This window comes from Fischerella major NIES-592, assembly GCF_001904645.1.
Taxonomy (GTDB): Bacteria; Cyanobacteriota; Cyanobacteriia; order Cyanobacteriales; family Nostocaceae; genus Fischerella; species Fischerella thermalis.
This window is the reverse complement of record NZ_MRCA01000025.1, coordinates 1-40,825: the sequence shown is the minus strand read 5'-3', so window position 1 is coordinate 40,825 and position 40,825 is coordinate 1. Positions and strand designations below refer to the sequence as shown.

The 40,825-nt window shown below is 40.4% G+C and carries 38 protein-coding genes and 2 pseudogenes; 27 read left to right on the top strand and 13 right to left on the bottom strand.

The features are described 5' to 3' along the window. Window positions 1-76: 76 nt before the first annotated feature. From kdpF to kdpA, 3 genes are all read right to left on the bottom strand, one after another. Entirely contained in the window at window positions 77-355 is a 279-nt protein-coding gene (gene kdpF / locus NIES592_RS23355) for a K(+)-transporting ATPase subunit F (RefSeq protein ID WP_073557054.1), read from the bottom strand. Between the two features lie 167 nt (window positions 356-522). Further along, complete coding sequence (gene kdpB, locus NIES592_RS23350; RefSeq protein ID WP_062246252.1) at window positions 523-2,631, bottom strand: potassium-transporting ATPase subunit KdpB; 2,109 nt, start codon at window positions 2,629-2,631, stop codon at window positions 523-525. A 119-nt stretch (window positions 2,632-2,750) separates the two neighbouring features. Then, on the bottom strand, window positions 2,751-4,436 hold the full coding sequence (gene kdpA / locus NIES592_RS23345; RefSeq protein ID WP_009454308.1) for a potassium-transporting ATPase subunit KdpA: 1,686 nt from the start codon (window positions 4,434-4,436) through the stop codon (window positions 2,751-2,753). A 734-nt stretch (window positions 4,437-5,170) separates the two neighbouring features. Here kdpA and NIES592_RS23340 point away from each other — a divergent pair. The 3 genes and pseudogenes from NIES592_RS23340 to NIES592_RS23330 all read left to right on the top strand — a co-directional run bounded on the left by NIES592_RS23340 (window position 5,171) and on the right by NIES592_RS23330 (window position 7,538). Further along, window positions 5,171-6,775, top strand: coding sequence for a TAXI family TRAP transporter solute-binding subunit (locus tag NIES592_RS23340; RefSeq protein ID WP_084552390.1), 1,605 nt, complete (start codon window positions 5,171-5,173; stop codon window positions 6,773-6,775). A gap of 210 nt (window positions 6,776-6,985) precedes the next feature. Continuing rightward, the gene (locus tag NIES592_RS25620; RefSeq protein ID WP_062246248.1) at window positions 6,986-7,219 is read left to right on the top strand and encodes a hypothetical protein; all 234 of its coding nucleotides are present in this window, start codon (window positions 6,986-6,988) and stop codon (window positions 7,217-7,219) included. Window positions 7,220-7,247: 28 nt separating this feature from the next. Continuing rightward, a pseudogene (locus tag NIES592_RS23330) lies at window positions 7,248-7,538 on the top strand (nucleotidyltransferase family protein). Window positions 7,539-7,696: 158 nt separating this feature from the next. Here NIES592_RS23330 and priA read toward each other — a convergent pair. After that, window positions 7,697-10,285, bottom strand: coding sequence for a primosomal protein N' (priA, locus tag NIES592_RS23325; protein WP_073557053.1), 2,589 nt, complete (start codon window positions 10,283-10,285; stop codon window positions 7,697-7,699). 824 nt (window positions 10,286-11,109) lie between these two features. On the opposite strand from priA, the gene NIES592_RS23320 reads away from it, so the two are divergent. The 7 genes from NIES592_RS23320 (at window position 11,110) to NIES592_RS23290 (ending at window position 18,447) form a co-directional block, all read left to right on the top strand. Next, the gene (locus NIES592_RS23320; RefSeq protein WP_073557052.1) at window positions 11,110-12,279 is read left to right on the top strand and encodes an RpoD/SigA family RNA polymerase sigma factor; all 1,170 of its coding nucleotides are present in this window, start codon (window positions 11,110-11,112) and stop codon (window positions 12,277-12,279) included. A gap of 111 nt (window positions 12,280-12,390) precedes the next feature. Then, entirely contained in the window at window positions 12,391-12,888 is a 498-nt protein-coding gene (locus NIES592_RS23315; protein ID WP_073557051.1) for a GNAT family N-acetyltransferase, read from the top strand. Window positions 12,889-13,098: 210 nt separating this feature from the next. Next, window positions 13,099-13,434 (top strand): cytochrome c6 PetJ, encoded by a 336-nt coding sequence (gene petJ, locus NIES592_RS23310; protein WP_009454321.1) that lies wholly within the window; start codon window positions 13,099-13,101, stop codon window positions 13,432-13,434. Between the two features lie 680 nt (window positions 13,435-14,114). After that, window positions 14,115-15,038, top strand: coding sequence for a tetratricopeptide repeat protein (locus NIES592_RS23305; RefSeq protein WP_073557050.1), 924 nt, complete (start codon window positions 14,115-14,117; stop codon window positions 15,036-15,038). Window positions 15,039-15,157: 119 nt separating this feature from the next. Continuing rightward, complete coding sequence (locus tag NIES592_RS23300) at window positions 15,158-17,266, top strand: TonB-dependent receptor plug domain-containing protein (protein WP_073557055.1); 2,109 nt, start codon at window positions 15,158-15,160, stop codon at window positions 17,264-17,266. An 81-nt stretch (window positions 17,267-17,347) separates the two neighbouring features. Next, window positions 17,348-17,641 (top strand): hypothetical protein, encoded by a 294-nt coding sequence (locus NIES592_RS23295; protein ID WP_062246230.1) that lies wholly within the window; start codon window positions 17,348-17,350, stop codon window positions 17,639-17,641. Window positions 17,642-17,829: 188 nt separating this feature from the next. Further along, window positions 17,830-18,447: a Uma2 family endonuclease gene (locus NIES592_RS23290; protein WP_009454337.1), complete on the top strand. Its 618-nt coding sequence runs from the start codon at window positions 17,830-17,832 to the stop codon at window positions 18,445-18,447. Between the two features lie 183 nt (window positions 18,448-18,630). Here the strand turns inward: NIES592_RS23290 and NIES592_RS23285 are convergent, their stop codons facing one another. The 6 genes and pseudogenes from NIES592_RS23285 to NIES592_RS23265 form a co-directional block, all read right to left on the bottom strand. Then, the gene (locus NIES592_RS23285) at window positions 18,631-20,022 is read right to left on the bottom strand and encodes a serine/threonine protein kinase (protein WP_073557049.1); all 1,392 of its coding nucleotides are present in this window, start codon (window positions 20,020-20,022) and stop codon (window positions 18,631-18,633) included. 159 nt (window positions 20,023-20,181) lie between these two features. Further along, window positions 20,182-20,454, bottom strand: a pseudogene (locus tag NIES592_RS26090) (IS701 family transposase); the annotation flags it as partial. A 59-nt stretch (window positions 20,455-20,513) separates the two neighbouring features. Beyond that, window positions 20,514-20,963, bottom strand: a complete 450-nt coding sequence (locus NIES592_RS23275; RefSeq protein WP_016866548.1) for a hypothetical protein — start codon at window positions 20,961-20,963, stop codon at window positions 20,514-20,516. Window positions 20,964-21,169: 206 nt separating this feature from the next. Then, a complete protein-coding gene (locus tag NIES592_RS26085; RefSeq protein WP_256678207.1) occupies window positions 21,170-21,298 on the bottom strand; it encodes a hypothetical protein in 129 nt (42 codons plus the stop codon). Window positions 21,299-21,410: 112 nt separating this feature from the next. Next, window positions 21,411-22,502 (bottom strand): cellulase family glycosylhydrolase, encoded by a 1,092-nt coding sequence (locus tag NIES592_RS23270; RefSeq protein ID WP_073557047.1) that lies wholly within the window; start codon window positions 22,500-22,502, stop codon window positions 21,411-21,413. A gap of 15 nt (window positions 22,503-22,517) precedes the next feature. Continuing rightward, window positions 22,518-25,997 (bottom strand): AAA-like domain-containing protein, encoded by a 3,480-nt coding sequence (locus NIES592_RS23265; RefSeq protein ID WP_073557046.1) that lies wholly within the window; start codon window positions 25,995-25,997, stop codon window positions 22,518-22,520. A 242-nt stretch (window positions 25,998-26,239) separates the two neighbouring features. On the opposite strand from NIES592_RS23265, the gene NIES592_RS23260 reads away from it, so the two are divergent. Next, entirely contained in the window at window positions 26,240-26,491 is a 252-nt protein-coding gene (locus NIES592_RS23260; RefSeq protein WP_009454344.1) for a UPF0175 family protein, read from the top strand. Next, window positions 26,484-26,969 carry a DUF3368 domain-containing protein gene (locus NIES592_RS23255; protein ID WP_073557045.1) on the top strand — a complete coding sequence of 162 codons (486 nt, stop codon included), beginning with the start codon at window positions 26,484-26,486 and terminating at the stop codon, window positions 26,967-26,969. Before NIES592_RS23260 ends, NIES592_RS23255 begins: the two co-directional genes overlap by 8 nt. Window positions 26,970-27,059: 90 nt before the next feature. Here NIES592_RS23255 and NIES592_RS23250 read toward each other — a convergent pair whose 3' ends face one another. After that, a complete protein-coding gene (locus tag NIES592_RS23250; protein WP_073557044.1) occupies window positions 27,060-27,470 on the bottom strand; it encodes a fibronectin type III domain-containing protein in 411 nt (136 codons plus the stop codon). Window positions 27,471-28,010: 540 nt separating this feature from the next. On the opposite strand from NIES592_RS23250, the gene NIES592_RS23245 reads away from it, so the two are divergent. The 11 genes from NIES592_RS23245 to NIES592_RS24785 all read left to right on the top strand — a co-directional run bounded on the left by NIES592_RS23245 (window position 28,011) and on the right by NIES592_RS24785 (window position 33,821). Then, window positions 28,011-28,547, top strand: a complete 537-nt coding sequence (locus tag NIES592_RS23245) for an AbfB domain-containing protein (RefSeq protein ID WP_073557043.1) — start codon at window positions 28,011-28,013, stop codon at window positions 28,545-28,547. A 47-nt stretch (window positions 28,548-28,594) separates the two neighbouring features. Continuing rightward, complete coding sequence (locus tag NIES592_RS23240; protein ID WP_073557042.1) at window positions 28,595-29,092, top strand: globin domain-containing protein; 498 nt, start codon at window positions 28,595-28,597, stop codon at window positions 29,090-29,092. A 112-nt stretch (window positions 29,093-29,204) separates the two neighbouring features. Beyond that, the gene (locus tag NIES592_RS23235; RefSeq protein WP_062246213.1) at window positions 29,205-29,777 is read left to right on the top strand and encodes a CAP domain-containing protein; all 573 of its coding nucleotides are present in this window, start codon (window positions 29,205-29,207) and stop codon (window positions 29,775-29,777) included. A 57-nt stretch (window positions 29,778-29,834) separates the two neighbouring features. Continuing rightward, the gene (locus tag NIES592_RS23230) at window positions 29,835-30,383 is read left to right on the top strand and encodes a hypothetical protein (RefSeq protein ID WP_071588135.1); all 549 of its coding nucleotides are present in this window, start codon (window positions 29,835-29,837) and stop codon (window positions 30,381-30,383) included. Window positions 30,384-30,526: 143 nt separating this feature from the next. Continuing rightward, entirely contained in the window at window positions 30,527-30,910 is a 384-nt protein-coding gene (locus NIES592_RS23225; RefSeq protein WP_073557041.1) for a hypothetical protein, read from the top strand. A gap of 80 nt (window positions 30,911-30,990) precedes the next feature. Then, window positions 30,991-31,359 carry a hypothetical protein gene (locus tag NIES592_RS23220; protein ID WP_256678206.1) on the top strand — a complete coding sequence of 123 codons (369 nt, stop codon included), beginning with the start codon at window positions 30,991-30,993 and terminating at the stop codon, window positions 31,357-31,359. 408 nt (window positions 31,360-31,767) lie between these two features. Continuing rightward, window positions 31,768-32,091: a hypothetical protein gene (locus NIES592_RS23215; RefSeq protein ID WP_073557040.1), complete on the top strand. Its 324-nt coding sequence runs from the start codon at window positions 31,768-31,770 to the stop codon at window positions 32,089-32,091. A gap of 228 nt (window positions 32,092-32,319) precedes the next feature. Then, window positions 32,320-32,685 carry a hypothetical protein gene (locus NIES592_RS23210; RefSeq protein WP_073557039.1) on the top strand — a complete coding sequence of 122 codons (366 nt, stop codon included), beginning with the start codon at window positions 32,320-32,322 and terminating at the stop codon, window positions 32,683-32,685. A 198-nt stretch (window positions 32,686-32,883) separates the two neighbouring features. Next, on the top strand, window positions 32,884-33,162 hold the full coding sequence (locus NIES592_RS23205) for a hypothetical protein (protein WP_073557038.1): 279 nt from the start codon (window positions 32,884-32,886) through the stop codon (window positions 33,160-33,162). Continuing rightward, window positions 33,155-33,418, top strand: coding sequence for a type II toxin-antitoxin system RelE family toxin (locus NIES592_RS23200; RefSeq protein ID WP_073557037.1), 264 nt, complete (start codon window positions 33,155-33,157; stop codon window positions 33,416-33,418). The genes NIES592_RS23205 and NIES592_RS23200 overlap by 8 nt, the downstream gene beginning before the upstream one ends. Window positions 33,419-33,572: 154 nt before the next feature. Next, complete coding sequence (locus tag NIES592_RS24785; protein ID WP_143168398.1) at window positions 33,573-33,821, top strand: hypothetical protein; 249 nt, start codon at window positions 33,573-33,575, stop codon at window positions 33,819-33,821. Here NIES592_RS24785 and NIES592_RS23190 read toward each other — a convergent pair. Then, on the bottom strand, window positions 33,818-36,682 hold the full coding sequence (locus tag NIES592_RS23190; RefSeq protein ID WP_073557036.1) for a cation-translocating P-type ATPase: 2,865 nt from the start codon (window positions 36,680-36,682) through the stop codon (window positions 33,818-33,820). The genes NIES592_RS24785 and NIES592_RS23190 overlap by 4 nt on opposite strands. 398 nt (window positions 36,683-37,080) lie before the next feature. On the opposite strand from NIES592_RS23190, the gene NIES592_RS23185 reads away from it, so the two are divergent. After that, window positions 37,081-38,253 (top strand): ATP-binding protein, encoded by a 1,173-nt coding sequence (locus tag NIES592_RS23185; protein WP_073557035.1) that lies wholly within the window; start codon window positions 37,081-37,083, stop codon window positions 38,251-38,253. On the opposite strand, the gene NIES592_RS25500 is transcribed toward NIES592_RS23185, so the two are convergent. Then, complete coding sequence (locus tag NIES592_RS25500; protein WP_178379619.1) at window positions 38,250-38,459, bottom strand: hypothetical protein; 210 nt, start codon at window positions 38,457-38,459, stop codon at window positions 38,250-38,252. The genes NIES592_RS23185 and NIES592_RS25500 overlap by 4 nt on opposite strands. A gap of 236 nt (window positions 38,460-38,695) precedes the next feature. Between NIES592_RS25500 and NIES592_RS26350 the strand changes: the two genes are divergently transcribed. From NIES592_RS26350 to NIES592_RS23165, 3 genes are all read left to right on the top strand, one after another. Then, on the top strand, window positions 38,696-38,842 hold the full coding sequence (locus NIES592_RS26350) for a DUF454 family protein (RefSeq protein ID WP_071846734.1): 147 nt from the start codon (window positions 38,696-38,698) through the stop codon (window positions 38,840-38,842). Window positions 38,843-39,046: 204 nt separating this feature from the next. Continuing rightward, window positions 39,047-40,186, top strand: coding sequence for a Get3/ArsA fold putative tail anchor-mediating ATPase NosAFP (locus NIES592_RS23170; protein ID WP_073557034.1), 1,140 nt, complete (start codon window positions 39,047-39,049; stop codon window positions 40,184-40,186). A 110-nt stretch (window positions 40,187-40,296) separates the two neighbouring features. Beyond that, the gene (locus NIES592_RS23165; protein WP_073557033.1) at window positions 40,297-40,509 is read left to right on the top strand and encodes a hypothetical protein; all 213 of its coding nucleotides are present in this window, start codon (window positions 40,297-40,299) and stop codon (window positions 40,507-40,509) included. Window positions 40,510-40,825: the final 316 nt, after the last annotated feature.

Below are 40,825 nucleotides of genomic sequence, written 5' to 3'. Positions count from 1 at the left end.
GGTTTGTTGAGTATTTCCCATGATCTATTAGCGCCTTTGTTAATTCACATTAGAGGTAATTGGTAATTGGTAATTGTTAAAAACGTTCTGGTTGAAAAATAACAAAGAATAAGTAAACTACTAGCGCCAATGTTATAAAACCTAAAATACTAATTGCCCAAGCTGATCGACGTTCCAAAACACCGTCAGCAACCGCATAAACAGCAGTAGCAATCACTAAATTTAGACACAAACCAATAAAAATTACCAGTGGTAACTTTTGTTTACGCCATTGTGTCCAAATAAAAGAAATTGGCTCTACAATATCTGCTGATAAAAACTTATTAAAGATATTAATTTTTTTATTTATATTCATTTTGTTTTGTCGCCTTATAAAAATACATGTCAAAAAATATATAGCTGTTTGCTCTTGGATGCAGTATGGGATAAAAAACGAACACAGATTAACACAGATGTACACCGATTAAGCTGTACTTCATCAAAACGAGAAGCGCTATGTATGCATTTTTCCATGTTCTCTTCCTATGCCAATCCTATGGCTGTAATCATCAAATCAATTAGCTTAATTGCAATAAAAGGTGCAATCACACCACCCAAACCATAAATCAAAATATTCCGCTGTAATAACTGATTGGCAGTCAAAGGTCGAAAATTTACACCCTTGAGTGCTAAAGGAATTAAAATAGGAATAATCAATGCATTGTAAATTAGCGCTGACAGCACAGCAGAATTAGTGTTGCTTAGCTTCATGATGTTCAAGCCTTGTAAGTTAGCAGCAGCAAATAATACAGGAATAATTGCAAAATACTTGGCAATATCATTGGCGATCGAAAATGTTGTTAATGCTCCTCTGGTAATCAGCAATTGCTTACCAATGCTAACTATATCGATGAGTTTGGTCGGATCAGAGTCTAAATCCACCATATTTGCTGCTTCTTTGGCGGCTTGAGTACCCGTATTCATCGCCACACCAACATTCGCCTGTGCTAGGGCTGGTGCATCGTTTGTACCGTCTCCGGTCATTGCTACTAGTTTGCCTTTTTCCTGTTCTCGTTGAATGACGGAGATTTTGTCTTCTGGGGTAGCTTCGGCAATAAAATCATCAACTCCAGCTTCTTTAGCAATCACAGAAGCGGTAATGTGGTTGTCACCTGTTAACATAACGGTGCGTACTCCCATACGCCGCAACTGATCAAAGCGATCGCGTATTCCTGGTTTAACTATATCTTTGAGATAAATCACACCATAAATTTCCCCATCCAGACACACTGCTAGTGGTGTCCCTCCTTGCTGGGAAACCATTTCGTACGCAGCATCTAGATCCGGTGTTTCTTGCCCGTTGCGTGTACGTACAAATCCTTTAATGGCATTGACCGCACCCTTACGCGCCTGTTTGCCGTTGGGTAAATTTGTACCACTCATGCGGGTTCTCGCGGAAAATTCCACTGCTTCGGCTTTTTGAGGATCAAAATCAATTCTGGCCCCTAATCTTTCCGCCAGTCTAAATATAGATTTCCCTTCTGGAGTTTCATCAAATATACTTGCTACCAAAGCTACATAGGCAACTTCTTCCATTGAGTGACCGTTGACGGGAATAAACCCTTCTGCCAGACGGTTGCCTAAGGTGATTGTGCCTGTTTTGTCAAGAACTAAGGTGTTGACATCACCACAAGCTTCCACAGCTCTACCGGAGGTGGCAATCACGTTAAACTGGGCTACCCTATCCATACCGGCAATCCCGATCGCACTCAGTAAGCCGCCGATAGTGGTGGGGATCAATGCTACCAACAGCGCTACTAAAACTGCGACGCTGACTTGAATTTGCACATATTGAGCAATGAATGGCAGAGTTACTACTACGAACAAAAACACTAAGCTCAGAACTGCCAATAATACTGTTAATGCAATTTCGTTAGGTGTTTTGCTGCGTTCTGCGCCTTCTACCAAAGCTATCATTCGGTCTATAAAACCCTTACCTGGATCAGCAGTAATCCGGATAATCAGTTCATCAGAGATAATGCGCGTCCCACCAGTGACCGAACTAGCAACATCAGAACCTGGTTCTTTTAATACCGGGGCAGATTCGCCAGTAATTGCTGATTCATCCACACTGGCACTACCCATAACTACTTCACCGTCGGCGGGAATAGTGTCACCAGCAACAACGTAGACAGTATCACCCTTTTGCAAGCTGGTGGCAGGAATTTCTGTAATCGCACCATCGGGAAACAGCTTTTTGGCAATAGTTTCTGACTTGGTTGAACGCAAAGCGTCAGCTTGGGCTTTACCTCTACCTTCAGCAACTGCTTCGGCAAAATTAGCAAACCAAACGGTGAAGAATAAAATCACCGTGATCATACCGTTGAACAAGCGTGGGTTGTCCTCGGTGACTGGCCCAAACAAATTAGGTTCAATTGTCACCGCCAGGGTGATCAGTGTCCCAACCCAGACTATAAACATGACTGGGTTTTTAACTGCTTGTTTAGGATTGAGCTTCACAAAAGCATCTTTTATGGCTCGCAGATAAATACCTCTAGTATTGATCCGCGACTGTTTGCGCGCATGACGACGATCGTTGGAACGAGAACGTGGAGGTTTGGGAGGTTTGGGGGTAGTAGCAGCTGGATTCATAGATATGGGGAGTGGGGAGTGGAGGGAGTGGGGGGAGTGGGGAGAGTGGGGGGAGTGGGGGGAGTGTGAGGAGAATAATATAGTACTAATTCCCTTTGTCCCCTTGTCTTCCTTGTTTTCTACCTGCCAGAGGCAATTTTAAATCCTTCGGCGATGGGGCCTAAAGCTAAAACTGGGAAGAAAGTCAGTACTCCTAAAATTAAAATTACTCCAGCGGTGACACTGGTAAATAGTAGAGTGTCGGTTCTCAGAGTACCTGGTGTTGCTGGTACTGTTTGTTTGCGAGTCATGCTATCGGCTAACAGCAGAATGGCAATAATGGGAACATAGCGCCCCAACAGTAAGCTGACAATGGTACTGAGATTCCACCAAAGGCTGTTATCTGCTAAACCTTCAAAGCCTGATCCGTTATTAGCACTGGCTGAAGTATACTCATAAACAACTTGGGAGACGCCGTGAAAACCAGGATTGTTAATCCCAGCCAATGTTTCTGGAAAGTATAAGGTAATAGCACTGGGAATTAAAACCGCGATTGGGTGAATTAATAACACTAGGCTGGCGAGGACAATTTCTCGCTTCTCAATTTTTCGCCCCAAAAACTCTGGTGTGCGTCCTACCATCAAACCTGTTAAAAATACAGTCAGAATTAAATAAATAAATAGATAGGCTGTTCCTGTTCCCTGACCACCCCAGATGATTTGTAAGAACATATTTAATAGAGTTGCAAAACCTCCTGTAGGCATGAGGGAATCATGCATTCCATTGACCGCACCAGTCATGGTACTTGTAGTAGCGATCGCCCAAAAGGCGGTGAGGATAGAACCAAAACGGACTTCTTTGCCTTCCAGATTTGGTATTTCATATCCTAAGATGGCGTTAACTAGGGTATTGCCTTGATACTCACTACTAGCTGTTACAGCAACCAAAATTATAAAGATCGCAAACACCATCCAAAACAGTAACCAAGCTTGTTTGGTGTTGTTAGCAAACAAACCATAAGTATAAATTAATGCTGCCGGAATCGACAGCATAGCGAGCATTTCTATTAAATTAGAAGCTCCGTTGGGATTTTCAAATGGGTGAGCAGAGTTAGCAGCAAAAAAACCGCCGCCGTTTTCGCCCAGTTGTTTGATCATTTCAAAAGATGCAACTGGCCCTCTAGCTATATACTGAGTACCTCCTTCGAGGGTGGTGACAACTTGAGTTGGCAGTAATGTTTGTGGTGTGCCTAAGATAATTAAAGCGATCGCACCAAGTAAAGATATTGGTAACAGTATCCGTGTAATACCACGAACTAGATCTACGTAAAAGTTCCCCAGTGGTCTACCTGTCAAACCACGAATAAAGGCAATACCTACCGCCAACCCAGTTGCAGCTGAAGTAAACATCAAAAAGCCTAAAGCTGCTGTTTGGCTAAAGTAGCTTAAAGTGATTTCAGGAATGTAGTGTTGTTGGTCAGTATTTGTCAGAAATGAAATTGTTGTGTGTAGTGCTAGATCCCAGCTAAGTGCTTTCAAGTTCATGGGATTAAACGGTAAAATTCCCTGAAACTTTAAAATCAAGTAAACAACAACACCCATAATAAAGTTGCTGAACAGCACAGCCCGTATGTACTGGCTACCTGTCATGTCTTGTTTGCTACGTATGCCCCCTAGTATATAAATAATTCGCTCAACCGGGTTGAATACCGAGTCAAACACAGTTGTTTCACCCAAGAAGACGCGAGCTATGTATCTTCCGAAAAAGGGAGTGATTACTATTAAAATACAAAGCGTTAACCCTATCTGCAAAAAACCCTGTGTCATGTATTCACGCTGAATTATAGTTGGTCTAGCTTTACTACTAACTAGAAAGCTAATGATTATGAATAACACCTAATTACCTGTAGTGAGTGATATCTCATATCAACTCAAATTCTCATTTCGGATGACTTTTTGTAACTATTACTATGTTCCTGCTTTTTTCGTAAATAATTAATTTAATAAAAATTAAATTTTTACATATTCTAGAGCTTTGAATTTGTAATGTGAGCCTTTGATTGACAATTCTTTTCTAGTAATATTGACTACTGTAAAATAAATAAATTTACTCTAAGGCATTATACTCGATAAATTTTATATTTGAGTATAAAATAACACATTAAAATATGAAAATTACATTTTTGACGTAATTACTTGATTAGAGATCCCGTTTTAATTTGTGGAAATTTAAAGACACAGATGCCTCACTGCTTAAATCATCCAGAGATCTGTGTTTTTTTCATATTTCAAGCACATATGGATAAATATAGCGATCGCCACCTATGTGAGAATATTGAGAGAGCATTTATAAAGTAAATCTTAACTTTGTGGCGATTGTCTTCAGAGTTAAGCGATCGCATAGAACCTTGATAAGTTTGCTGGAAGGAAAAATTATACAATTTTGGATTTTACAGAACTCAAACCCACCACAACAATTGCAATCTGTCTTGAAAAGCTTTGTGCGTCGGCTTCCGGAAAGCAAACTGTTCACAAAATCTAAAAATTCAAAATGGTATGAGATGATTCCTCCACTATCCGGCAGACGAAACTGGACAGATAAATTACCGAAACTTCCCTGCAAGTGTCTTAGCTTCATTTACAAACCGCAAAATATTTTCCTTCTATTTAGCGGTTTAGCAGGAGGAATTGTATTATCGAGTTTGAGCGGTTGTAGTCAAAAGCCAAATAGCGTAACTCTCTCCACTGGTACTGTCGGTAGCTACTACCATCGCTTGGGTGAACAAATAAACTACTCTACCACTACAACAGTCGGACTCTCTGTGCGGAATATTGGTTCTCAAGGTTCCCAGGAAAACCTACAACGATTGCTAAAGCACCAAGTCGATTTTGCGATCGCACAATTGGATGTCGCCAATGAAGCCATGCGACAAGGAAAAGTCAAAGCAGTTGCGATTTTAGCCAAAGAATATGTCCACATCATTGTGCGCAAAAATTCTGGGATCAATACATTCGACGACTTACAAGGGAAACGAGTTGCTGTTGGTACTCCTGGTAGTGGAATTCTCTTTACAGCTAGGCAGTTAATCCAAACAGACAAACTCAAGGTTCAAGAGGATACTTCTAGTTTTGACGAAGCATTCAAGAAACTGAAATCTCGACAACTCGACGCAATTATCTATGTGGGAAGTTTGGGTGCAAATGAAAACCTGAGGCAAATATTTGTGAAAAACTCCAATCTGAGTTTACTTCCTATACGAACTGCATTAGTAAACAACTTAACAGTATTAGATCCCAGTTCCTACGAAAGCGCAACCCTACCTCTTGGCACTTACGCCTCACGTCCACCAATTCCTAATCGCAAATTACCAACTCTCTCAACAGCAACCGTTTTAGTCACTCGCCCTGACATGAATCGGCGAACAGTAGGACTAGTTACTTGGTCGATTCTTTCTACCGCTCGTACTTATGCCCAATTCTATCCAGAAATTCAAAGCTCAAAAGCCGAAGAATTGATGCGAAAAGAGCTTTTCTATATTCATCCAGCAGCAGAAGCGGTGTTTGATCACGGTGATCCTCGTACAGTCATCATTCGTTATTGGGAAAACAACAACGACTTGCAGGCTGGAGTTTTCATTTTGGTAACAACAAGTGTGATCGGGTTACTCTTACGACAATGGCACAGACAAAAGTCCAAGAAGATTATGACTACAACCAACAACCGAATTAGTGAACTTAAGTCACTTTTACCAGATCATCCCCAGCAAGCATTGGAGAGTATCGAAGACTTAAGCCAGGAGAATCGCCTGACATTTATTGAGGGTTTAGTGTCAACAGAAGTCTACGAACAACTCCGTCACAAAACACAAACTTTTGCCGATCAGTGTCGTACTCTCATTGAACAACAGCGCAAAAAGTTAGTCATGGACACCCTTCTATTGTTAGATGAATGGCAGGCAAGCTTGCAAACCGATCCAGAGGCAGCATTACAAAAGCTCAAGCAAATTAAGCAGCATTATCGAGATATGTTGTTGTCGGATCAAGTTGACATCGAAGCTTATGTAGAACTGATGAATTTAACCTTAATTTCGCTGATGACTTTAGCACCAAAGTCTTCTCCAGTTCATTCTGATTCTGAAAATAAAAAGCAAAATATTTCAAATTAAGCGAATATTCGGAGCAGGTTACAAAAAAAGGCAGAGGGCAGAAGGGGTAACAATTTTCATGTTTGGTTGTGTACCAAAGTTCATGCTATGGTGTACACACAAGTCGAAAAATATAATCGACCTTGGCGAGTCTTTGAAACAGATAAACGAGTATTTGAACTGCGTCGATGAGTCTTTGGAATAGTAAATTACGCCTGATGTGAATTGAATATGGAGACGCAATATTCCTTGCGCCTGGTAAAAAACGTTTTTTTAGAAATCGACCACCGATACACACCGATAAACACAGATAACACAGATGGATCTTTCATGGGTGGTTGGGTGGTCGGCAGTAATGGCTTACAACTGATGCCACAAATTGAGCAAATTTCGGATTTGTCAAGTTTAAAAGCGATTCTACGGAATGTGATTGCAGCAAATACATTGGAAGAAGTACAACTATGAGTCCTATATATGCGGCGTAGCTTTAATTATGGGTATTGAACAATTACTACTACCATTAAAAGAAGAAATTTTGCGAATTGCTGGTAAATAGGGAGCCTATAATGTCCGGGTGTTTGGTTCTGTGGTGAGAGGAGAAGCAAGACCAGATAGTGATGTAGATTTTCTGGTAGAACTTGAACCACAACGAACTTTGTTAGACCAAATTGCTTTGATGCAATCCTTGGAGGAATTGCTGGGACGTAAAGTTGATGTGACTGAACCAGAAACTTTACATGAGTTGATTAGAGAGAAAGTATTGCGGGAAGCTGTTGTGTTATGAGAGATGACCGCCTTTACTTGAGCAACATCTTTGGAATGTATTGAGCGCATTGAGTCTTATACCCGTGATGGCAAAGAGGCAATTTTGCAAGAATTGCGGGAGTTGTGAGGCGACAGTATTGGGCGCGTCGCCTTGGTATCAGGAAATTCTGCGTAAGCTTACATCATATTTATTGGATCTATATCTATTGTTAAACTGACAGATTTAGGACAGAGTTCACGCACTTTTTCCCAATCAGGTAACTCTGGCAATGCATCAGGGGCAAACTTTAACAGGATCTGCCAGCGATAACGATTTGCGACTCGTAAAATATTAGCTGGTGCTGGTCCTAAGATATCTAAACCTTCTTGTTGTGGCAATGCAGCTGCAATTACTTGGGCAACATTTTGGACTTCAATTGGATCGAGACTACTCAACCGTAATAAAATTAACCTGCCATAGGGAGGATAATTCAGTGCTTGCCGTTGTTCTAATTCTGTAGCGGTGAAAGATTCGTAGTCATGATTTTGCACTGCTTCTATAACTGGATGCTCTGGTGTATAAGTTTGCACAATTACCCTTCCTGGTTCTGCACCTCTACCAGCCCGTCCAGCCACCTGCGCTAAGGTTTGAAATGCTCGTTCGCTAGCGCGATAATCAGATAAATATAGTAATCCATCGGCGGCGACAACTCCTACAAGCGTCACCTGTGGTAAATCTAATCCTTTGGTGAGCATTTGTGTACCGATTAATAAATCTGCTTCACCGTTGGCAAATTGGGTGAGTAGGGTACGATGGGAACCTTTGGTGCGGGTAGTATCGCTATCAAAACGGATAAAACGCAAATCTGGAAATTGCTTGGTTAATTCCTGGGCGACTCTTTGTGTGCCACTACCAAAGAATTTTAAGTAAGGAGAACTGCATTCTGGGCAGTTTCTCGGATGCGATCGCGCATAATTACAGTAATGACAGCGCAAAATTTGTGGCCCTTCTGCCTCGGTTTGATGATACGCCAGCGATACATCACAATGGGGACATTCCAACACGTATCCACAATTGCGACAAGATACAAAAGTACTATGTCCCCGGCGATGGATAAATAAAATTCCCTGCTGATTCTGTTGTTTTAATTGCTGCAAGGCATTTTGTAGAGATCTACTAAATATCGAACGGTTTCCCTGCTGTAACTCTTGCCGCATATCCACTATTTCCACTGTTGGTAAAGGGCGGGAGTGGATACGTTCGGGGAGACAGAGGTAGTGAGAGGGAGTGTGAGGAGTAGGGAAAGTGTGAGGAGAGTTTACTCCTTCTTGTCCCCCTTGTCCCGATCCCCAATCCCTCACCCTCACCCAACTCTCCAAAGACGGCGTTGCGGAACCTAAAACTAAGGGACAATTTTCTAATTCTGCCCGCCATTGGGCGACGGTGCGGGCGTGGTAGGTGGGGATGGGAGAATCTTGTTTAAAACTGTTATCGTGTTCTTCATCTAATATGATTAAACCCAAGTTGGGCAAGGGAGCAAAAACGGCGCTGCGTGTCCCAATCACTATTTGGGGTTCACCTGTGAGCATTTGTCGCCAGGTGTCGTAACGTTCACCGCCGGAGAGGGCGCTGTGATAGACATTTATTTTGTTGCCAAACCTAGCACGGAAACGATCAGTTAGCTGGGGTGTTAAGCCTATTTCTGGTACTAAGACGAGGGCAGACTTTCCTTGAGCGAGTAAAGGGGCGATCGCTTGCAAATAAATTTCTGTTTTTCCGGAACCAGTCACTCCATGCAAGAGAAGAGTTGCATACCCTTTTACTTCTTTGATGGTAGACAATGCCTGGAATTGAGCTGCATTTAAAGACTTTGGTTGATCTGCTGCGACTGTGGGAGCATTTTCACTGCGTAATATTTCTCTTTGTTGAATGACAATACAACCTTGCTCTTCTAATTTTTTTAAAGTAGCAGTGGTTGTATTACAAATTTGTAAAAAATCATTGAGCCATAATTCTCCGCCATGACGCCTTAACACTTCTAGTATTTCTCGTTGGCGCTTGCTGAGGTCGATCGGCGGTACACTGACTGTCAGTGTTACCATGGGTTTGGTCTGGGGTCGAGAGTATCTAGGCAATTCTATGTAGGTTTCTACCCAACCGCGTTGGATTAACTGCTTTTTTGCTCTATCGAACCCTTTGATCTGACGTCTGAGGAATTTAAAGCTATAGTCGCCATCAGCCTGGGATTGAAGAATTTTGATGATTTCACGCGCTGGTAAACTGAGAAATTCATTCGCGCCATTGGGAATATTTTCCCTTTTGAGCCGTAAACGAGACTGCGATCGCCCCAACAAACCTGGTGGTAGGGCAGTACGTATCACTTGAATCAAGGGAGTGTAATAGTAGTGTGAAACTTTTTCCAATAATTGCCAATAGCTTTCTTGAAAAAATTTTGAGTGGATTACATCTTCTACATCTCTAATTTTTTCCGGCGCAAGCTTTGCTGGTGGTTGTGCTAACAAACGAATCGCTATCCCCCCTACCTGTTGTCTGCCAAAGGGCACACTTAAAATATCTCCTGGTTTTACTTCTAACCCTGCTGGTAATCGATAGGTGTAAAGTTTTTCTTCTTCTTCTTCTTCTTTTTGTTCAGTTGTATCTTCTTTGGCAATTCCTGGACAGTCTACTAGCACTTCAACCCATTGATTCTTATTTATTCTGGTATCATAAGACTCCCCTGATTGGGCGACTACCAAAGGAGGTAAACTTACATCATTTATATACATGGTTCCTCAAATTATAGATATATATTTATCTGTTCTGGTTGCTGAAAAGTTTCCTTGTTCATGAGGTTAACTATCTGTCTAAATGTCAATGAAAATGTAATTCGCAATACTGTCATCAGACATAATACTTGATAAGTTTCCTTTTATGTAATTCCAGATAGGGAATTAATTATATCTATATACGGTAATCAGTATTGAAAACAGACCAGACAAAATAAATCTCTCCCATCTTTTTAAGTTAATTTTTCTCTGTATGGTGAATACGCAAGAGAGCTTTTCTCCCTATTGATAGATATTAAATACTCTCAGTATATGAGATGCTTCTAACTAGGCAATGGGTCGCCACGCCTTTTGCTGGGCAAATTTACCAAAGATTCAAGATACTCATTGATAAGATTTAAAGATGTTTAAACAGTAACCAGTCTTTAAAGATTAGATAAATTAGAAATATATATGAAAATTTAATAATCAACTAATCATTGAGAGTAATTTTTATATTTGTTAAGTTTGAGCAATTTTGATTTAGTTTATTTGACATAGTTTGTAAACAAGAAAAAAATGAGGAACTCATGAATAGTCGAAGTAGCAACGAAAGCGTTAATGTGAGCAGCAAAAACATATCTAAAAATGTATCTGTTTGTAACCAAGAACAAAAATAAATAGTGGTCTTTACCTCTTGCTATCCTTGGTAAACATAGGTAATGATGGGCAAAGGCTACTAAGTTTGACTAGTTTAATCTCGCGGAAAATTTTTGCTATAAAACAGGTGCATTTGTCTTTTATTAAAAACTAATGAAGCATCTTAAAGCAGCTGTCACTAAATTATGTATCAAACCAAGCAACAATCCCTAACAGAAGCTATGAATATTGCTGAATTGGGAACCATGGAAATGATAGAAAATGCTGCCGTTAATGAAGAACAAATTCTGGAAGTTTTAAATGCAGTGGCAGATGAAGAATCCCCGATTGCAGAAAATCTGGAAGTTGATGGACGCGATGGGGATGAAATGGCAGCAGCGCGTCCTTCAGGGTATAACAAAACCGAGTATGATGATGCTGTGGGCGCGTTTTTTAAAGAAATGGCGCGCTATCCATTGCTAAAACCCGACGAAGAAGTGGAATTAGCGCGGCGAGTGCGGTTTTTAGAGGAAGTCAACGAAATCCAAGCTGCGTTAAGACAAGAACTAGGACATCAACCCACCAAAACAAATATAGCAGCGCATCTACAAATAACAGAAAAGCAATTAGAAAATCGTTTGTATCAAGGTAGGGTAGCGAAACGCAAAATGATTCGCTCTAACCTACGACTTGTTGTATCAATTGCTAAGCGATATTTGAATCGTGGTGTACCTTTTTTGGATTTAATTCAAGAAGGGGCGATGGGTTTAAATCGGGCAACAGAAAAGTTTGATCCGGATAAAGGATATAAATTTTCTACTTATGCTTATTGGTGGATAAGACAAGCAATTACAAGGGCGATCGCTAACGATGCTCGAACAATCCGTTTACCAATTCATATTGTTGAAAAACTCAACAAACTCAAGAAAGCCCAGCGAGAACTCAAACAAAGATTAGGACGTAATCCTAACGAAATCGAAATGGCGGAAGCATTAGAAATTCCGCCCCAACAATTACGTCAACTCCAACAACTACGACGTCAAGCATTATCTTTAAATCATCGTGTCGGTAAAGAAGAAGACACGGAATTAATGGATTTGCTAGAAGATGAAGACAACCAATCTCCAGAAGCAAAGATGAATGAAAGCATGATGCGTCAGGAGATTTGGGAAGTACTAGGCGACGTACTCACCCCACGAGAAAAAGACGTGATTTCCTTACGTTATGGATTAACAACCAGCGAACCCTGTACCTTGGAAGAAGTTGGTAACATGTTCAACCTTTCTCGCGAACGAGTACGACAAATTCAAAGTAAAGCGATGCGGAAATTACGGCGTCCTCACATTGCTAAGCGGTTGAAGGGGTGGTTAATATAATTTGTCATTTGTCAATTGTCATTAGTTATTGGTTAAGAGTTAAAGACTTGGAACTCTTGACTATGGACGTCGATTATGGACTAATGACAAAGGACTAATGACTAATGACCAATGGCTTTTAAAGGTGATTTGATAGTGCGTTTTGCCGAACCTGCTGATTGCAATGCGCTATTTGAGTTAGTGCAAGGGCTAGCAGAATACGAAAACTTATCTCATGCAGTTACTGGCAATTCCTCTACACTAAAGGAGCATTTATTTGGCTCCCCTAAATATGCTGAGGCGATATTAGCAGAATATGCAGGGCAAGCTGTCGGTTTTGCCCTGTTTTTTCATAATTATTCAACATTCCTAACCAAACCAGGGATTTATCTAGAAGATATATTTGTTTTGCCAGAGTATCGCAGCCAAGGAATTGGCAAAGCACTTCTGATTAAAGTTGCTCAGATCGCTGTCGAAAGAGATTGCGGACGCTTAGAGTGGAGTGTTTTGGATTGGAATGAACCAGCGCAAGCATTTTACCGCCGCATGGGAGCATCGATCTTAGAAGAATGGCGCATTTGTCGGGTTACGGGTGAGGCGCTGAGGGAGTTGGGGAAGGGGGGAGTGTAGGGTGATGGGGAGTGTAGGGAGATGGGGGGATGGGGAGATGGGGAGTGTGGGGAGTGGGGGGAGTGGGGGACAAGGGAGAATAATAGACTCAGCAATGACAATTGACAATTGACTAACTATGACAGCCTGTCTTTTGACGAGCAAAAGCTGTGAAGCCGAGAATTAGTAAGGATTATGGACTGATTAGTCCTTTTGCAGAGGAAACACGGAATGAAAAAGATTTTGTTAGTGTTGTTGCTTGGCATCACAATCTTCACCTTCGCTTTTAATCGTCCTGCTTTAGCCGCAGATGCAGCCAACGGCGCTAAAGTCTTTAGTGCTAACTGTGCTGCTTGTCATGCAGGTGGTAAGAACTTGGTGCAAGCAAATAAAAGCTTGAGTAAAAGCGATTTGGAAAAATATGGCATGAACTCAGCAGAAGCAATTATTGCCCAAGTAACAAATGGGAAAAATGCTATGCCGGCTTTCAAAGCGCGTTTAAAACCAGAACAAATTGAAGATGTTGCTGTTTACGTGTTAGGAGAAGCTGAAAAAGGTTGGAAGTAAAAAAATAGGAACTAGGAACTAGAAATTAGAAACTAAAACACAAAATGAGTATTGAAAACTACAGATGCACACATATAGACATGGGTAAAATAAGTGTTTGTTTGTGTTTGTCTGTAGTTTCGTATAAATAGTAGTTAATTTTCTTTTCACCTACCCGATTTGCAAAATAAGTGTGTAGCTGTGTGAGGTTTTCCCGTAGGGTAAGTGTGGAGAAATAAATATATTTTCAGCGTCTTTTTATTAGGTGATGAGTGAGAAATATTTTAGTAGTTAAATAGGGACGCAAAGCTGAGAATTATAGCTGTATCTATCTGTGTGTATCTGTGTGTATCGGTGGTCGATTTTTCATGCCCTCATTGTGGGCAGTTGCCTGTAGAGGTTTTGTAGCAGCTTTTCATTCGCCAAAAAATAAATTTCACCACCAGAAGTTCAGCTTAGTCAAAAACCGCCAAGTCATCTAAAGATGACTGAACAAAAACATGAGTCTACTTCAACTTCAGTAGACTTAAGCCATCTGCCCCAAATTTACTTACTTGAGGGCGAGATTTTGGGAATTATTGAGATTGCTTTAAATATGAATTTTCACTACTAATATGTGACTTTCGAGTTAAGTGCGCGTAATTAGTACCTGTTTTTCTGATTGATTTTTAGGTACTTGATTTTTCTAAAAACGAGGATTTATGAATTGCCGTTATCGCTTTGTTTTTAGTTTCATCAGTGTTGTTATGCTTATTTTTTCATTTGTTTCTGCACCTGCTTATTCATTAACGACTTCTATCATTCCAACTACAGCAGAGGATTTTTTTAAGCTGGGGATAGAAAAAATGCTATACGGTAACTACCAAGGAGCAATTCAAGAATTTCAATTAGCGATTGAACAAAAACAAGATTTTGCTGCTGCTTATAGTAATCGTTGTCTTGCTTATCTCAACATTCAAGATTATCAAAATGCGATCGCAGACTGTACCCAAGCAATTAATTTTTCACCTCAGAATGTTGAGGCTTATTTAAATAGAGGCGTTGCCGAATATAGGCTAGGTTACTATGAAGCGGCTATTGCTGACAATGAGCAAGCGATCGCTCTCAAACCAACTGATTTTCGCGCTTATTATAACCGGGGAATCGCCAATGCTTCTTTGGAAAAATATCAGCAGGCAATAATAGACTACAATCTTGCCCTCAGTCAAATTCCCCACACAGATAGTCCTCTACTGGCTGATATCTATAATGATCGAGGCTTAGCGCGTTTGGAGCTAGGAGACATCGAAAATGCTATGCTTGACTTTAATCAGGCAATTCGTCTCAATGCCGTTGACTATCGAGCCTATTTTAACCGGGGTTGTGCTTGTGCCAGAAGTGAAGATTACTCTGGCGCTGTCAATAATTTTACCAAAGCTATCCGACTTAACCCTAGTGATGGTAGTACTTATGTTAGTAGGGGTATAGCCTTCCATCACCTTGGTTATGAACAAGCTGCGATCGCAGATTTACTCAAAGCAGCTGATTACTTTGGATACCGAGGAGAGAAATTCGCATACGAAAAAACCCTATCTTTAATCAAGACTGTACAAGGGCAAATACCATTTAAAGTCGTAGTTGCCTAAATCACTACAAAACTCTCGATCCCCTCTACATTTCAAAAGTACGACAGTCTGTCTTTTGACATGTATTTGCAATAACTGCTAAATATCACTGAGTGTTTCTACTAACAGTGATCATAAAAGTGAAAAAGTGTCTTTTTTGGATTCCAGGAGCTTTAATTAACCTACTCATCATTTATCCTGCTTTTGCTGACGAAACTAAATATCATCAACACCTTATTGATAAATCTCTGCAAACAAATTCAGAAATTCCTAACTTAAATGAAATAGAATTACCTGCCACAAATGCTAAATTATTAACCCAGCAATCCACATCAAATGAATCAATTGCACAAGTAGAAACAGAACCCTCTACCTCTGATGAAACTACCAACGAAGCGGATATCGAACTAGAGGTAATCGGGGAAATATACACTTTACCTCAATCTACTCCTACTTACGTAATTGAGCAAGAAGAAATTCAAAAACAAGGCTCTACAAGTGTCGCTGATGTTCTCAAAAGAATGCCAGGTTTTGCTATTAATGATGTTGGTCATGGAGCAGACATCCACACAGGCACATACTATCGGGGACACTCAATTAATCAGTCGGTATTCCTAATTAATGGCAGACCAATTAATACTAATATTAGTACATATCATGGGGCCACTGATTTAAATAGTATTCCTGTAGAATCAATTGAAAAAATTGAATTATCAAGTGGTGCAGTGACAACCCTTTATGGTTCATCTGGTTTTGGTGGAGTAGTTAATATTATTACGAAAGCAGGTGGATTGACCCCTAAATTTAATGCGGCTGTAGAATTTGGCTCATTGAATTTTAATAATCAACAAACAAGCTACAACGGCTCCTTGGGTTCTGTTAAATATAACTTCAGCTTTGAAAGAAGCTTTATTGATAATCGCTACAAAGTACCAGAAGGTGCGGCAAATCGTAATGCTGATGGTTATTTAACGAATGCAGATACTGCTATCAGTAGCTATTTTGGTAGTTTGATCTTCGATTTAAATGACAGAAATACTCTCAGTTTTGACGCGACAAAACTGAGCAGTCGTCGTGGTTTAGTATATTTTGGTTTCCCACTACAAAGAGACCGACTAGATCACGATGGACTCAATCTTGGTTTATCTTGGAAAACCCTACTAGGTAATGGTGAAAATTCCATTTTGACAACTACATTGGGTTATAACCAAGATTACTTTAGTACTTATGGACCGACTTTTTTTCAAGGTAGAGAATACTACCGCACTGGTGTTTTAGACACCCAATTATTTACAGCTAGATTAGATCACGATTGGCGAACTAGTCCAGGTAATAGATTGCGATGGGGCTTAGAGTTTCTCAATAACAACTTAGATGGTAAGACTGAAAGTACACGCCCTGATCGAGTTGCTTTAAATGAAACAGAAAACGAGAAGATATTCAACACAGCTTTATTTGTTCTCAACACTTGGAATATCACCAAAAACTTGGAGCTAGATTTAGGATTGAGACAAAGCTTTGATAGCAAGTTTGGTAACTACCTCAATCCTAGTGTGGGATTTCGTTATGGTGTGACACCAAACTTTGCTGTACGAGGAAGTTGGGCAGGAGGACAACGTAATCCTGGTTTAGATCAACTGTATCTTTATGATACGGTTCATGGTTGGTTGCCAAACCCAGATTTAGAACCGGAAATAGGTTCATCTTGGACTGCGGGAGTAGATGTAAATTTCTCAGAGAATTTGACGGGACAATTTACTTACTTTGGCAGTAGTTTAGATAATCGCCTGGGAATTATTCAAGGAAAATGGCAAAATATTGGGCTTGTCGATACCAACGGTTTTGAAGCAGCCTTAAAATGGCAATTTGCTTCTAATTGGTCGACTTTTGTTAACTACACCTATACAGATGCCCAAATTAAAACGGGAGTAGAAAAAGGCTTGCAGTTAGGTATGATCCCTTATTCTGTAGCCCAAGCTGGTATTGGTTATCAAAGTCGAGGATGGCAGGCTAATTTGTATGCTACTTATAATAGTGGCGCTCGCCGTGCTTTCTTTACCAAACCTGGAGATCAAACCACAGATTTTGTCTCACCATTTTTTAATTTGGATTTTAGCGCTCGCATCCCTTTAACAAGAACTTTAGGAATTAGGGTTTACTTAGAAAACCTACTCGGTGAACAATACGAACGAGTCAATCGTACCTACAGCCCTGGGTTTACTTTTCGGATTGGTTTAACATCGAATTAGTTGATCGTTGGTTGTTGGTTGTTAGTTGTTAGTGGTTAATAATAATTTCTCTACTCCCCCCACTCCCCACCTCCCCATCTCATGAGATCCAAAATTGAAAACGATGTACTGTTCCTGCATCACGAAGACGTACCAGAGTATAAAAAAGGTGGTTCTGTGGTAAGGAATAGCTATTTTTGGGCGCTGCGTTCCATTGCAGGTAAAGCTTCCAGATATGGTGACTGGGAATATGAACCAGAGGTGTGGTTTGCACTCAGACGGATGCTGTTGTCTTTTACCGAATCTGGTTATTTGGGTTTTCGAGAAACTGTACTGGAGTTTCTCGCAGGTGAGGAAATTCCAGAAGTGCTGCGAGACGTTTCTACTTGGCAGTAGCGATCGCTCGATGTTAAGTCGCTCAAAAATGAAGTTAAGCAGCTCTGGCTCTAATTAGAATTAGCTTTTTTCTCTAACGAAAATTAACTTCATTTGGTTTCACCCAAAAACGATGAACCAATAGTAAAACTAAAACAGCTATGCCGGGCTTCTAGAATAAAAACACAACCCACAGTAACCAATATGTTATGACCCAAGCTTTATCAAAAATAGTTACCTTTGACGAATTTATTGCGTGGTATCCCGAAAACTCTGGGGTACGCTACGAACTGCATAACGGGGAAATTGTCGAAATGACACAGCCAACTGGGAAACATGAAAGGATAAAAGGATTTTCGGCTGCTGAATTAACTTTAGAGTTTAGACGATTAAATCTCCCCTATTTTATTCCCAATCAAGCAATAGTAAAACCACCGGAAAGAGAATCAGGTTATTTCCCAGATGTATTAATACTAAATGACGCTGCTTTGGCTGATGAACCTCTGTGGGAAAAATCATCCACTGTGACTAAGGGTACATCAATTCCTTTAGTTATTGAGGTTGTCAGTACCAATTGGCGCGATGATTACTATCTCAAACTTGCCGATTATGAAGAGATGGGCATCCCCGAATATTGGATTGTTGACTATGCAGCATTGGGAGCTAGGAAATTTATCGGTAATCCCAAACAACCCACTTTCTCAGTCTATCAACTGATTGATGGAGAATATCAAGTCAGTCAGTTTCGGGGTAGCGAGAAAATTTTATCTGCTACTTTCCCTGAGTTAAAGTTAACTGCGGAACAAGTTTTTAATGCTGGTCAATAAGTATTTAATTCAATATCTAAGTTTTGTCTTAAGATACAGTTTATATAGTTTTAACGGTATGGGGGTCATCGTGCCAAAACGGGAGTTTTGTACGCTAAGAACTTGCTCTAGATGCATGGTCAGAACCAGCGCTCTTTGGGTCGTCAGTCGCGGTAAGCTTTATACAGAGTGTTTCTTGAAAGACTAATCCCTGGTAATGGGCAAATTTAGCCAACTGCTCAAATTGTGTGCTAACCAGTCAAGTTCTGGGATAGTTAGACGATCGCCACCACCAAGTTCAAATTTCTTTATTCCTGCCCAGATGTTAATTTGAGGAGGAACTTTCACATTACCCCCTTCGGGATCTCTTTTGTATGAAAGACGAGTGAGTTCAACTTTTACAATATCTTGTCGAGCTGCGCTAAGAACTGGTGGACATTTTACTCCCAAAAGTTCACGAGTCAGAGAAATTTCCTGTGGAGTTATCCGAAGTTTGACTTGTCCGAACAAAGTATAGAGAATAGTCCAAATCAAGTAAAAGCCAACACCCAAGTGAAAGATTGCAAATAGGGCTGCGAACAATCCGCCACTACTCCACATGCTGAAAGCAATACCGTACCACATGACGAGAAAAGAATTCCAGGCGATCGCAAATCCAATGATTGGGATTAATCCCAGATGAAATCCTCGTGGCGGAATCAGAATTTCTAACATTTCTCTGGTGTTGGTAAGTTTGACTTTGCTACCAAAGGGTTTTTTCGCAATTGCTAAAGAACTTGCTCGTAAATTTGATTTTTCTAAAGCTTCTAAGGTCTGCTTTGCAGATTTTAATCGTAAATCTAGACTGGGTTCTGTGAGCCATTTTAGCCAATCAATCAGATTCGGACTAAGATTGACTCTATCTTCAAACAGTATTCGCATCTCCCGTTGTGGTAGTTCATCGGGATGCTGTCCTGTCACTAGATAAATTAGTGTTGTCCCCAAAGCATAAAGGTCTGAAGCGGGTACAGTTCGCCCACCGAATTGTTCGGGAGGCATGTAGCCATAAGTACCAACAACTGTCCTAGTACCGCTATGCACTACAGTTTGCACACTACCAAAATCAATCAGGTAAATCTGCCCAGGACTATTACCGGTGCGATCGCCTAACAAAATGTTACTTGGTTTAATATCTCGATGCACGACAGGCGGTTGACGACTGTGGAGGTAATCTAGAATTTCTAGTAATTGCTTGGCGATCGCCTTTATTTCCGACTCGCTAAAGGTACGACCAGACTCTATCCAATTTTGTAATGATCTGGCTTCAATATAAGTTTGAACCAGAGCAAAGCCTTTCCCTAATTCCGTCTCAACCTCGAAACGATCAATATATTTAGGAATCGCTGGATGATCTAAAGATTGCAGGACTTCTACCTCGCGTTCAAAAAGTTTCAGATCATCCCAATTAAAGTCAGGACTAAACAAAAGCAACTTGATCACAACAGACGATCCTGTTTGTAAATCCTTTGCTAGAAAAGTTCTCCGACCAGTCTGACGACCAAGTAGAGATTGAATGTGATAGCGATCGCGCAAAACTTGATTAACTAGTTGATCCATTGCTTTGGGGTGATAAGCGGGGTAAACGGCTTAACACTGTTCTATCAGTTTATTCCCTTACTATTTTATCTTTTGGTAATCAAATCGGTGTTCATCTGTGTGTATCGGTGTTCGATACATTTAGGACTTACGCATTGATAAAAAAACAGATATATGGAGTCAAACTACACAGGCAGGACTCAAGTTATTTAAAACATATTCACAAATAACTTTTGTGAATAAATTTCTTTGTACTTCATACCAATTAGAAATTCTGTTTTCAGAACGCATCTTTTCCAAACGAACAAATACTTGAAGTGAGCAAAATATATGTGTTTTTATTGCATGGCTATCTCTAACCATGAATCGACATATGCCACATAACTGTTTGACTGCTCTGTGGAAAGTTTTAATTCCCCAATGCGTGCCATGAACTTTAATAAATTCATTTTTTCTGTTAAGAAAGATGTTTATAATGCATAGAGCGGGGGTTGGGGGGTTGATCGCGAAATTTATCTAATATGCTGGATTCCAGTATCCGGGTATCGTATTTCTACTGGAATTGCTGGTGGAATAAGAATATAATCACGTTCTCTACCTTGACCATGACTCCGGTAAGTACCACCATTTCCAACAACATTTAGAACAGAACTTTGACATGCATTAACACGAAATCTACCATTACTTCCATTACCATACAGAAAACTTAGATTATAAATACACTGATTAGGATTTAATTTTATAGATATGGATTCACCAGGCATAAGCATTTTCGCTACATCATCAAAAGCATATTCCCATTTATCAGAATTTTCTGATTTAATATGTGCAGAAACTATTACTTGTTTATTTTTATTTATGATTGTTAATTTCCGTGAATTATTTGCTTTTGCTACACTATTATTGATAAATGCTGATGCTACTATTAAAGTAATTAATAATAATAATTTATTTTTTTTCATAACAAATCTCCAGAACATAAAAGGTTAGAGTTTTATACTGTTTATATTTCTCGAACAAATATCTCTAAATCGCACATCTTATGAACTAATAAAATTTTACAGTATATATAGACATTGAGAAATTAAAAAATATTAATAATAATATAAATATAGAACTTACGCATTGACAAAAACAATCAAGTATGTAATTGGGTTTTCAATGCCTTTCAATCTGATTTTTCCACAAAGCGCGATCGCTCGCTACCTGTCCTTAGTTTTGTCATCAACAGCCTGAAACGACCGAGTTCCGCTAGTACAGATGATAGTCGATTTGTATAGAGCGTAAGTTCTAACATTAAAGATATAGCAGCTTGGCATTAAGTCCACTAGAGGAAAAACGAACACAGATTAACACAGATGAACACAGATGTAGACGCGCTCATCGGCTTAAGGCAGATAGATGAATGGCTAAAATTTTGCTCTTTGAGCTGTTACCTTCAAGCCATAGATAGAATTGTTGACAATATCATTGCCGTAGGGTGTAAGATTGGAAAAATTTCCATTTTGGGACATCTGGCGTTCTGTGCAATTGTCCTTCCACCAACTCCAAGCAAGCCAGCCAATTTCCTTTTCTTTTAACAGCCGCAAAAATGCTTGATAGGTAAAACCATTTTCGGGTGCGTGGTTTTGATTACTACCATCAAGGTCATAATAGCAGTATTGGGTTTTTCCATTGAGTTCTTTGTCTTGCTTATTGGCAATTTCACCAAAAACAATTGGTAGATTAGCATCGATAGCTGTTTTAAGATGTGGTATTCCGTTATGACCAGCCCAATAAGCGTGACCACTAAATAGGAGATTGTGGTCAGGATCGTGAGCAATTAACTCCTTACCAATTTTCGTAAAAACTTCAATAGATTGACCACAATCGGGCGCATCAATCATAAGTGGTAAATGTAAATGCTGGCGTATTTTTGTAATAGCAGTTTTGTAGACATTCTTGAAAGTATTTAATGCACTAGTAGGATTGTTAGCCCAGCGATAGACACCCAATTCGTTCACTAAATTGACGATCAGATACTTTTGATGTTTTTTAAGAACATTCAGGACAGGTTCAGAAGTCCACCAGGGAATTAACTGGGTATTTAACAGGTTGACATCAGGGTTACAAGTGAGATCCCACAAACCCAGTACCGGAATAATCCGACTTGCCTTGCATCTGGTGAGAAAATTATCCAAGTCTGCAATTGTATAAGCGGGGCGATCGCTTTGACCATAATCCTTGTACCATTGAATTCTGACAGTGTTAGCTCCAGTTTTTTCTAGTTCTGCTAGCTTATCAGTTTTGGGAAAATCCCAGTCATCCAGCAGGGGTAGGTTGATTCCTCGCAGAATAACTTTGTTGCCGAGGGAGTTATACAAGTATCTACCCTTGGTATATAAGGTAGAGGTGCGATCGCTTTTTTTGAGATTAGAGGGTTGACCAGCAGCTACAAAGGACAGCGATAAATTGGCAAGACAACCAATACCAGCCCAAGCTAACAATTCACGACGATTCATAGTATCTTCTTGTCTTTATTTACAAATCTGTTTATCTTTCTCGTTCAGGCGAGAATTGTTTCTTAGATAATCATCCAACCAGTTGCAGCCCCTAGCAATTAGCTGCTCAAAATCTAGAGTTTCTGCATTCCAAAGTTCAACAAGTCCATCCTCACTGACAGAGGCAATTTTTTTGCCATCAGGACTGAAGCTAATATTCCAGAAAGGATAACCATTTCCCTCAATAGTTTTGATTTCTTGACCATTTGTTACCTGCCAAAGTCGGATTGTGTTGTCAGCGCTGGCAGAGGCCAAAATTTTGCCATCAGGACTAAAGCTAAATCTAATCTCTCCGGGAGTATGACCTTTGAGTGTTTTGAGTTCCTGACCGTCCAAACTCCAGAGTTTAATAGTGTTATCCCGGCTGGCAGAGGCAATTATTTGACTATCAGGGCTAAAATGGACATCGGTAACATAACTACTATGTCCTCTGATGGTTTTGAGGTTCTTACCTTCTAAGTTCCAAAGTCTGATTGTGCCGTCATTATGAGCAGAGACAATTGTCTGACCATTGGGACTAAAATTAACACTCCGAACTTTACCAGCATTTGCTCTAAAAGTTCTCAGTTCTCGACCGTTAATAGCCCATAGTTTGACTGTACCATCATAACTAGCACTCACTAGGGTTTGACCATTAGAGCTAAAGCTGATATCAATAACTTCGTCTTTGTGTCCTGTGAAAATTCTCAGATTTTGACCATTTAAATGCCAAAGTTTGATTGTTTTCTCGGAATTAGCAGTAGCAATTATCTGACCATTAGGACTGAAATTAAGATTCCAAACTCGATTCCAAACGAGGTTACTGTTTGGGCTAATGGATTTAAGTTGTTGACCATCAAGACTCCAAAGTTTAATAGTTTTATCATCTCCAGCAGAAGCAATGATTTTCCCATCGGGATTAAAATTTACAGCCCAAAGAGAATCATTATGTCCACTGAAAGTTTTGAGTTCTTGATTGTTAATACTCCAAAGTTTAACTGTGTTGTCAGCACTAGCAGAGGCTATGATTTTCCCATCGTGACTAAAACTGGCGCTAAAGACAGAATGATTATGTCCTTTGAGCTTTTTCAGTTCTTTGCCATCAATACTCCAAAGTTTAACTGTTTTGTCAGCACTAGCAGAAACGATTGTCTGACCATCTGAACTAAAGCTGACACTATTAACATAGTTTTCATGTCTGCCAATATTTTTCAATTCTTGTCCATCTAAACTCCACAGTTTGACTGTGTTGTCTCCTCCCGCAGTGGCGATCGCTTTACCATCTGGGCTAAAACTCACACCAAAAATCGATTTTTTGCTGGCTTTAAAAGTTTTGAGTTCTCGTCCATCAATACTCCAAATTTTGACAACTCCTTCTTGATCTCCTGTGACAAGAGTTTTATTATCAGGGCTGCAACTGATACTCCACACAGAGTCGTTATGCCCTTTGAGAATTTTAATTGCCTGTCCCTTAATATTCCAAAGTTTGACTGTATTATCTTCACTAGGAGCAGCAATTAATTTACCATCAGGGGTGAAACAAATACTGCTCACAAACTCCTCTTCATCTTGCCCTTGGAAAGTGATAATTTCCCGTCCATCTAAACCCCAAATTTTGACGGTGTTATTTGCACTAATGGCAGCAATCATCTTGCTATCTGGACTAAAAGTCGCACTGATAAAAATCTGATTTGGAGCAGTGAATTTTTTGATTTCTCTGCCATCAATACTCCAAAGTTTAACTGTGTTATCTTCACTAGCAGTAACAATATTTTGACCATTTGGACTAAAATTTACACTTCTGACGGCATCATTGTATCCTTCTAAGCGGTTTCGTTCTTTGACTTTGTAAACTGCACGTTGCAATGCTAATCTTACTGATTCTCTAGTGTTAGCATCTGCCCAAGTTGTTGATTGTAATTGCATAGCTGCTTTGAGGGCTGTGACTAAAGCATCAAGTTCTTGATTGGAGTTTAATAAAGCAGTGGAAGAGATGCTTAAGGATTTGATTCTTTCTCGTTGTATATCTTTGATCATCGTATTTGCCCAAATTCCTGCAACTATTGCTGTAATCAGGGCGATCGCTAACACTACTCCGCCAATCTGAATCCGTCGTTTAGCTTTTTGATTAGCTAGAAATAAAACTTCGTTTGCTTCTGCTAAAATCTTGGACGCTTCTGCTTCTGCTTGTAATCTTTTCTGAACATCCCGCTTTTCTAATTCCTGACTAGCATCTAAAAATCTCCGATCCAAATCGCTTAAACCTTTATCTGCTGCCCAATTGCGGGCATCTTGCAAGGTTTGCCCACGCAACAAACGCGACTCATCTTGAAAATTAGAATTTACCCAAGCATTTAACGCTTGTGCATAGGGTCGAATATTTGTCAAGATTTTGTCGAGCCATGCTTGATTAAATATCTCTGCATAGATGCGATTATAAATTTGCAGCTTTCCCTGTTGCTTCACAATTAACCCTGTCAGACGTAGTTGCATTTGTTCCGGGCTATCATCTGCGGGGATTTCTCCTTGGTGTAAAATTTGCTGATATAAGCCTAATAGTCGCCCAGTTTGATTTTCCGCATTTAGCGTGAGGCGATCGCGGATTGTTCGTAAATGTTCTGGTTCATCCTGTGCTTCCCAATTTTCAATGATTTGGTTTTGCACCAATTCCTCTACGCATTGCTTTTCCTGATGTTCTAGGAATGAATAACTAGAATTACAAATTAGTTGACACAGTTTCTGAGTTAAAAATGGCTGCCCACCAGTCCACTTTAACACCTCTTCCATGATCGCTTTTGGTCTAGCAACTCTTCCCTCAAAACCTCGAATTAAAGCGTCTATTTCATTTAATTTAAATCCAGTTAATTCGATAGCTCTTCCTATATTAAAAGGCGTGCGGTTTGTATCAGCAATTAAATTAGAAGGAGTCGCTACCCCCAATAAGCAAAAGGTGAGGCGTTGATATTCTGAATTATCTGATCGTTGATTATAACAAGCACGAATAAAAGCAAAAAAATCATCTTTAAATTTTATTCTTAAAATGCTATCAATTTCATCAACAAAAATGATAATTTTGCCAGTAAATTCTGTTAATAATACATCATCAATCAATTCACTTAATCTTTGTTTTGGGGGTAAAAATTCCTGCGATCGCCACCAAGTTCCAAAATTCACTTTTCTGGATAAACCAAAACCCCGCAATAGCTCAGAAACAAATCCGCCATACCATTCAGAAGGTGTGACATGGCTACCAATTCTTGTCAAATCAACCGATGCACATTGTATACCTTGCTCTTTCAGTTGTTTCATAATATGAACTCGCAAGCTAGACTTACCCATCTGCCGCGAGTTTAAGACATAACACAAATCTCCATTTTTTAAGCCTTCATAGAGGTCATAATCAGCTTGACGCACCACATAAGTTGGGTGTTGATATTCTAGACTACCTCCAAGTTTGTAATAGTTAAAAGCTGTCATGATGTTTCAATGGCTAATCTTAGCATCCAGATTATAACTGTTAAAATTATCAAAAGTACTTTATCTCGTTCTTTTAGCAAGTACTTTTAAAGCATAAACTGGATTATTTACGATTATTTACGAAATCATTTCTATAGGGTGTGAGATTATAAAAATTGCCATTCAGCGTCATTTAATTTAATAATTGGTAAAATTATCCTTTCACCAGCACCAAGCCATCCAATCAATTTGTGGAGAAACCCATGACCAGAGTAAATTTAGACTTACCTGAAGAAGTTTTCTCAGCCCGTCGTCTTCCCCCAGATGACTTTGTGCGTGATATGCGGCTGGCTGCTGCTATTTATTGGTATCAAAAGGGTGAAGTCTCCCAGGAAAAAGCTGCTCAAATTGCAGGTTTGAACCGCCGTGATTTTCTTGCAGCCCTTGCCCGTGAGCAAGTAGATGTGTTTGCTGTAGACTTTGATGACTTGCAACAAGAGTTAAACCGTGGCTGAATGTCCTGCAATCAACACCTCCCCACTGATTTTTTTGACTAAGGGTGGCTTTCTCCACCTATTGCAGATAGTCAGTCCAGAAATTATTGTTCCCCAGGCTGTAGCCCATGAAATTCAAGCATACGGACAGACGGATGTAACCGCAATGGCGTTAGCAACTACTTCTTGGCTGGTAGAGGTTGCTACACCATCTGTTCCCGCAATTATTCAAAGTTGGGATTTAGGCGCTGGTGAATCTGCTGTGTTAACTTGGGCTTATGTAAATACTGGTACAGAAGTAATTCTGGATGATTTAGCAGCCCGTCTTTGTGCAATAGCTTTAGGAATCCCGGTACGAGGAACTCTAGGTATAGTTCTTACTGCCAAACAACGGGGGGTAATTCCAGCAGCGCGTCCGGTTATAGAACAACTGCGTCTCTGTGGAATGTATCTATCTGACCAAGTGATCAATCAAGCATTGATATTAGTAGGAGAATAAACGATGGCAGCAATCAAACCTTGGGACAAAATTGACGGTTTAAGTCCCAGTGAAGACTTAAGGAAAGGAAACCCCTTGATACTTCCAAGTTTAATTAGCTGTAATTGACTGTTGTTCCCAAGGAGAACATGTTGAACGTCCTAAGAAATGCGTGTTACAGCCCTGGACTTTAAAAGTATAGGTAGTCCCCGAATAGACATTATTGACTCTAAAGTCTCCGCTTCCACCTCCAGGGCGTTTGATTTGAACCTCATCTTTACCGGGACGCGACCAACGCACATTGTAAGTATCGTAGTTTTCCTGGCCATTCCAATGAATGACTAAGCTATTACCGTCTTGATAGAGATTATCTATGCAAGGGCGATCGTAAGCACAACCTATATTGTCGTTACCAAAACCAGCCTGTACAACGGATATTGGAGTCAGAAGAAGTGTTAATGTACCCAACCCACCCAGAGTGGTGAGAGTTGCTAAGACTGTTCCTAAATATTTTTTGGACATGATTTATATCTACTTTAATTGAATAATGTTTGATGAATAGATGACTGAAATTACTTTTTTGGATCGCAATTAATTACACTGGTTATCAAAGCGGGATATGGGGTTGGTGCAAGATCTGAGTAATTCAGCCTTGATTGGAATTATGCATCGTAATTTTATGGCTGTCGATCCAGAAAATGTCAGGAGTTCAATAGAGTATTGAATCAGTAATGTTAGGTAAGCTAAATCCTTTTATGTTAACTATTTTGTCTAGATTGTTAACTGACGTAATATTTAAATTTAACCATGTATGGCTACTTATTTGATTAGATATTAGAGGTCGCAATTAAAAGTAGTCTGATCTGCAACTGACTTTTTATGACATTTACTGATATTTTATATAAAACTGGTTTTTTAGTTTAAAAATTCCCAATTTAAATACTGATTTTTTAGGTATAGACAGCTATTAAATGAGAACACATAATCTTAGTTAGTGATGAGAAAGCCCAAATTACTCAAACTTAAAATCACAACTTGTAAAAACAATAAATTGGAATAATTATGAAATTTAAATTGTTCAAAAAAATATTGAGTATTGCAACTTTAGGTTTGTCAGTCTGTGGGATTTTGCTGACATCATCTCCAGTTTATTCTCAAACCAAAAGTCAATTTACTTCCTTTAGTTCGTATAACTTTCCCGATCATTATATTCGCCACAAGAATTACTTGGGCTACATAGAGCCAATCAGTGACGAGCTGGGAAAGAAAGACGCAACCTACAGACTTATTCCAGGGTTAGCAAATAGCCAATGTAATTCATTTGAGTCCGTCAACTTTCCAGGTTACTTCTTGAGACACGAAAATTTTCGGCTGAAGTTGGCAAGAAGAATCAATCAGAAGCTTTTTAGGGAAGATGCTACGTTTTGCCATGTGCCTGGACTCTTTGATAATAATGCTTCTTCATTTGAATCCCTTAATTTTCCTGGACACTATATACGACACAAGAATTTTGAGTTGTGGATAGACGCCTCAGACGGTAGTGATCTGTTCAGAAAGGACGCGACGTTTAGTATTACCACACCTCTCTATCTCAAGTAGCGCAATATACCCATCATTCAAAGCTCCCTTGGCGAGAATTTTAAATAATGGTTAGTCAAAAAACGATTGAAATTGTCAAGGCAACTGCACCGATTATTAGAGAAAAAGGTGAAGAGATTACCAGGCGGATGTATGAAATTACCTTTGCAGATCGACCTGACTATAAACGCGGCTTTGAAAATACGTGGATGCAGCATCTAGACGGTGGTGAGCAAGCACACAAGTTAGCTGCGGCTGTTTATGCTTATGCTACTCATATTGACCGCCTAGATGAGTTGGCTATGGCAGTAGAACACATTGCCCATCGTCATGTAGAAACTCGCATACTGCCCGAACAGTATTCACTGATTGGCGAAAAGCTTTTGCAGGCAATGAAAGATGTTTTGCAAGATGCTGCAACTGATGAAGTTATTGCGGCGTGGGCTGAAGCTTATGCTGCTTTAGCAAACATTTTTATTCAAAAAGAAAAGGCTATTTATCAACAAGAAGATCGAGAACTAACTGAGCGATTAGCGAAAGCTAACAAACCTGAAACATCGAGTTAATTGAAGCCGCTTGAGTGGGTAGGTGCGATCGCACAGAACACCCAGCTTAGGCGATCGCCAAATCTCAACATGGTGAGCGACTCAGTTATGCTTTTAAACCAAGGTGATATATATGCTCAGACGTATTTTCCTTTCTATTTCGATATTAACTCTATCCGCGACTTCAGTCGGTTCTACCTTAATTAGCTACCAAGATCAAACTCAAGCTCAAGTCGCAAGACCATCAGGTATCATAACTCGACCTAATGTTGTGACAAAATGTTATATCTATAAGCTAAATCCAAATTTAGCCCAAATACAACAAAGCGTATACAACCAAGTTAATCAGTATCGAGCTTCTCAAGGTCTCGCGCCTCTAAAACTAGATGCTTGCATAAATCAGCAAGTGCAAGCATATGCTCAAGAAATGGCTAATGCAGGAAAAGCTCTCAAACATCAAGGAATTGAGCAGCGAGGGCAAGCATTGTCACAACTCTTCCCCCATAATAGTTATGCTTACTACGAAAATGAGTATACCTGCTTTGGTTGTGATAGCGATCCTGCAACACCAGCAGTTCAGTGGTGGCTGAATAGTCCCGATCATCGAAATAATATTTTGAGTCAAACTGAATTAACTGGAATAGGAGTTGCCGTGAATGACAAAGGCGAATACTATCTCGCGCAAATGTTTATTCATGCTCAGTAAGGCGTAGGTTGGATTAGGCGGATGATTGATATTTAATAATTAGGGGAAAAATTCGTTATGTCACCCAGAAGCTCACAGGTGTCAAAGCGCCGATTATTGCAGTTTGCTGGCAGTCTATTCATTGTCGAACTAATACGTCCACTTAGTAAGGTAAGTGCGAGTTTAATCGTCAACCAAGATCGACCATATTGGCGCTTCTGCAATAAATGCTACGTGATGTTTTACACTGATGCAAACTCCAATAGCTGTGCAGCTGGTGGAACTCACGTACCGCAAGGGTATGAATTCCGCCTACCATTTGGTAGTCCAGAAACATCAACCGCTCAACAAAATTGGCGTTGCTGCAAAAAATGCCAAGCGATGTTTTTTAACGGTTATTCAGGAAAAGGACGTTGTCCGGCGGGTGGAAGCCATGTGGCAGATAATACGTTTCTTTACGTGCTACCACACGATGTTCCAGGAACACCAACTGCACAAACGGATTGGAGATTTTGCAATAAATGCCAAGCAATGTTTTACGACGGATACCCTGAGAAAGGGCGTTGTGCAGCAGGTGGAAGTCATGTAGCACAAGGGTATAATTTCGTCCTGCCGCACTCACGTTAGGATGAGGAAAAATTCCTTTGTGTTCCAAAATACCTATGTAAAGGGATACGGAAGCTTGAGTACCGACGTGATTATACAAAACATAATTGCTGTCCGCTTAAGTGTCGGCTGTTAAACCTCAAACATGTGGAAGGAGTCAAAAGATGACATTATTTTCTAAGTTTTCTAGGGCTGCTGCTGTTGCTGCAATCTTGACTGCAACTCTAGCTACAGACACCGCACATGCTCAACAAAGTTATCCCATGACCTGTCGTGGTGGGGGTACACTGAGCATCAGAAATGATGGTGGAAATGGGGTGCGAATCAGATTCCAACCTGGAGATGGTGCTGCAACTCAAGGTTTGTCTCCTGGTCAGTGTACCTGGTCGGATCGAGCATTAAGACCAGGTGAACCAACTACAATCTGTGACAACAGTGCAAGTGCAGCTAAATATGTGAGTTTATTAGTTCAGTCAAATCAATACGCGATCGTGCAGGTTTATAATGACGGTCAGGGTTGTATGCAAGTGACCCGTGTTGGTCCTTAACTTTTTGCCACACCAATTTTTCACTTTGTATTGACTGGCTGTTAAGTTCTGGTAGTTCTTCCAAAGGCAAAAAGTGCTATATGACCGAACCAGAAAAAGAATCTGAAAAACAGCAAGGTATTAGCAAAGAAGCGTGGACTGCAATTAGTGCGATCGCAGTAGCGTTAATTGGCGGTATTGTTACTATATTCACCGTAATATACAACCAACCTTCGCCTAGTCCATCACCTTCTACTTCTTCTTCAGAACCTTCTACACTATCAAGTTCACCATCTGAAACTACTCCTTCACAATCTTCTACAACATCAAGTTCACCATCTGAAACTACTCCTGTCCCGACTGTTCCTCCATCTGCTTCTGCGTCGGCTCAAAAGTTGGCACAGGCTTTAGATACTGTCAACATAGATTTTAGTGAGCCTAAATTACGTGACTTCATACGAATATACTGAAAGCTGCTATGCTCACGGCTTACAACACACGTAACGGCAGTAATGCTCTGTCTTTTGGAGACATTGTGGAACCAAAACAGTGAGAAAGAGCAAAGTACTTGTGAGAAGAATGTGATCGCTACTGACTTAAATCTACCCTTACTCCTTAAGAAAGGCAGAAGTTAGCTGCGGCTGTTTATACCTAATCTTAATTAACGGTTAAGTTGGTGGTGCGTCGCTCCATAGAATAAGCGATCGCTTCCATATAAAAAATGCAGTAGCATCGCTGGAAATTTTATTTAAAAGGAAAATATTATGCCTAATGAGCTTTTTCGTCGTTTTTCGTTTAGCATCAAAGATTTATCCTGCGTCTAACGCAACCTACCCACTTAACCACAATTCCCAGAATTAATTAACAGTGCATAATTTATGAGTTTGACACATCCTCCAGAAAATACAATTGCTAGTTTACAGACAATCTTGGATGCCATAACAACAGCAAATTACGAACTTTTCCTGACAGTTGGAGATTCTGATTATAAGACAGGGATTAGCAAAGAAATGTTTGACTCGGTTAGCTCCCAACTATCACCACGTATGCTAGAGGGTTATAACATTACTTACTTCGGTAATCTCAAACAACACGAATATCAAATCTATCTGTGGAAACTTAGTTTCGCTGATGGTGGAGATGAATTTGTCGTCCGGATGGCAATGAATGAAGACAAAGTAAGTGGAATATTGATTACATAGGATAGAAACTGTCTATCACTACCCTTAAGATAAAAGGTCGGGTTAAGCGGATGATTGATACTTAATACAAATCAAAAAAATTGATTCCGCTACAGATTGTCATCGCTCCACTCAATCTACAAGGATAGGGCTGAAAAATATGGTTTAGATGTATATCTTTACCGTCGGGCATTTACAAATTTTTCTACCTAGAGTTCTTTGTCAAAACAGCAAATTCCAAGAGATATTATGCTCAGACGTATTTTACTTTTTGTTTTAATACTAACTCTATCTGCTACTACGATTGGTTCTACCCTCATCAGCCATCAGGATAAAGCTCAAGCTCAACATCTAGGTATACTTTCTGAGTGGGGCTTAGTCAATGTTATTAGTGTAGGTTGGGGCAGTATGGCAGTATACCATAGCGCTCCGCTCGTCAATCCCGATCACTGCTCAGTCACTAATGGTGGTTATACGACAAACTCAAATGATCCCAATCACAGCTTATTTCACACAATTCTCTTGAACGCATTTATGAATAAGAAGGAAGTTCAATTACTCATTCGGAGCTGTGTTAATGATAAGCCACAGATTATTGGAGTTAATATTCGCTGATTAGCAAGATAGCAAGAGTAGCTTGGGTTGACGCTGCGCTTACCCAACATAAGATATTGGAAACCTAAAATAGACTCGGTATTGGGTTGTGCGATCGCTCCAAGTTCCCTATCCTAAACGATAATAGCGAGATAGATATTTCCCAACGATTTGTTGCCTTACAATAAACACTAAACCAAGAAAATTGGGAAGCAGAAAATGAGTACCACAGATAATTCCCCAATAGACGATCACTCGTCAGCAGATTTAATATCTGTGACAGAGTTGCAGTGTCAACTTAATGATTTACTCAAGCAACTATCACCGGAACGCTTACAGGTACTTGTTGATTTTGCGGCTTACTTGGCAAATACTGAAAGCGAGGCTGCAACCCAAGAACTTGTAGCAATTCCTGGATTGTTAGAGCGAATTAAAAAAAACCAAGCAACCCCTAAAACCCAATACGCAAACTGGAGAACTCTTCGCTCCGATGTATGAAGTCCTGCTACATCCCGATGCTCAAGAAGTGTATGTCAACGCTGACAAAACCCTAGCGAAAAAAATCGCTCGATGTTTGGAACAGCTAGAACAAACTCCGCGTTCCCATCCAAATATTAAAGCTCTCAAAGGGGATTATGCAGGGTACTATCGCTACCGAATCGGGGATTATAGGGTTATCTACTCGATAAACGATGAGTTAGTACAGGTATTTGTTGCGGCGATCGCTCATCGTAGCGAAGCATACGAATCATGAATGATATTTTTCTATAAGTATTGCAGAGTACGTTTTTTATCTTGGCAGTACTGACGGCGTTGCTGTTGGTAATGCTGTGGAAATATCGAAAAGCGCTTCCAGTTACACCTTGATAGGTGTTTCTGGTAGTTTTTCCAAAAGCAACAAGTGCTATATGACCGAACCAGAAAAAGAATCTGAAAAACAGCAAGGTATTAGTAAACAAGCGTGGACTGCAATTAGTGCGATCGCAGTGGCGTTAATTGGCGGTATTGCTACTATATTCACTTCGGATAGGGGCTTTGCCTCTGTGAAAATATGGCGATCGCATAATTCATATTGTTCAGCAAAGCCCCCTGTTAAGATTATTTTTTGGGACAAGTCTAAAAGTTGCGCTCAAATCAATTTAGCCTCTTTGTCTTAGCCTCTTTGTCGATGGAAGAACCAGCGAATAAATAGCTTCTCGGCCTCAATCCATATAAAGATAATAGCACTGAAGCCAATACAAACCATCAGTTCTTGAAAAGTAATGTAGTGAGTACCGAAGAAGTTTCGGAGTGGTTCGATATAAATCAGCAACAGTTGTAAGATACTGGTTAAAATCACAGAAGCTAGGATAAAGGGGTTGGAGAAGGGATTGATCTGAATGAATAAACGAGTGTTGGAACGAATAGCAAGGGCATGTCCCATTTGAGCTAGACATAGGGTAGTGAACACCATTGTCTTCCAACGGTCTGGGTCAAGTGTTCCGCCTGCCGTGTTCTGCTGCGTAAAGTTGTATGCCCACGTCATCATTAAGATGGTTACGATGGCAAGGACACAACCAATGCGAATCATATAAGCTCCCAAACCTCGAGCAAAGATGTTTTCTTTGGGATCTTTGGGTGGCTGCTGCATGACAATTGGTCTACCTGGTTCCACTGCTAAAGCTAAGGCAGGAACACCATCCGTCACTAGGTTCATCCAGAGAATTTGTAATGGTGACATCGGCACACCACCTAATCCTAATAGGGGCGCAGCAGCAATAGTCAGTACTTCGCCAATGTTACTACCTAAAATGTAACGGATGAAGCGGCGAATGTTAATGTAAACAACACGCCCTTCTTCTATGGCTGATACAATTGTGGCAAAGTTGTCATCTAGAAGCACCATATCGCTGGCTTCTTTACTGACATCTGTACCTGTGATTCCCATTGCCACGCCAATATCTGCCTGCTTTAACGCTGGAGCATCATTGACTCCGTCTCCGGTCATTGCCACTACATTGTTACGATGTTGCAGTGCTTGGACTATCCGCAGCTTATGTTCTGGTGAGACACGAGCATAGACGCTCACCCGATCAACCTCTGCCTCCAAGTCTGCCATGCTGAGTTTTTCTAGTTCTTGTCCGGTAAGACATAAGTCGCCTACTTTCGCAATACCTAAGTCTTCAGCGATCGCCTGCGCTGTTAACTGGTGATCTCCAGTAATCATAACAGGGCGAATACCTGCTGCCCGGCATTTTGCTACTGCTTCTCTCACCTCAGGGCGGGGTGCATCTAGCATTCCTACTAATCCTAGCCATGTCAGTCCATTTTCGGAGACATCTTCAGAAGCTTCGGGCGGCAATTCTGTTAGGAGTTTGCTAGCAAATCCTAAAACTCGCAGACCTCGACTGGCAAGCTGATTATTTTGCTGGAGAATTTTTCGACGCTGTTCATCTGTGATCGGTTGCCAACGATTCCCCACTTGAATATGAGTACAACGTTCTAGGGTTAACTCTGGCGACCCCTTGGTAAACATGACGTAGGGTGCAAGGTGTAGATTATTGACTGGAGAAAGTAGTTCATTACTTCTGTGAGTCTCCACCATTACACTCATGCGCTTCCGTTCTGAGGAGAAAGGGAATTCTGCAACGCGAGGGAAATAAGCCTCTTGCTCATGCTTGCGCAACCCAGCTTTAGCTGCAACAGAAAGTAATGCGCCTTCTGTCGGATCTCCCAAAATTACCCACTCACCACTTTCTTTTTGCAAAATTGCATCATTACACAGCACACAGGCAAGCATGAGTGCCAAAAGTTCTGGTTGCTGTTGAGGTGAAATCATTTTAGATGGTTGGTTTACCATACCCATCTCGTAGAATTGACCTTCAGGACTGTAGCCTTCTCCTGTGATGCTGACAGAACTGCTAGATGTATGCAGTGCCTGCACTACCATTTTGTTTTGGGTCAGAGTTCCAGTTTTATCTGAGCAAATCGTCGTAACAGAACCAAGAGTTTCTACAGCAGGCAGTTTGCGAATGAGAGCGTTACGCCTGACCATGCGCTGGGTTCCTAGTGCCAAGGTAACGGTGATTACTGCTGGTAAACCTTCTGGAACAACGGCAACTGCCATGCTGAGGGAAACTTTTACTAATTCTTCAAACAGGGAGGGATTAAAAATAGTACCACCCACTATGACGATCGCCACTAGTATTAAGGCACCCATAACTAGGGTATTTCCCAGCTGGCTCATACGCTTTTGCAACGGGGTAGGTTCAGATTCCACTGATTGGAGTGCGGTGGCAATCTTGCCCAGTTCTGTTTGCATTCCAGTTTCAGTTACTAGAACTGTTGCCCGTCCCTGAACAACTTCTGTTCCTGAAAAGACGAGATTGATGCGATCGCCCAAGGGCGCATCTTTGGGTAACAGCACTTCTGCTTGTTTGTTGACTGCGTGTGCTTCCCCTGTGAGGGCTGCTTCTCGCACTTGCAAGTTCGCAGCATCTACCAAGCGTCCATCTGCTGCTACTTTGACTCCAGCTTCTAGCAGCATGATGTCTCCTGGTACCAGTTCTTTTGACTCTACTTCTATTGGCTTACCATCCCGGATGACTCGCACTTTTGATGAAGCTAGGTTTTTTAGTGCTGCTAAAGCTTTTTCGGCACCACTTTCTTGAATGTAACCTAGTACGCCATTCAAGATTACCACTACAAAAATTGCGACAGCATCCTTGGGAAACACGAACTTCCCAACTGTAAAAGATTCGCGAATATCCAAAATTGCAGAGATGATCGCAACTGCAATCAGCATCAGCAGCATGATGTTTTTGAACTGGTCCCAGAAGATTTCTAAGGGTGTACGCCCTCCTGTCTCTACCAATTCGTTAGCACCGTAATGCCGCTGTTTCTCTGTAATTTGTGTGGTTGTTAAACCAGAGGTGCGATCGCTGTTCAGCTTCAGGAGTGCTTGATTAACCTCCAAGGTATGCCAAGCCGGAGCTTCAGGCTTCGCAAAAGCTGAGTCTGATATGGTACTAGAAGACATGAATCGAAATTCCTAGTAATGCTGTTAGGGATAATTGCAATATTTAATAGTACTTATATTACTATACAGCACTATTAAATAGTATTTACTATAAGTTTAATTAATAACACTATTCAGTACTTTTAATCGATTAGTAATTACTAAAGTAAGCAGATAGCAGTTCAAAAGTACCGGTATGTGAAAAACAAGACCCTTGACTTTTCCAAAAATCCGGGATCTAGGCAAGCTGAATTGTTCACAACTCAAATGGATTCTTAAATTTATGGAAATAAATAATAGTATCTGTAAAGTATTTAAATACTATTAAATGGTATTAGGTATAATCTAAAATTATATCTACCAATAATAACTCTTACCTTAAGCGTATAGTAATCCCTAACCCTTACTCCCAGCAAAAAATGGTCAGCAATCCTTTCGTTCCGCGATATTTAGTAGGCAGGCAGGCAGAACTAGAGCAAGTCAGCACAATTCTTGCTCAGGATGGCGACCTAATGGTGGCAGGTATTCCAGGAAATGGGCGACGAGCGCTCATCTGGTGGGCTGCTCAACAGATAGGAGCTAGGGTTTTGGAAATTGACTGTCTGCGAGCAACAAATTCTTCTCGCTTTTTGGAACTGTTGGCAGAAGGACTGCTGCAAGTATTCTCAGATCCAGCTGAATTAGAACTCATCCAAAGATGGAGTACTGAACATCCGTTGATTCTGGAACAATATTTAACGCGACACACTCGCTTAGTATGGCACGTCCCGTCTAAGGATAATTGGGTTATCCTACAAGCTCTGTTGACCCTACCGCAAGTGATGGCAGAATGGCTTGATTGCCGAGTTGTGTTAGTATTTCAAAATTTTCCTCACATCCGCTCTTGGGATCGAACTCGTAAGTGGGAAGATTATTTACGCCAGGAAGTTGAGCGGCAAAACCGTGTTAGCTATGTCCTCATTGCTACAGTTCCAGAACCCTGGGTTTATGAAAGCAATTTGCATGTTGTTACCTTAGCACCTCTGGAGCGCAAAGACCTCCAGTCTTGGATTATAGATGCGATGGCAGCAGAAGGACTCAAGTTTGAAGCAGATAGTCAAGCACTTAATATGTTTCTTAACTACGTTCAAGGTCATCTGGGGGATGCGATAGCTCTTGCCCGGCGAATTTGGCTAGACTGTCGAGCTTTTGCAAGGATGAAAGATGAAGGCACTAAGAAAAATGCATCTGGAGTCATGAGTTCTGAACTGCAATCATCCTCAGTAGTTTATCCTTTTGAAGACGGATTAATTCAAACTCACCACGTCCACCGTAGTGCTTTAAGTTTAGTAGAAGATCTATCTCTAACTTTTGAGTCCTTAGTTTTACTGCTTCCACCTATTCAGGCTCGTGTTTTAGAAAGTCTAGCTCTTGACCCAACTGATAGCCCTCACTCACGCGAGTATATTGAGAAACACCAACTTTCTAGAGGAGGAGGTTTGCAAGGGGCGCTGGCTGGATTGGAACAAAAAGGACTTGTTTACGGTTCTAAATATGGCTATCGCATAGCAATGCCGCTGTTAGCATTCTGGCTGAAGCACCGTCTAGGTTAAATGATGATCAGGAAAAAGGGCATAATCGGAAACCCTACGATCGCACTCAAGCCATAGGCAAAAATGGTCAGAATGATTGAGCCAAGAATAGATATGCTCAGCGATAATAAAATATTGGGAAGCAACAACGCAAGTGTATGCATTAACCGATTGAACCGTTGAGTCCAACCACCGTTTCTAGGGGCAATGCTCAAGGAAGAGTACATAAGTACCTCAAATTTTATGTTTCAAGGGAATACATTACCATTAACATTACCTTACCACCAATTCAATGCAAGGATGATAGAACTTCTTATTAAAACTAGGCAATGGGATGAATTTTAGCTTATCGTTGCAATCAACTATTAGTATAGTAACGCACTATTAATTTTCTGAGTCAAGGAGTAATTTTTCTGCTACATTTCAATTAGTAGGACATCGCAAGTATTTGGAAAAATGAATTATGTTTAAGCAGATGAGAAATGCCGCAAGAATTATTGTTGGCTCGATATCCGCTGTTATTGGTATTGTTGGGATACTTCTGCCTTTGATTCCTGGTACTCCATTTCTTCTAGTAGCTGCCGCTTGCTTTTGTGCTCTAGAACCTTAATGTTTTAATTGACCAATTTTTTTCACGATTGGTCAATTTTTTTCAAATTTTAGCCAATTTCATTAGTTCCTCCTAACTCACATAGAATTACTTGAATATTTATCTTCTGGGTTAATTAACTCTACTTTATATCGGCTAGAGTTTTTCTAACACCTAACTTTCACATGGATTTCAGTAATTCTAGAGTGAAAGGTTAATATTTCAATGAGCAGAATCATTACATTTATAGGTAAAGCAGGGACAGGGCAGACAACGATAGCGATCGCCACTGCCAAATGGTTTTCTCAACAAGGAAAAGAAGTACTGTTTGTCACTCATAACCCTAGTCCCAATGCTGAAATTTTGTTGAAAACGCCGCTGACGCATATTCCCCAGGTTGTTGCTCCCAATCTCCAAGCTTTGCAGTTGCAAGCTACAACAATGCTGGATCAAACCTGGGAAGAAGTTAAGCAACTATTGTCCCTCTATATCCCCATACCTGACTCTGAAGAGATCTACTCAGGAGAGTTAATTTTGCTCCCTGGATTTGACAGCCTGCTGTATTTTAATGCTATGCGCCAATACTATCAGAGTGGCGATTATGAAGTCATAGTTTATGATAGTCGGGGAGACTTAGAAACGCTGCGGATGTTAGGCATACCAGGGATGTTGGACTGGTATTTTCAGCGTTTTGGGAAGATGTTTGAGGGATTTAGCTTACACAAAATTGCTGATTCTATTGGTGGACCAATTGCTTCTGCTATTGTTTCAGCAAATGTGGATGCTGCAAAAGTGCAACAAGGTTTAGAGCAAATCCGCAGTTGGATTGCTGAAGGTACTGCTGTTGTGGGAGATCCCAGGAAGCTGACATCCTATCTAGTGACTCATAATGAACCAGGAGCGATCGCTGAGACTCGATGGCTTTGGGGGAGCGCTCAGCAAATAAATCTGGTCGCCAATGGAGTTCTAGCTTATCAATACCAGGAAAGCGAAGATATCAGCGATTTACAGCAAGTCTTTGCTCCGTTGAGTGTTACTCCCATTCCAGCTTTAAAAGAGGATAATTGGAACCCTTTGCTGCAAGCCCTACCTGATTTTAACGACAATCATCAGGCTCCTTTGCCACTCAAAATAGATCTAGAATCTCGTCAATTATTTGTATTTTTACCGGGATTCACTAAAAAACAGGTTAAATTAACTCAACATGGTAATGAACTTACTGTTGAAGCAGGGGAGCAACGACGAAATATCTTTTTACCTCCAGATTTGCAAAAGTTAGCTATTCAATCAGGTAAATTTGAAGAACCATATTTGATAGTTACTTTTGAAGAGAAGCAACAACAGGGTAAGGTCATTCAATTTTAGATTTTGGATTTTGGATTTTGGATTGCTTACACAGATAAATTTAGAGACTTGTACCTTATTCAGCATTATCGGATTTGAGATTTTGAATTGATTCCATAACAGGTGAACGTATGGGTTGGTTAATCACATTAGTGACAGAAGCTATAACTGAATTTATTGTTCATGTCTTGGCAGAGTGGGTTAGGTCAGTGATTGTTGAAGTGATCGCCAGCTTCATGACAGAAATAGTAGTTGGCTTGATTGCTGAATGGGTTGCAGAAGCAGTAACTGCATTAGCCACAGAGTTAGCGGCATTTGTGAGGAGGAGTCTGGCTGTCTCTTAAATGTAAAACTTTTACTTGAAGTTAGATTACCTAATGGACAACTTTGATTTTTCTACTACAACCAGTTGGATTATCATGCTAGGTTTGCTAGGGGTTTCTCTATGGCGATTTTGGAAACGCAAATCCCGAACCCCTTAAGGAAATTCGTAGCCAATTTCCTTAACTCAAACCTTGCGCCAATGTCAGTAAGTCAACTTCTTTTTCAGTCTTCTTAAAGAAGACTTTTGCTATCAGCATATTTGACATTAGGTAACAATACACGTTGTGTAAGTTTTTTTCAATGCAAAGTTTTTTAAACTTTCGGTTTGATCAGCAT

What these genes read in the sequence shown, in the direction of transcription:
- NIES592_RS23200 (WP_073557037.1), top strand. Translation starts at nt 33,155, where the DNA reads ATGTATGAAGTCCTGCTACATCCCGATGCTCAAGAAGTGTATGTCAAC.
- NIES592_RS23260 (WP_009454344.1), top strand. Translation starts at nt 26,240, where the DNA reads ATGACCAGAGTAAATTTAGACTTACCTGAAGAAGTTTTCTCAGCCCGT.
- NIES592_RS23305 (WP_073557050.1), top strand. Translation starts at nt 14,115, where the DNA reads ATGAATTGCCGTTATCGCTTTGTTTTTAGTTTCATCAGTGTTGTTATG.
- NIES592_RS23275 (WP_016866548.1), bottom strand. Translation starts at nt 20,963, where the DNA reads ATGAAAAAAAATAAATTATTATTATTAATTACTTTAATAGTAGCATCA.
- NIES592_RS23320 (WP_073557052.1), top strand. Translation starts at nt 11,110, where the DNA reads ATGTATCAAACCAAGCAACAATCCCTAACAGAAGCTATGAATATTGCT.
- NIES592_RS23205 (WP_073557038.1), top strand. Translation starts at nt 32,884, where the DNA reads ATGAGTACCACAGATAATTCCCCAATAGACGATCACTCGTCAGCAGAT.
- NIES592_RS23240 (WP_073557042.1), top strand. Translation starts at nt 28,595, where the DNA reads ATGGTTAGTCAAAAAACGATTGAAATTGTCAAGGCAACTGCACCGATT.
- kdpA (WP_009454308.1), bottom strand. Translation starts at nt 4,436, where the DNA reads ATGACACAGGGTTTTTTGCAGATAGGGTTAACGCTTTGTATTTTAATA.
- NIES592_RS25500 (WP_178379619.1), bottom strand. Translation starts at nt 38,459, where the DNA reads ATGTACTCTTCCTTGAGCATTGCCCCTAGAAACGGTGGTTGGACTCAA.
- NIES592_RS23290 (WP_009454337.1), top strand. Translation starts at nt 17,830, where the DNA reads ATGACCCAAGCTTTATCAAAAATAGTTACCTTTGACGAATTTATTGCG.
- NIES592_RS23190 (WP_073557036.1), bottom strand. Translation starts at nt 36,682, where the DNA reads ATGTCTTCTAGTACCATATCAGACTCAGCTTTTGCGAAGCCTGAAGCT.
- NIES592_RS23235 (WP_062246213.1), top strand. Translation starts at nt 29,205, where the DNA reads ATGCTCAGACGTATTTTCCTTTCTATTTCGATATTAACTCTATCCGCG.
- NIES592_RS24785 (WP_143168398.1), top strand. Translation starts at nt 33,573, where the DNA reads ATGACCGAACCAGAAAAAGAATCTGAAAAACAGCAAGGTATTAGTAAA.
- NIES592_RS23165 (WP_073557033.1), top strand. Translation starts at nt 40,297, where the DNA reads ATGGGTTGGTTAATCACATTAGTGACAGAAGCTATAACTGAATTTATT.
- NIES592_RS23185 (WP_073557035.1), top strand. Translation starts at nt 37,081, where the DNA reads ATGGTCAGCAATCCTTTCGTTCCGCGATATTTAGTAGGCAGGCAGGCA.
- NIES592_RS23220 (WP_256678206.1), top strand. Translation starts at nt 30,991, where the DNA reads ATGACCGAACCAGAAAAAGAATCTGAAAAACAGCAAGGTATTAGCAAA.
- NIES592_RS23170 (WP_073557034.1), top strand. Translation starts at nt 39,047, where the DNA reads ATGAGCAGAATCATTACATTTATAGGTAAAGCAGGGACAGGGCAGACA.
- NIES592_RS23295 (WP_062246230.1), top strand. Translation starts at nt 17,348, where the DNA reads ATGAGATCCAAAATTGAAAACGATGTACTGTTCCTGCATCACGAAGAC.
- NIES592_RS23340 (WP_084552390.1), top strand. Translation starts at nt 5,171, where the DNA reads ATGATTCCTCCACTATCCGGCAGACGAAACTGGACAGATAAATTACCG.
- NIES592_RS23285 (WP_073557049.1), bottom strand. Translation starts at nt 20,022, where the DNA reads ATGGATCAACTAGTTAATCAAGTTTTGCGCGATCGCTATCACATTCAA.
- NIES592_RS23315 (WP_073557051.1), top strand. Translation starts at nt 12,391, where the DNA reads ATGGCTTTTAAAGGTGATTTGATAGTGCGTTTTGCCGAACCTGCTGAT.
- kdpF (WP_073557054.1), bottom strand. Translation starts at nt 355, where the DNA reads ATGAATATAAATAAAAAAATTAATATCTTTAATAAGTTTTTATCAGCA.
- NIES592_RS23225 (WP_073557041.1), top strand. Translation starts at nt 30,527, where the DNA reads ATGACATTATTTTCTAAGTTTTCTAGGGCTGCTGCTGTTGCTGCAATC.
- NIES592_RS23265 (WP_073557046.1), bottom strand. Translation starts at nt 25,997, where the DNA reads ATGACAGCTTTTAACTATTACAAACTTGGAGGTAGTCTAGAATATCAA.
- NIES592_RS23245 (WP_073557043.1), top strand. Translation starts at nt 28,011, where the DNA reads ATGAAATTTAAATTGTTCAAAAAAATATTGAGTATTGCAACTTTAGGT.
- petJ (WP_009454321.1), top strand. Translation starts at nt 13,099, where the DNA reads ATGAAAAAGATTTTGTTAGTGTTGTTGCTTGGCATCACAATCTTCACC.
- NIES592_RS26085 (WP_256678207.1), bottom strand. Translation starts at nt 21,298, where the DNA reads ATGTTAGAACTTACGCTCTATACAAATCGACTATCATCTGTACTAGCG.
- NIES592_RS23210 (WP_073557039.1), top strand. Translation starts at nt 32,320, where the DNA reads ATGCTCAGACGTATTTTACTTTTTGTTTTAATACTAACTCTATCTGCT.
- NIES592_RS23250 (WP_073557044.1), bottom strand. Translation starts at nt 27,470, where the DNA reads ATGTCCAAAAAATATTTAGGAACAGTCTTAGCAACTCTCACCACTCTG.
- NIES592_RS23215 (WP_073557040.1), top strand. Translation starts at nt 31,768, where the DNA reads ATGAGTTTGACACATCCTCCAGAAAATACAATTGCTAGTTTACAGACA.
- NIES592_RS25620 (WP_062246248.1), top strand. Translation starts at nt 6,986, where the DNA reads ATGGAGACGCAATATTCCTTGCGCCTGGTAAAAAACGTTTTTTTAGAA.
- priA (WP_073557053.1), bottom strand. Translation starts at nt 10,285, where the DNA reads ATGTATATAAATGATGTAAGTTTACCTCCTTTGGTAGTCGCCCAATCA.
- kdpB (WP_062246252.1), bottom strand. Translation starts at nt 2,631, where the DNA reads ATGAATCCAGCTGCTACTACCCCCAAACCTCCCAAACCTCCACGTTCT.
- NIES592_RS26350 (WP_071846734.1), top strand. Translation starts at nt 38,696, where the DNA reads ATGTTTAAGCAGATGAGAAATGCCGCAAGAATTATTGTTGGCTCGATA.
- NIES592_RS23230 (WP_071588135.1), top strand. Translation starts at nt 29,835, where the DNA reads ATGTCACCCAGAAGCTCACAGGTGTCAAAGCGCCGATTATTGCAGTTT.
- NIES592_RS23270 (WP_073557047.1), bottom strand. Translation starts at nt 22,502, where the DNA reads ATGAATCGTCGTGAATTGTTAGCTTGGGCTGGTATTGGTTGTCTTGCC.